This window comes from Phormidesmis sp. 146-33, assembly GCF_052939515.1.
Genome location: NZ_JBJPHU010000004.1, coordinates 56,150 through 111,848 on the forward strand (window position 1 = coordinate 56,150; position 55,699 = coordinate 111,848).

Below are 55,699 nucleotides of genomic sequence, written 5' to 3' on the forward strand. Positions count from 1 at the left end.
CAGCTTGTATCAATCCAAACTCTTTAATCGAGAGTGGTTAGAGTCCAAAGGCTTGCTGCTGGATGAGTTTTGAAGTCTGCTGAAATCGAGGATTATTCTGGCATTTTGGTCGATCGCCGCTTCCAAGATCTAGGATCAGAGAGTCGCCTCAAGCCTTGCATGACTCCACCCCTCCCTCCGCCCTCCGCCCTCCGCCCTTCTCACCAATCCGTCCGCATCTGTCAGCACAATTCTTGCCGAAAGTCAGGGTCAGCGAAGGTGCTTGCTGCATTTAGGGCAAATCCGGTTGAAGGGGTGGAAGTGGTTAGCTGTGGCTGCTTTGGTCAGTGTGGTAATGGGCCGATGGTGCTGGTGTTGCCAGAGCAGGTTTGGTACAGTCGAGTCCATCCAGATGAGGTGAAAGCGATCGTCGATCGGCATCTCAAAAACGGCATCCCCATTCCAGCTTTGCTCTATCGAAAGTTTCATCCAGCGTGAGAGACTTAGGAAAAGCACCTAATCATTCTTCATAGGCTTTGAGTCGCCATTCTTGCAAAAACAAGGTTGACCAAAGCACAAAACTCAACAGCGATAGACCAGCGATCGCATCCAACCAGATCAAAACATGCATCTTTAATGTCATCGGCATCACGGCTGGAAACAAGTAATGACCGGGACTTGAAAGGCTGGTAATTGAATATATAAGTAAAAAAGCATAGGCTGCCCAGAAGAAGTTTTTTGTATAAAACCAGTAACCTAAAAATCCAATTGGAGTCATTAAAGCAACTGTGAGAACAACGCCGATCGCGGTGAACCATTCGGGGCCAGGATACTGGTTTAGATAAATCGCATTGTCTGAGTAGTGAATAGTTGTAGAGACGACATTAATTATTAGTAGAATTAGCAGCGTCGATCGAGCGTTCATGATTCGACCAGTGAATTGAACTTCTATCTTAGTAAGCTAATCGACTTTCAACTTGCACAAGCTAACTCTGCAACCCTTTTACAATGAAGAAGCGGGCTATCAATCTAAATGTCGATCAGAAGATTTTGAGCTGGGAATCTTATCTGAACGTGAATTCGATGAAATCCTTCGCTGCCGTTACAAATCCGGGCAGCCCCCTAAATCCCCCACGAGTGAGGGACTTTGAACGAAGACTATGATCTAAAAGTCCCCCAGATTGGGGGGTTGGGGGGCAGAAGCGCTGAAGACCGAAGCGAAAAACTCCCATCGAATTCACGTTATCTGAAAGTCCCTCAGAATTGGCAGCTTGGGGGGCAGAAGCTTGACAACGCAGCAAAGAAACTTTGTAGAACTCATACTGAACTTAAACTAAAAAAATGAGTGGCTAGTGATCTTCAATTCAATCACCCACCACTCAGCATTGAGAAAAAATTAAGAAAAACTACTACAAACTAACTGGTGTCGGCTGTTTGCTAAACAGTTTGAGAACTTGGTCGGCCATTTGAGGAGGCGTTAAGTTTAACTCTGCCTTTGACTGCTCTGGAGTCGCATGGTCAACCAGCAGATCAGGAACGCCAATCCGCTTGACAGGCACCGTCATCTCCGCATCCATCAAAGCTTCGACTACCGCAGACCCAAACCCGCCTGGTAGACAACCTTCTTCTAGCGTGACCACTCGCCCAATTTGCTGGGCCAACGGCAAGATCAGATCAGTATCCAACGGTTTGGCAAAACGAGCATTGACGACGGTGGCTTGAATGCCGTGTTCGCTCAAAATCTCGGCAACCTGCATTGAGGGATACACCATCGAACCGTAGCCCAACAGCAACACATCATCCCCGTGACGCAGAATTTCAGCTTTACCGATCGCCAACTCTTCCCAGCCTTCTTCCATTAATGGCACGCCGTATCCGTTGCCTCTGGGATAGCGCATGGCGATCGGGCCGTCGGCGTAGTTGATTCCGGTGACAATCATGCGTTGCAGTTCGGCTTCGTCTTTGGGAGCCATCAGCACCATGTTGGGAATGAGCCGCAAATAGGCAATGTCGTACATCCCCTGGTGAGTCGGGCCGTCTGACCCCACAATTCCTGCACGATCCATGCAGAAGAAGACGGGCAGTTTTTGAATGCAGACATCGTGAATGATTTGATCAAACGCCCGCTGCAAAAAGGTTGAATAAATCGTCGCCACCGGACGCATTCCTTCACAAGCCAGACCCGCCGCCAGTGTGACGGCATGTTGTTCGGCGATGCCCACGTCGATGTATTGTTTTGGGACTCGCTTTTGAAAAATATCTAACCCAGTGCCCGTCGCCATCGCTGCTGTAATGCCAATCACTCTCGGATCGTTTTCAGCAAGCTTGCTCAAGGTTTCGCCAAAGACTTTGGAGTATCCAGGCGGCTTGGGCTTGTTAGAAGGAGCCGCTTTGCCCGTTGTTAGGTTAAAAGGCGTTTGGGCATGGTAGCCGACTTGATCCTGTTCGGCGATCGCGTATCCCTTCCCTTTCACCGTCGCCACATGCACTAAAACAGGGCCAGGATGCTGATGAGCCTCTTTGAAGGTGCTGATCAATTCCTCTAGATTGTGACCATCGATCGGGCCCATGTAGGTGAAGCCCAATTCTTCAAACACGGCTCCGACTTTGGGCACTGCCAGCCGTTTCATGCCTTCTTTGAGGCGCGACAATTCGGGGGAGAAGGGCAGATTTTTCACCTGTTCTTCGAGATTGTCGCTGAGAAACTGCACAGGCGGACTGAGGCGCATTTTGTTGAGATAGCGAGGAATCGCCCCCACATTGGGAGAAATTGACATCTCGTTATCATTCAACACAACGAGCAGATTGGTTTTGGGCAAATGTCCCGCGTGGTTGATGGCTTCGAGGGCCATGCCTCCTGTTAGAGCGCCATCCCCGATCACGGCAACGGTTTTGAACTTCTCCCCTCTAGCATCTCGCGCTAGAGCCATCCCTAACGCCGCAGAAATACTGGTCGAAGCGTGACCCGCGCCAAAGTGGTCAAACTTGCTTTCTCCTCGCTTTAGATAACCTGCAATGCCGTCTTTTTGTCGCAGCGTGTGAAAGTCAGCATATCGCCCAGTGAGGAGCTTGTGGGGATAGGCCTGGTGTCCAACATCCCAGATCACTTTGTCGCGATCGAGATCCAACGTTTGATATAGGGCTAGTGTAAGCTCGACGACACCCAATCCAGGGCCGAGATGGCCCCCGATCGCTGCAACGGTTTGCAGATGTTTTTCACGAATCTGCCGTGCAATTTGCTGAAGCTGATAGATCGACAGACCATGCAACTGGTTTGGGTGGGTCAATTCACTCAGATGCATACCGGGCTTTCCTTAGGATGATGTGATCGGTGATTTTGTCTACCCTTATCACTGTAGACGAAAGGAGGGGACGATCTAGAGTGGTGGTATGCAATTTGCAATAGTTTCTCTGTAAAAGGGATGAGGGATGGTTGGGTTTGAGCTGAGGGAAGGTAGGTTGCCCTGATCTAGTGAAAGCGTTGACCTGAACGATCGCGGATTATCGCTACACAGAGTGTTCTCCGGTGCGTTGGAGAAACCTGCGATCGGTGGCGTAGTTGAGGAGGTAGACACCGAGGAGAAGTTTACAAGTAGATTTCTCTTCGATGCCCAATCTGATGCACCGTAATGATCTCAGTTGTTTCACTGAAAGAATACAAGACTCGGTAATCTCCAACTCTCAGTTTGAAAAGACTGCTCAAATCTCCAGTCAAGGCAGTGGAGCGGATTTCAATGAAGTGATCGCTCACCCAGTCAATCTTGCGAAGAATGCGCTCTTGGTTCTTTTGGCTGAGTTGTTACAGTCCAGACAGCGCTTCAGAAGTCAGTTCGACTGAGTAGACCATTACCAATTTAGTCCAAGCTTTTTGGCAACTTCACTCATTAGAATACCGCATTCTCCTGCTTGGGTACGTTTCAACGATTCGATCAGTTGTTGCTTTACTTCGGGTCGAATTTCTCTTCCTTCGTCTGGATCGTCAAGGAATTCCTCTAAGACTTCTACGACAGTTTCTCGGATCAATGCTTTGAGTTCGTCAGTGGTCAGATCTTTGACTTGCATAGACGTAGACGAGCAGCATTTTCGTGGGATTGGAACAGGTAAACGGTTTCGAGAAGACTTTCTAATTCTGCGGTGGAAATGAGAGAAACACTCTCAGCCCCTTGACGAGTAATTTCGATCGCTTCTCCAGTTGCGATCGCGGCTTCACAGAGTTGTTCGAGGTTTTGACTCGCTTCGATATAGGAGATCTTTTTACCCATGTCGCTTCTCCAATCTGGTATCTCACTGTAGAGCGGAACAAAGGTGGGTCACGATCGCCGTCAGGTTACGCCCATTTCCACAGCCACGCGATGAGAAGAACAAAGTCTATCTCTGGTGAGGTCGTTTACAATAGGTGTAGCGTCATCGCAGAGTTCTATGCTGAACATCCCGATTTCGGATCAGTTATTACCGTTAATTGAGAAACAAGCAGCAATGGCAGGCTTTTCAACGGTTAGTGAATACATTCAGGATTTGATTTTGCGGGAACAGCAACGGATAGAATCCTTAAAAATTGGAGACGCTAGCGATCGCGCGACTGCTGAATTGACAGACCCCATTGAACTGATGCGATTGCCGTTAGAAGAACGTCGGAAAGCGCTGGAAATTCAAGCAGCCATGATGGTTCAACATTACGAGCAGGATGAGGATTGGAGAACGTTTACGGCAGGAGATATCGTTGAGTACTAGGGCAGTGCCTCAACGGAGTGAGGTGTGGCTGGTGAATTTAGATCCGACGATTGGAACTGAAATCCGCAAGATTCGCCCAGCGATCGTGGTGAGTTCAAATAAAATTGGACGGTTGCCGATTAAGTTGGTTGCTCCGGTGACGGACTGGAAAGAAGTGTTCGTCAAAAATGCTTGGCACATTCGATTGGAACCCAATGCAGTTAACGGGTTGGCGAAGTTGTCTGCGGTGGATACTTTACAACTTCGAGGGCTGGATGAGCAGCGATTCTTACGCAGGATAGGGGAGATCGAAGATGAGGTGATGATTTGCATCGCTGCTGCGATCGCGCTTGTGGTGGAGTACCAACCCTAGCCTAGCGAGATCGCAACCACGCGATGAGAAGAACGCGCTGCTTCGCAGATACCGCAAGGGTCGCCACCCCAACGCAGAACCAGAGAACCCAGTTGATTTGGCGCTGTGAGGCTGGGCGAGTTTGTGGTTTAGGCAAGCCGTTCATACCAGTCATCTTGGGGGGAGGGTTGCCAATTGTGGGGATAGAGGAAAGAGCAGGGGCGGTTTGGCGGTCTTCGTAACTCCATAAAGATTCGGGCTATAATCTGGTGCTAGAGAGGCGAAGAAGATGACTAAAGTAGAAGCGACTCAGGCACAGCAAAACTTTCCAGAACTCATGTCTCGTGTCAGAACAGGCAAGGAGAGAATTGTCATTGAGCAACAGGGTCAGGGAATGGTTGCCATGATTAGCTATGAGGACTTTAAGCGGCTGCAAGCGTTGGAAGAAGATGCCAAGGATGTGGCAGAGGTTGAGCGACGACTGGCAGCAAATGAAGAATCCGTTAGTCTGGAAACGGTGATTGAGGGCTACAATCGCTTGCATGATACAGATTTGACGATCGAGCATATTGTGAAGGCCTGACCGCTATGCGCTGCAAGTGACGAAATCGGCTGAGAAAGAACTGTACGATTTGCAGCTCAAACAATTTAGATAAGTCGTGAAGAAGATCTTTTCGTTACAAGCTGAGCCACGACCGCAGGATTGTAAACAACTCAAAGGAAATCCTGGAATTTTTTGGGTGGATCAAGGGGAATATCGAATTCTGTACACGATCGAGAATGACACGGTTGAGGTGTTTCGCGTGGGTAAGCGCAACGATGACGAGGTATACGAGAATTTATAACTCCGCGCTCCCAGAATCGCGCTTATTTCCGCAACCACGCGATGAGAAGGACGCGCTGCTTCGCAGATACCGCAAGGGTCGTCACCCCAACGCAGAACTTTGGTTTATTTCAGTTCTCGTGGCTCATAGCGGCAAAGTGGTCTTGCAGGAGTTTGTGGATGAAGCGGTAGCGTCCGCCGATGCGCTGGAGGAACATGCGTTCTGTGGCGTAGTTGAGGAAGCGGGCATAGTTCCAGGGGATGGCGCGGTTAAGGAAGAGGACGAGGCGGAGAGAGAAGTGTTGAACACAGGCTTTACCAGGAGGGCTGAGTACGAAACATAGCGGATAAGCAACTGCCAGCCAAGGAAGCAACCCATAACCTATAGACTCTGGGTACAAGCGTTTTGAAGCTTCAATGACAAGTAGACCAAGCGATAAAGCAGAACATAGTCCTGCCTCTCCAATCGCTGAAGCTATTGCAGTCGCTCTCTGAATTCCTTCATTTGGACGAATTCTGTTGTCTAAATCTAGATGAAAACTTACTCCAGCTTTTACCCAACAAGTTGACAAAATCACTACATTTAGCAATAAAGAAGGCAGCTTAAATAATACAGAAAGTAGTACAGAAAGTACTTCAAAAATAGGAACAGATAAAGACGCTAAAGATTGCTTCTTCGGAATGCTGTTACATCCAGTCAACAGATATAAATGGATACGGGCTTTCAAAACCTCTATCTCAGCTTTCAAAACCTCTATCTCAGCTTTCAAAACCTCTAGACTCTGGGTTATACCAATTCTTGCTCGTTTCCAAGACCAATTTACTGTCTCAAATACGTTTATTTTCTCAAATACTTCTACTTTCGAGTCGAACCCACCCGTACAAAATAAATATATTATTCCGCCAGAAAAAAGTAGCGCACTAAACAGTAGTGCATAAATCATCCAGCTACTTCTTTCAACCTGTTTTCCAGTAAAAACCAAGAAGTACAAGGATAACAAAGAGGATAAATAAATAAACCCAGTTATGTGCAGAGGATTCAAGAAAAGATAGAGCCATCTTTGAGTTCGAGTTCGTAGCCATGTAGTCTGCATTTTTTCAATCAAAAACTCTGTCTGAGATTCTCGCTCAAGCTGCTGTGCTAGAGTCATTAACCATTGACAAGTTTGCTTTGAAGTTGGTTCTTTCTTCACACCGTACATTCGGCTATTAATCGTTCGATGCAACATCCGCTCAAGATACGCATCTAGCAAAAACTTAATCCGTTCCTGCGTATATCGCAATTCCTGCCATTGTGCTGCAAGCTCCGATCGATAAGCCACTAACGTAATACTCAATAGCAACGGCTGACGCACCAGATCCAGCAGTTCAGCATCCTGACTCAACACATCCAACAGCGCTAAGCGATCGACCTTCTCCAAATAGCTCTCAATTTGCTCATCACTCAATTCCTCCAAATAAATCGCGCCATTGAGATGCAGCTTCTCAGGATAAAGCTCATACTCCTCACGCCGACTGCACACAACGATCGCTCTCGGTTGCTCCCCTCCACCCAACCATTGATTAATTGCCTTCACACAAGCAGGCTGAAGATCTGCTCTTACTTCATCCAACCCATCCAACAACGGCAACAGCTTTTGTTCTGCAAACCATTTCGCGCTCAGCTCTGAGCCGACTCCTTTCGTGATCAATTCAGCGATCGCCCACTCTTTGATACTTTGCTTCGGATCTTTCCAAGACGACAAGTTGAGCAAAAACGGCATGGGTTCGCTCGGATCGTCTAACGCTTTTCGGACTAACGCTCTGGCAAGCTCCAGTAAAGTTGTCGTTTTCCCTGCTCCCGGTTTTCCCAAGATCAACAGCTTGCCTGCGATTTCGGGTCGATCGAAGACTTCTAAAATCTCCGTCTCAGGCAAAATCGTTTCGGTAATCTGTCCGCTTTTGACCTCCATATCCCACAGCCGATGCACCTGTTCTGGTTGCGCCTGCTTGTCCAGATTGATCAAGATTTGATTGTGCAGCGAAGTCTTTAATCGACCTTCAACTTCTCTTTCAAATGCTTTCAGCCAAGTCATTTCTCGATCGGGACGTTTCCTCGATCGAGAATCTCGAATGTTTACGTCTCCATGAACATTCTCAAAATTAAACTGGTCGTCTCCCTCGTTGTGATACCGCCGTGTCATCTACGAACCACCAATTTTAGGATCGCCAGTAATGTTCTCAATGTTGATCTGATCGCGTCCTTGATTGATGTTCTGTCGCTCCGCTTTTTGCACATTCGTAATCTGTTTGGCAAGCTGTTGCAGCGTTTGAGCAAAAGCAACGTCCTCCATCTCATCGTCCAAATAGACCGAAAGTTTGTTTAAGGCTTCCGGCGATCGCTCCCCCTCAATTTTCTTGATCGCACTTTCCGCCTTCTGATTTCCTGCAAATCGCTTTTTAATCGCCGATCGCAACTGCTCGATCGCGCCTCCGACCGCTTTCTTTGCGATCTCTCCCGCCCCAGATTTGACAAACTCATCGAAAGCCAGTTTTGCGATGATGGCCCCAGTGAAAGTTTCCATAGGTCACAGATAGTTAATTACACTCCCGTTGTAACTAATTATTCCTGTCCTGTCTGCGAACTTCCGTAATATTGCAGAATTAATTGCAGTATTAGGCAATGTGCAACTTTCTGATCAACGTCCTCCTTTTGAAGAGGGATCTCTAGACTTTACCCAAAGAGAGCCGAGCCGTCTGGACAGGGGCGCAACAGGGCGTGGCGGTGAGGCGATCGGGGGAAAGCCTACGAGCAGCAACGCTACGCCATCACCCGTTAGACGCAAAAGGCGGACGCGCTGCAAGAGTGCTCAACACCGCAGTGAAGAAACTTCATCGAACTTATGGCTGTCTAATCTTGAACATAGTCCTGTCCGTTGAGCATTGCAATCTCGGCTCGGACAAATTCTCGACCCAAATAAGCCGCATGATCGAGTCGAGTCACCAGACAGTCAGGCTTTTCAAAGAGTTCAATACAGAGTTCTTTAGCCGTTCTGCCCTTAAAAATGGTGGTGGCTTGACGCTCAACTTTTCCAGTACAAGGGAGCGGTTCCCCCGTTTCAGGATCGCAAGCCAACCCTTTGTTGTTAATGAAATTGGTGTAGTGTTTGGCGCAGATTAATTGAGCCTCTCGATCGACGTAAATAATAAAATATCCGTTTTCGTCGAGTTGGATAAACCGTTGAGAAAGCTTGTCGTCTAAAGCCGTGGTGTCGGCAGTTGCTGAGTTTATCATTGACCGATTGAAACCGTAATTCTGGTGTTCTTCCTTACATTTTACGAGGCTTAAACCTCAAACTGAATGGTTTCTTGTTTGAATGGCAAATCTTGATTGATCGCGTCAATTTCTTGCTGCTCTAAATTGTTGACTTGATGAATATGCGATCGCAAGATCTGTGACAATCGACTGTTATAAAACCGATGCAGTGAATAGTTAGCAGATGCCGGAAAGCCTCGCCGCTTCTTGTGTCGCCCGCCCGCCCCAGGGTCAAATAGTTGAATGTCATTCTGAATCGCCCACTCGATCGGCGCATAATAACAGGCATCAAAATGCAAACAATCAATTTCTTGAAGTGACCCCCAATAGCGACCATACAGCCGATCGCCCTTCGTCAAACAAAACGACATGCCCACGGGATGCAAATCATCCATTTCGCTATAAGCCGCAAAGAAAACAACCCGCTCAGAGTAGCTGGAATGTAGCTGTTCAAAGAATTTTTTGGTCAGATATTTACTGCCCCACCAGCCAAATTTGTCGCAGGTATCACTGTAGAAGTTGTACATCAGCGGAAAGAGCGATCGCGGAATTTCTTCGCCTCTCAACGCTTTGAGATAAAGTCCCGCTGTACCGACGGCTTTGCGTTCTCGCTTGATGTTGCGACGCTGATTTGCATTAAAAGCTTTTAAGTAATCATCAAAGGTTTGAAAGCCTTGATTTTGCCAGATGTAACCGTGGTGTAGCCAACTGCTGAAACCGTGTCGCTCCATCACCAGTCGCCATTCGGGGTCAACATACAAAAAGTTGCAGCCAGAAATTTGATTGTGATTGCAGAAGTGATCGATCGCATTCACCATGATCCCCGTCAGTTCATCTTCATCTTCTCCAGGGGCGATCAAAAAGCGGTAGCCTTCGGCAGGTGTGAAGGGAGACATTCCTAACAGCTTTGGATAGTATTCAATGCCCAAGCGAGCCGCGACATCCGCCCACTGGTGATCAAACACAAACTCACCGTAGCTGTGCCCCTTAATGTAGAGCGGAGCCGCAGCAATGAGGGAGCGATCGCGCCACACCGTCAAATGATTGGGCAACCAACCCGATCGAGCCGTTGTGCTTCCCGAAGTCTCCATATTGTGTAGCCATGTCCATTCGAGAAACGGCGTTTTGAGCGGCATGGCCAGCGCATCCCACTCTGCTTGGGGAATTTCACCAATTTTGTTAATCCAGGCAACCGAAAATCGAGGCTTGAGTTGTTCGACCATAGCCAGAGTTGGACACATCACAGACTCTAATGTAAACGAATCTTTAGAAGAAGGAGAGGAACTAGGGATGAGGGAGAACTTCGTTCCGCTTCGTGAGGAGGGATGAGGGTTAGCGCTTGACTTTGTAGTGGAGAAAAACTTCCTGGTCGATCGACCGAACGTTCAGCAGTTCTAATTGGGGGGCGATCGCGGCCAAAAATCCGGTTCCGGCGACGGGGGTTGGGGATTGGGTGCCTCCCAAGATTAGGGGGCAGACGGTCAGGTGAAGTTCGTTGATCAGGTTGGCTGCAAATAGGGCCCCGACGAGATCTCCACCGCCCAAAATGGCGAGACGCTGTAATCCCAGATCAAACAAGTGAGCGAAGGCAGTCGTCCAATCAATTTCAGAATTGCCGACTCCTTGCGGGTCACTCGAAGAGATCGCCAGTATTTGCTCAAATCCAGCTTGCTCACCCCAACGCCTTTTTCCGGTCTCGGTCGTCAACAACCAATGGGGCACTGGCTGAGAAAAAAATCGGCAGGTGGGATCAAGATTGACCGATCGCGAACACACAATCTGTACAGGCTGCGGAGGCTTTCCTAGATGCTGACGATGCGCCAACAGATCAAACTGGGAAACCTTGAGTGTCGTGCCATAAGCGCGGAGCGTTCCGGCTCCAAACAAAACGGCATCGACTTGGGCAATCTGCTGTTCGAGGTGCGCTTTGTCGATCGCTGACCCAAATCGGGCCGGAGCGCGACTGACATCCGCAATTTTACCGTCGGCACTCATGGCCAAAATGACGCTGGCATGGGGCAAACCAGCACGATCGCGCGGCAGCGGTTTTAAGGAACGGTCAGGCATTAATTTGCTCAAGAAAGACAATTTGGTCACGTTTCACGGATTTTACAAAGCAGAGGTGAACTTATAAGCGTAAGTCGTTAAAATCCCAATCAGAGATGGCTTTCTAGCGTAATTTTTTGTAGACTCATCTCAACAGGTGATTCCTTAAGATTTGGCTCGATCGCTGCACCCTTTCCTCAATTCTGGAATATCTTGTTTCTAAATCTTTTTGATCTGCCTTGCTCTGTGAACGGCAATTTATTAGCGCTCAGTTCTCCAACAGTGTGCAGACTGCTTCTCAAGTTGTGACTGTTTGGTCGTGGTCAGGTTAAAAGCTTCTATGGCTAAGGCACGTCAATCTTCTTTTCGCCGCATCCTGCTGTCGCGACTTCTACTTTTGAGCATTCCGGTGCTGCTGACGGGTGAAATTGTCGCTTATCGTAAAGCGCGATCGGGCTTGCTAGAGACGGCCCGCTACAATCTGGCCGAAAACGCCGCCCGCAAAGGAGGAAATCTGGCAACGACGATCGCCGCCCTTCGCGCCAATTTGACCACGGCGACTCAGGCTTCTGTTTTGCAGTCCGGTTCTCCGACCAAAATTCAGCGCTTTTTAGAACAGTTGCAGAAGACTTCAGCGATCGCCACTCACTGCATTCAATTAACCAATCTGCAAACTCAAAAAATAGAAGCCAGCACCTGTGGAAGTCAACCCATTTTTCGAGCTTCTACCGCCTGGACTGATCCGCAAACGGAGGCGCAGTCGGTTCAGTTGGCGCTGACACAACCGTTAAAGAACTCGATCGACAACAATCAGCTTAATCTTTTGTTGAGCGCTCCGGTTTATGCTGAAGCATCTGGTGAAACCGCCCAACTCCGATACGCGCTGACAATGCAGACAGCCCTTTATCAGCAAGAACCCGCTCCCGGACGGCTGGCAGGTCACACGGTGATCATTGAGCAAGATGGGCAGATTTTGGCTCACCCGATCGCCGAACGAGTCGGCCACAATATTCGAGAAGAGGCGGATGCCGATCGACTGCAAAGTCTGGTCAGAAGCGCGATCGCCGGAAATCAGGATTCACTCCATCTCTTTTCGTTTGAGAAAGATGGGGCTGAGTGGCTGGCGGGCTACAGTCCCGTGAAAATTGCGATTAGCGGCTCAGAAACGCGCACCTGGGTTGTTTTGGCAGCGACTCCTCTCGACAAAGCACTCTATAGTCTAGAAGGCATTCAGCAGGTTCTCTTAATTCTCACGGCTGGACTGCTGATGGCGATTTTGTTGGCGACGCTGTATCTCTCGCGAGAGTTGGCTTTGCCCATCGAACAACTCAGCGATTATGCTCTGCGGATTCGTCAGCGCTACTCGGTCGATCGCACCCCAAAAAACTTCAAAGTCAGAGAACTCAACCATCTGGCCGAAGCTTTAGACAACATGGTCGAGCGCCTCGAAGAACGGGCAGAAGAATTAGAATCGGCCTGGCAAGAAGCTCAAGCAGCCAATCAGCTAAAAAGTGAATTTTTGGCCACCACGTCCCACGAGTTACGCACGCCTCTGAATGCAATTATTGGCTGTGTGCGACTGATTCGAGATGGGTGCTGCGACGATCGTGAAGAAGAATTAGAATTTCTGCAACAGGCGGACGATGCTGCGCTACACCTGCTAAAAATCATCAACGATCTGCTAGACATCGCCAAAATCGAAGCAGGCAAAGTCGAACTCAATTTGCAGCCGATCCAGATTCAAGAACTCTGTCGCCAATGTTTAAAAATGGTGCAGCCAGGGGCAGAGATGAAGCGACTGAAGCTGTCTATCGAGTCCGATCACCGCATGGATAGCGTGCTTTTAGACGAACGGCGAGTCCGGCAAATGGTGATCAATCTGCTCTCAAACGCGGTCAAATTTACCCCCGAAGGCGGCCAGGTAAAACTGGCGATCGGACTCGGCTTTGGGCACCAGTTAGCGCAAGACACTCGCCCCGATCACAGTCCTGTCAATCCCCATACGTCCTATTTGCGGCTCGAAGTTCAGGATTCTGGCATTGGTATTCCTCAAGATCGCTGGCACCTGCTGTTTCGTCCTTTTCAGCAGATCGACTCATCACTGACGCGCAAGCACGAAGGCACAGGTCTAGGACTCGCCCTCACCAAACGCCTCGCCGAACTGCACGGCGGCACCCTTTCATTTCAGTCTGCACCCAACAAAGGCAGCACGTTTCGCATCTGGCTTCCCCTACTCGAATCCAATCCCTCAACCGACCTTTCTGATCGACAAGTGGATGAGGTGAGCGATCGCTTGAGCATCCCCAACGGGTAAATGAACTTGAACCAGAAGCCTAACCGCAGCGATCGCCACTCCCCTCCACATTGTCGTCACCACAGCCGCAACCTTCCGCACAAATTATGTACCCAGGGTGGTTTCATACAAGAAAAAAATAGTAGGGAGTCTTTACGATGTCACGCGCACAACGCACCTCTCGAATTCTGGAAAAAGCTCAAATCCGCGCCCTAAAACTTAAAGCGATCGACCCCACAATGGACTTTGGACGCAATCGCGACATCGACACCCTGACCGATCAAATCGAACAACTCCAAGCCAAACTCAACCACTACAACACCACGATCGCTCTACTCGATGCCTCCAAACTCGAAATTGACGACCTGGAGAAAACACTGGGAGACCTGATCGACCAGATGCTAAACGGAGTCTCAGCCAAATACGGCAACGACAGCCGCGAATATGAAATCTATCCATTACGCAAAAGTGTGTAGAAGGATTGCTGTGAAGGAGATGTGGGGTTTATTTGTGTCAGACTGAGAAAACTACTACTCACTGTGAGGAAAAACCGACGCGGGATTGGGTGAGCTAAGAGATCGATCCCTGTCTGCGTTCTACCGACTTCTGCCTAATGGATAGAGAATTGATAGGGGAGTTGAACTAAACAAAACAACGGAGAGGGAGGGATTTGAACCCTCGGAACCTTTCGGTTCATCCGATTTCAAGTCGGACGCGATCGACCACTCTGCCACCTCTCCAGCAGACCGACTCTATCTTACCGCAGGCGAGTGATTTGGAGTAGGGGGCAGAAATAATTGTTCGTTGAGTAGAGAAGTGGTGGCCTCGACGATCGCTTCGGGGGTGACTTGACGCAGACAATCGTGATGACCTTCGGGACAACTGCTTTTGTAGCAATACTTGCAGGGCACATCGTGAAACAGCAACCGATGGGGAACCTGCCAGGGCGTATGTTGCGGATTGGTCAAAGCATAGAGGTCAACAACTGGAGTGCCCACCGCAGCGGCAATGTGAACGGGGCCGGTGTTGTTAGAAACTAGAATCGGCGCGATCGCAATCAAAGCCGCCAGTTCCCCCAAAGTGAGGCGAGTGAGAGAATGAGACGGCGCACGCATCATCGATTGAATATTCGCAATTAGTTCGGCTTCCCAATCGCTGCCAGTGAAAATAATTCGATAACCCAGTTGTGAAAGTTGATCGGCAACGGCGGCGAATCCTTCGGGAGAATAGCGGCGAGACGCGGCCGTAGCACCAGGATGAACGACGACCCAAGAGCGATCGATTTGTAAATTTAATGTTTCCAACGTCTTGAGAACAGCAGCGCGATCACTTTCTACAACGCTTAACGACAGACGTTCATCTAAAGTTTGACAACCGATTTGAGAGACGAGATCTAACTGACGGCGCACTTCATGACGAATGCCGAAATCGGGTTCGGGGTCTTTGATCCAGTCGGTCAGAAGTTGGTAGGGGTTTTCGTGACAGTGCGCCAGTCGTAAGGGAATGTCTGCCATGTAGCTTAAGAAAGCAGACGGCAAAGGATTTTGACTGTAAACGGTAAAAATTACTGCTCCATCAAATTTGAGCGATCGCAACTGTTCAATCATTTCAAATTCTGGCTGACTACTCGTGCGTGGAGCCGTCGCTTTGAGCCAGGGAGAATCGTACACAATCCATTCGTCTAAGTCTGGAATAAAGGGAGCGATCGCCGCGCCAGCCGAGGAAGTGAGCAACGTGAGCCGCCGTCCGGGAACCGATTCCTTAAGCGCTTTGAGAGCAGGAGTCGTCATCAAAACATCGCCGATCGTATCCAACCGAATGCAGAGCAGATTTTTGGCGTGGCTCCAGGAATGGTTCATAACAGGGATCAATCAATGTGAACGCGGTCAATTTAACGTGAATTCGATCAATTCGATCAATTGATTTACTACAGTTATAAATTCGGGAACGCCCCTTGTATCTTAAGAGTGTGGCAGGGTGGTTTCACTGTCGGCAGAGGAATCGTGAAAGGCTGATTACCTTGTCTCAAGTTGAGCAATATCTGGTGAAGCTCAAACGAGCTTTCAGTACTTTCGGCTTTTCTCCTTGGACAATGAGACCCCTGCCATTCTAGGGACTTTGAGATCAAAAAATTCTGGAATTCAAAACGGGTTTGAGCTTCAAAGTCCCCCAAATTTGAGGGATTTAGGGGGCTGAAACCCATTGAAACGAAGCCAAAATCAACTGACCAAGCACATTTAGAGAATCTCAGGTTGATAAACTCGCGTTCCTTGGGGTTGTAATCAGTGTTGTGATCAGCTTTTGAAAACTGACCCCTTGGATCTCAAAGAGGTTGCGCTTCATTCCTCAAAACGGTTCCCCCCGATCGCTGACCTCGATACAATAAGGACAAACCTGTGGACAGAAGCCGACCATGACTGCCCCTTCGGAACTCGAAACCGCAACGCCGCTAGACATCACGCCCACGGATGGCACTTCTAATGAGTTGAGCCATTCATCGGATGAGCCTGAGACAATTGCCCCAGATGACGTGATCGAAGATGTGGAAATGTCGCTCTTTGATCATCTAGAAGAACTGCGGCAGCGCATCTTTTATTCTCTGATTGCGATCGCTGTTTTCGTAATTGGCTGTTTTGCGTTTGTCAAACCGATCGTGCAGTTGCTTGAAGTTCCCGCGCAGGGGGTGAAGTTTCTTCAGCTTGCGCCGGGAGAATACTTTTTTGTCTCGATTAAAGTAGCAGGTTACACCGGATTGGTTTTGTCGGCTCCGTTCATTTTGTATCAGGTTGTCGCCTTTGTCTTGCCCGGTTTGACGCGAAAAGAAAAGCGATTTTTGGCTCCCGTTGTTTTTGGTTCCAGCATTTTATTTGTGGGCGGACTGGCGTTTGCTTATGTTGCTTTGATTCCCGCCGCGCTGAACTTTTTTATTACTTACGGTGCCGATGTCGTTGAACAAGCTTGGTCAATCGATCGCTATTTCGAGTTTGTTCTCTTATTAATGTTCAGCACTGGACTGGCGTTTCAAATTCCCGTTGTCCAGGCGCTTTTAGGATTTTTGGGCATCGTCTCCTCTGAGAAAATGCTGTCAGGCTGGAAGTACGTCTTACTCGGTGCCGCAATTTTGGGCGCTGTGATCACGCCTTCCACCGATCCGCTGACACAAAGTTTGTTAGGCGGAGCCGTTCTCGTCCTCTACTTTGGCGGAGTCGGCATTGTCAAACTGTTGGGTAAATAGTCAAATTCCCCCAGATTGGGGGATCTAGGGGGCGAAAGTCACAACCGTAATGGAAAAATTCGTCGATGCGTTAAGCGCCGACTTCTGAACCTGATTCTGAAATTGCGCCTTCGGCCGCTAACTTTTCTTTAGCCAATCGACGCTTGCGCGCATAAAGCTGAATGAAGGCTGCCATTGCGATCGTCATCCCAAAAATTAACCAGGCTGTGGCATCCGTCGGCACGTCGTTCTTGAAGATGGCCAACATCACAATGATCACAAACAGCACGGTGGGAAATTCGTTAAACCAGCGAAACTGTTGACCTGTCATGTTACAGGTGTCTGCTGCCAGCTTTTTCATGATTCTCAGACAAAGGTGATCGTAAACCAGCAGTGCTGCCACGAGCGCAAGTTTAATGTGAAGCCACGGTTGTTTGAGAACGTCAGGTTCGGTATAGACCAGCCCGATCGCCATGACGATCGTCAAGATCAGCGCCGGAGTCATGATGATCCGATAGAGGCGCTTCTCCATAATTTGGTACTGGTTTTTGAGAATGCTACGGGCGGGTTCGGGTTGCTCGTTGGCTTCTGCATGATAGACAAACAAGCGAGGCAGATAAAACAAACCAGCAAACCAGCAAACAATCCCAACAATATGAAACGCCTTGAACCAGAGATAAGCCATGAATTAATTCCTTTGCAATTTGGAAAGAATTTAAACCGTCTACCAATCTCCATTTTCAATCATTCAGGGGCATGATGTTCGAGGTGCTTAACAATCTAAAATTCAAGGTATTTAATAGCAGAAAAATGTGCAGCACAAATTGGAGAAAGGCTGTGGAAAACTTTAATGCTTTAACAAGATTGGTCACCCAAATCAGGTTAAAAGAATTTTAGGCCGCGATCGCTTCAAGTTACCCGCAAAGGGTCGCCAGAAGGCTGCGTTTGTACTACTTTCAGCCGATTTTGACAGGTTAAATTAAGGCGTATCGATCGTTCAACTTGTCAATCCCACAAAGCACGCTAACTTTCTTCTACTCCAACCTAACTTAACGAGAGAATCAACGTTTCAGCTTTTCTACTTTGAAAAATTAAGATGATGGCTCTGGTTTCTCAAGAAATCTCAACCTTCAGATTTAACCTGTGGAAAACTCGCCTAAAACTGTGGAAAACTTTTGAACGATCGCCAAAACTCTGCTTAACCGTTCACCGAATTTTTCGATCGTCCCAGCCAAGTTTGAATGCCTAACCCAAACAATCCCAGCGCCGCCAATCCAAAAACTCCCGTCCCCAGAGCGCTCATTCCTACAACCAGCGTTCTCACCGCAACGGCAATATTCGCAGTCGCCACCGTGTGATATTGAATAGGCTTGCTGGCAAAGGAGAGGGCGATCGAGCTAGTCATGTTGTAAAACACAAAAGCCATTCCGCCTGCAACGATCGATCCTGCAATACAGCGCAAAGGACTGGGAGGCGCGACGACTTCGGGTGAGGGAGTTGGGTCAGACATACATTTAGGTTTCTTGTGAGTTTCTCGAACAACTAGTGGTTGGATAAGCGAACACCGGATGGACAGAATTTTGTCACCCATAAGTCTAAATCAGGATCTGCGATCGCAGATCGCATCTCATTTTTCACTCGTTCTGCCTGCTCAACTGACTCAACTAAAGCAAAGACAGTAGAGCCAGAGCCAGACATCATCGTACCGAGAACATTCAAGCTTTGAAAGCGATCGCGCAATGCCTGGACTTGTGGATATTCGGGTAAGACAACTTTTTCGAGATCATTGTGCAGCAGTTTGGCGATTTGGGTTTGGTCTTGCTGAGCGATCGCCGCCAGCATTCCTCCCGCGTTTTGTTTTCGCACTTCGAGATCACCCGAACTTTTGGGATAAGTTGCGCCAAACCGTTGACGATAGGTTTTATAAGCCCACGGAGTTGAGACGGGCAGATTTCGATACTTGGCTAACACGACGTATATATGGTTGAGGTCTGGGAGCGGGTCAATTTTTTCGCCTCGTCCGGTTGCCAGCGCCGTTCCTCCCGTAATGCAGAAGGGAATATCAGACCCCAACGTTGCGCCCAAGTCTTGCAATTCTGATTGAGTCAGTCCCAAACTCCACATCAGATCGAGACCGACGATCACCGCCGCCGCATTCGCCGAACCGCCCGCTAACCCTGCCCCGATCGGAATGCGCTTTTGAATGGTGATCTCAACGCCGCCATATTTTGAGAAGGAATCTGGAAACTCTTGCTGCATCAGGGCGGCCGCTTTGTAAGCCAGATTGGTCTGATCTTGGGGCACTTCTGGATTGTCGCAGTGAAGCTGGATTTGATCTGTCCCGATCGCTCTCACCGTCACCAAATCTGCCAGCTCAATACTTTGCAGCACCATCACCAGTTCGTGAAAGCCGTCGAAGAGATCGCCCACAATCTGCAAGTAAAGATTAATTTTGGCGGGAGCAATCAGGGAATAAGAACGCATATACTATTTAGAGCCACTTTAGAGTAACGCCTTTCGCAACCCTGATCATAAGTTAAGCAGGCAACGGAAGCTGAAGTGTGATGTTTCTTAGTGGTTACGATCAGTTCTAGAAGACAAATTGCTGAAAGACGTTAGGAGGACGAGATGGTTCAAGCTCAAGCAGAAAATCTGGTACAGGCCGCTCCTAAACGCATGACCTTTGATGAGTTTATCGACTGGTATCCCGAAAACTCAGAGTATCGCTACGAATTACACGAAGGATTAGTGGTCGAAATGCCAAAGCCAAGAGGCAAACATTCACAAATCGGAGGGTTTACAACTTTGAAGCTAGGAGTTGAAATAGAACGCTTGAGCTTGCCTTACTTTATGCCGACAGATTGCATTGTTAAACCAGACGAAGAAGAGTCGGGCTATGAACCGGATGTGATTGTTTTGGACAGTAGCGCCCTGGCATCTGATCCACGTTGGGAAAAGTCATCTACGATTACGCGAGGTGAATCTGCCCGTCTAGTCGTGGAAGTCGTCAGCACTAATTGGCAGGATGATTATTTGAGGAAGGTTCAGGCGTATGAGTCAATGGGCATCCCCGAATATTGGATCGTTGACTATTTGGGATTGGGCGGTCGGCGCTATATTGGCTCTCCCAAGCAGCCGACGATCTCAGTTTATCAGTGGGTTGACGGTGAGTATGAAGTGCAGCAGTTTCGCAATGACGATCGCATTCTCTCAGCCGTTTTTCCAGAATTAACGCTCACTGCCGAGCAGATTTTTAATCCACCGGGGTCGTAGTTTTAGGGACGTGATTGAGAATGCAATCGCTCAACTTCACCCACTTTTCGACACTCAGATCTTCGGCTCTGGCTTGGGGATTTACGTCTAATGATTCGAGAATTTCGGTTAGCTGATCAGGGTCGATCGTACTCTTCAAATTATTCTTCAACATCTTGCGCTTGCTCAAAAATCCGGCTCTGATCAGATTTTCTAAATGTCGAGGACTCTGGGCAGGATGAGCGATCGCACGAGGACGCAGCCGGATCACCGCAGAATCCACTTTGGGCGGCGGCTGAAAAGCTTTGGCAGGCACATCACAAATAAATTCACAGTCTGCCAAATATTGGACTCGCACCGACAACGCACCAAAATGCGTCGAGTCAGGATTGGCACACAGCCGCAGCGCCACTTCTTTTTGTACCAGCAGCACGATCGCGTCCAGGCGCTCTGGATTGGGATGAGCGATCGTTCCCAGCAATTTTTCCAGAATCGGGCCAGTAATGTTGTAAGGAATATTAGCGACGACTTTGTTGGGTCGTTGAAACTCCGGAAAAGGTTCGAGCAGATTGTCTACATCTAACGCCAAAAAGTCCCCTTGTAGCAGTAGAAAGTGATTGATTTGTCCCAATTTCTTAGACAGAAGTTGACATAAGTCGCGATCGATTTCTACTGCGACAACTGCTTGCGCTTGCGTTAATAATTGCCGGGTTAAAACGCCCGTACCGGGGCCAATTTCTAAGACCCGATCAGTCTCAGACAATTCCGCAGAACTGACGATTTTGGCCAGGGCTTTTTCGCTCCGCAGCCAGTGCTGACCAAATTGTTTACGAGTTTTGGTCACAGATTTATTCAGGCAGTCCGACTAAGTTTTTTGTACCGGAAATGACGGTGCCGATCGTCGAAGCTTTGATATTTTGCGAGGTGAAAAATTGAATCGTTTCAGACTCGCGATCGGATGGCACAATCACCACAAATCCTACTCCCATATTAAAGGTATTAAACATCTCTTTGGGTTTGACTTTTCCGGCCATTGCCAACCAGTGAAAAATCGGCAAAACGTCCCATCCAAACAAATCAATTTCAACAGCCTGATCGCTTGCCAAACAGCGAGGCAAATTTTCGGGCAGACCGCCCCCCGTGATGTGCGCCATGCTGCGAATCGGAAGGCCGCTCTTTAACGCTGCCAAAATCGGCTTGACATAAATCTGAGTCGGAGTCAGTAAGGCTTCTCCCAAAGTTCTGCCATTCAGATCGTGAGGTCGATCGCTCCAATTAAACCCGCGATCTTCGACAATCTTCCGCACCAGCGAAAACCCGTTACTGTGAACTCCGGTACTGGGAAGGGCGATCGCTACGTCGCCAAGTTGCACCCGCGAGCCGTCTAAAATCTGACTTTTCTCCACGATGCCCACACAAAAACCAGCCAGATCATACTCATTCGCCTGGTAGAAACCGGGCATCTCAGCCGTTTCACCTCCGAGTAGCGCACAGCCAGACTGCTCACAGCCCTGAGCGATACCTTCAACCACTTGCGCCAGTTGTTCGGGTTCCAGATGCCCCGTCGCTAAGTAATCGAGAAAAAAGAGCGGCTCGGCTCCACAAGTCAGCACATCATTGACGCACATCGCCACTAAATCAATGCCCACCGTGTCATGACGATCGAGCGTATGAGCCAGTTTTAGCTTGGTGCCAACGCCATCGGTGCCAGAAACGAGAACGGGTTCGCGATAGCCCGTCGGAAGTTGAAACAGACCACTAAAGCCCCCAATGCCGCCCAACACTTCTGGACGATGAGTGCGCTTAACCAGACTGCCGATGCGATCAACAAACGCCCGCCCCGCCTCAACGTCAACTCCAGCTTCTCGATAATCCATGTTTAATCTCTGACTCTGCGATGGCGATTTCTACTGAGGGTGAAACGATCAAAGAGAAAGCAACCTGCCTCTCCTCACACCTGCCTCCTCACGCCTGACTTCTAAGTAGGCACAAGCCCTCAGCATAACCCACAACCACTATGAAGTTAATGTAAAGTTTTCATGAAGTTCTCAGTGTGTAGTTTTGGTAAATAATGGCTACAACGTCCTGACAGCAACTACTTGAGGGTAATTAACGAATTTGAAGATAATGTAAAGTTTTTTTCCATACCGATAGCACCCTGATCCCCTGGGTAAAAACTTCATGCTAGTCTGTTGCAGTTCTGTAACCAGGAGTGAACACGGAACGAGTACGAGTTACACGAGCCATCTTGCGCTTCCGCAAACCGCTTATCGAACTCTCAACTCGATAGCAAGTGACCCTCACACATGGAGATATGAATCAAAAACTAATTAGCGGCCTTACTGCGACCCTGTTGATGACAACAACCTTTGGTGCGACCCACGGCTGTAATGCCGAGTCCACTCAAGCAGTAAGCCAAGGCTCCGAAGCAAACCATCAGGGCGCTTCTAACCCACCCGACTCAGCCTCTCCTACGGGCGATGTTGTAAAAGTGGGTGAGCAACAAACCTCGCAAACTCAAGCCAGAGAGGACAGTATCGCCAAAATCCATTCTCACGAGGTTCAAGGCAAAAAAGCCGCAACCCTCTATGTTCGCAATATTCCAGTGTTGACCTTTGTGGGGTCTCAAACTGCCGCTAACGGCGTAAAAATGGGAGCTTCACAAAGAGATCTAGCCGCCAAAGTCAAGTCTGGTTCCAGTAGCGAATCGACTTCAGAGCCGCGCCAGAATTCTGATACGCAGTCCGATCCCGTTTTGAGAGCTACGGCGATCGCTGCCAAACTCAACCAGCTTTATCGAGATGGGGTCGATGCAAAGCAAATCACCGTGAGTTGGAAGGACTCTAAGAACGGCGATCGTTACGTCATCAAAGCAAACCAGACGACGATCGTATCCGTCAACGCCAATACCATCCTGCCTGACACGACTCACAATGCCGAGCAAGATGCCCTTCAGGTCACCAACCGTCTCCGTCGCATTATTGGCAATGCCTCTCCCTTGAGAGAAGTTCAAAATAAGCCCGCTCCCAGAGTGCAAGAAATCTCTTTGGGGCCCGTCAAGTTTCGCGTCAACGGCTGGGCCTCGTGGTATGGCCCTGGTTTTAACGGAAATGCCAGCGCCAGTGGTGAAATCTTTAACGAGAATGCGATGACAGCGGCTCACCGCTCTTTACCCTTTGGCACTCAAGTCCAGGTGACCAATCTAGACAACGGTCGATCGGTGATTGTGCGAATTAACGATCGCGGCCCCTATGCTGGCGATCGAGTCATTGACCTTTCTGCGGGTGCGGCCCGTATTTTAGGGTTGATCAGCACCGGGATTGCCCCCGTTCGGTTAGAAGTGTTGGAGCCACGCAAACCGATCGCAGCCGGAAATTAGACCTCTTAGAAATAAAGCCTGACGGTCGATCGCGCCTCTATAAGCAGAGCCTACCTTCGTAGACTGGGGAAGCCTTCTAACCCACGAAGATGATTTTGTTTTGATAGACGCGATCTGAATCGCCAGGCTCATTTTCTGGATTATCTCAAAAATTCTCTTATCTTAAAGTCCCCTAGAATTGGCAGATTGGGAGGCAAAAGCTTGACATCGAAGCGAAGAACTAGATCTTCTTCGAGTTAACCGCAAGGGGCCGAGTTTACGTTGAATCAAAACTGTTCTGGATTAACGTGAATTCGATGAGGTTTTTTTGCTTCGTTCTTCAGCGCTTCTGCCCCCCAACCCCCCAAAATTGGGGGACTTTCAGACAAGATCTTGGGTTCAAAGTCCCTCACTCGTGGGGGATTTAGGGGGCTGCCTGGATTCACAACCGCAGCGAAAGATTTCATCGAATTCACGTTGGATTAGAACTGTTTTAAGCCTTGTAACGATCGCTCACTTGCCTCTAGCCCTTTACCCTGGATCAAAACGCCGAAAGTGCCCAATCCCATCGGATTCATATTCATCAACTGATGGATTGCGTCACGGCGTAGAAGGACAGTTTGCAGATCTTGAGCGGTATTGGCTTCGGTTTGACTGAGTTCGGCTAGTCGATCGCCTAAGCCCAGTGCCATCAAAAATAATCCTTGTTGTGTAAATCCCAAATTCTCTAACCCACACCGTTCGCCTTGACGCTCTAATGCGGTGAAGTCAACGTGAGTGGTGATGTCTTGCTCTCCGAGGTGAATGTAGGGGTCGTTGTGGCGACTGTGTTGGTAGTAGCACTGCAAAGTGCCCTGCGATCGCCTGGGATTGTAATATCTTGCTGCGGTGTGCCCATAGTCGATCGTTAATACATACCCTCGAAGCAGGCGATCGCTGACGGTGCGTAACCAATCCAACGCTGCCAAATTGACTTCAGTGCGGTAGCCATCTTCATAAGAGAGAATGTCAACGTCAATGCAATCAAAGTAGTCAATCAGTTCGGAAGTTGAAGGTTCATCAATAATCTCAACAAGTTCTCCATCGCGAACGCCAACGTAAATTTCTTGTAGTTTTCGATCTGCGATCGTGACTTGATGAACCGGAAAGGCATCCACTAGCTCATTAGAAAAAAAACAGCCTGTGATCGAGGCGGCAGGAATTTCTGTCAGCGATCGCCAATCAATTTGTAAACCCAAAGACTGCCAGGATTGCAATCGCTGTTTTTGTTCGGCGATTAATGCGGGTGATTTTTCGATGATTACATAATTGAGACATGTAGAGCAATCGGAATGACAACGCTGTAAATGATTTAGAACATCGGCTGTAAGTAAGCCCTGCCCTGCGCCCATCTCAACCAGTGTGAAAGGGTTTGGCTGTCCGAGAATCTGCCACATTTCGGCAAATTGTTTTGCTAGCAGTTCCCCAAAGTCTTTAGCTAAATGGGGCGAGGTAAAAAAATCACCCTGCGCCCCAATATTGGCATTATTTGCAGCGTAGTAACCAGACTGCGGATGGTACAAAACGAGTTCCATGTACTCAGCAAATGAGAGTCTCTGATGAGCGCTTTCTAGAATTCGCTGAATCACTCGATCGCGGAGAACAACACTCCGATCATTCATGAAATTACTCAAAGTTAGGAGAAGTTAAACGGTAGAGGCTCTAAGCTAATTTTGACTTTGCCTATTGCGTAATTAGTTCTAATGAACTAGACTACTCGTACTAAAGCTAGTTTTCTGTGAGAAAAAAATGATTGGACGCTTGCTCACCTGCTGAGTGTCGAGAGTACGATCGTCAGGTTGAACCTGCAAACTCATTAAAAACTTGTCACTTTAGACCAGGCAACTTCAGCAGTTAGAACCTCTACAACAAGGCTTTGCTCGTCTAATTCTTTAGCTGCTACAATTCACTCAAGCTGAAGCGACTGCTTCCTTATTCAAGGTCTCAAACGCAATCATAAACTCTGCATTGGGACGAGTTTGCTTTAAAACTTTCACATAACAATCTGCATCGTTGCGACGACGAAAGCGAATTACGGCCTGACGTTGCAAATCGGGCAGCAATTGATAGACAACCCAGGGAGTTAACTGCTCTTGGTAGTTCATAGTACGAAGGGGAAAATGGGGTGTATGAGGACAAACCTTAGCCGAGACAATCGAAGTAGTTTTCAGGAGTAGAGCACTATCTGTAGCGGTTTGCTTTAGTGCTACTACTAGAGATAGCGGTTTATTCTGGAAATGTCAACTCCTTTCTGAGCCAAAGATTTGAGGCGGAGATCAGACGATCGAAGCAGCGTAGAACTATTCACGACGCAGCCCGCTGTAATTTTGGAGAGGCTTAAAAAGTTGTGGAAACCAGAAACTGCATCGTTGAACTCCGAATAAAATCCATCGTGCAGTCAGAGGTACGATCAGAAAACCTATCGTCGCTAACGTCGATCGAAAATTGGGCCCGTCGATTGCTCGACCCTCCTGGCTGTTTTTGTATATCGCCAACACAAACCAAAAGGGACGCAACTGCAAGCACCATTTTCATGAGCCAACGCCACGTTATACCGCCTCATTCAAATCTTTTGCAAAGTCACAAAAGGAAAATAGATTAGGTCAAACCTCTGCACGTCAAAGCGGCTGACTGCTGGCGGTAATAAAGTTGCTCCAGCAAGCTTGACCGGATTTCATCCTATCGTAAAACGGCTCAGTTCGTGTGAAATTTGTTTTTCTTTATTGATTGTGTTGCAAACCGCAACAAAGCCCTCAAACCTGCAACGCACCTTAACTTTGACACTCTAACACCGTGATCCCAAAAAAAATGTAGAGACGGAACAAAATCGCATCTCTACATGCAAGCAAAAAGTTAAGAGAACGAACAAAGGAGTCTTAGCGATCGTGAATTGAATAAGATCGATGATTGCCTGGTCGCTTCGCCCCCTAAATCCCCCATTCTGGGGGACTTTGAGAAAGAAGGAATTCTAGAATCTAAGGCAGTTTCGCGGTTCAAAGTCCCCCAAATTTGGGGGATTTAGGGGGCAGAAGCCGAATCAAACGAAGCGAAACCGCGAGAATTACAGGTTGTTTAATTCACGATCCTCAGCGATCGACCGACCCCATGATGATGTCGATGCTGCCCAAAATCGTCACAATGTCCGCAACCTTCATTCCTTTCAACAAATGAGGCAAGATTTGCACATTGTTGAAGTCAGCCGCCCGAATCTTCCAGCGCCAAGGGAATACGTTGTCGTCGCCCATGATGAAGATGCCTAGCTCACCTTTGCCACTCTCCACTCGAACGTAGTGTTCGCCCTTGGGAATTTTGAAAGTGGGGGCAATCTTCTTGCCAATGTACTGATAATCAAACCCATTCCATTCTGACTTGGGGCCTTCAGCCATTCTCTTGGCTTCCAGGTTCTCAAAGGGGCCGCCGGGTAGACCTGCGATCGCCTGACGAATAATCTTCACCGACTCCCGCATTTCACGAATTCGCACAATGTATCGGGCATAGCAGTCTCCTGCCGTTTCCCAGTGCACATCCCAATCAAAATCGTCGTAGCATTCGTAGTGATCGACTTTTCGCAAGTCCCACTTGACTCCAGAAGCTCTCAGCATGGGGCCAGACAATCCCCAGTTGATGGCTTCTTCACGGTTAATCGTGCCAACCCCTTCCACTCGTTTGCGGAAAATCGGGTTGTCTGTAATCAGGCGCTCATACTCATCCACCTTGGGCATAAAGTAGTCGCAGAAGTCCAGACATTTGTCCACCCAGCCGTAGGGCAAATCGACAGCCACGCCCCCGATGCGGAAGTAGTTGTTGTTGACCATGCGATAGCCCGTAGCGGCTTCCCACAGATCGTAGATGAGTTCGCGTTCGCGGAAGATGTAGAAGAATGGCGTTTGTGCGCCCACGTCTGCCATAAAGGGGCCAAGCCAGAGCAGGTGATTGGCGATGCGGTTGAGTTCCAGCATGATCACGCGGATGTAGCTGGCACGCTTGGGAACGGCGATCTCCGCAAGCTTTTCGGGAGCGTTGACGGTGATGGCTTCGTTAAACATGCCTGCTGCGTAGTCCCATCGGCTGACGTAGGGCACGTACATAATGTTGGTGCGATTTTCGGCGATTTTCTCCATGCCTCGGTGCAGATAGCCGATCACGGGTTCGCAGTCAATCACATTTTCGCCGTCCAGGGTCACAATCAGGCGCATCACTCCATGCATAGACGGGTGGTGCGGCCCCATATTGAGAACCATCGGTTCGGTCTTGGTTTCAAGCATTGCCATCGTTGAACAGTCTCCCCTTGCGATCGAGTTGGTTCAGTCTTAGCGATCGGTGCAGATGGAGCGAGACGCAATCGATCCCAAACACCCAAAGCCTTGTGCTGCTATTTGTTTCGCTTTCTTAATTATAGAGATGAATCGTCCGGAGAGTTGTCTACGGTTGACTGAAGTCATTATCACCCTCACCCAGGGAAACGATAGGTTCATTTCTATACCGTTGGGAGCAAAAACGGATGACGCACGAACAGTTTGATGCGCTGGTAGAAAAGCTAGAACGATTTGCCCACCAGGAGCCTGCCAGCTATCGATTTCGAGTAGGACTGTTGGCCGCCCTAGGCTATGCTTATCTGATTTTGATTTTGGTGGGGCTGTTGGGGCTGGTTGCATTGCTCGTGTCGATCGTGTTGTTTAGCCATCGAGTCAATGCCTTAATGATCAAGTTGGGGGCGTTGCTGTTGATTCCGGTGTGGGTAATTGTGCGATCGCTCTGGGTGTCCTTTCCGCCGCCTCAAGGCATCCGTTTGTCTCGTCAGCAGGTGCCTCAGTTGTTTGCGCTGGTGGATGAGTTGACCACCAAGCTGCAAGCGCCTCAATTTCACCACATTTTGCTCGATCGCAACTTTAACGCGGCCGTCGTCCAGGTGCCCAAGTTGGGGGTTTTTGGCTGGCATCAAAACTATCTGCTAGTTGGATTGCCTCTAATGCAGGCGCTTTCTGTCGAGCAGTTTCGAGCGGTTGTGGCTCACGAATTGGGGCATCTTTCGGGCAATCATTCGCGCTTTGCGGGGTGGATCTATCGAGTCAGAAAGACCTGGATGCAGATTTTTGAGCGGTTTCAAGACAGTCAGCATGGAAGCTCGGTGCTGTTTGATCGCTTCTTTAATTGGTATGCGCCGTTCTTTGGGGCTTATTCTTTTGTGTTGGCAAGAATGAACGAATATGAAGCCGATCGCTGTGCCGTTGAGGTAGCTGGAAACCAGCATATTGCGGAAGCCTTGATTGCGGTAGAAGTGAAGTCCAAATTTCTAGAAACGTCTTTTTGGGCAGAGGTCTACAAGCAGGCAGAGCATCAGGCTGATCCCCCGGCGATCGTTTACAGCAATCTGAGAACGGCGCTGCGAGATCCAATCCCTACCGAAAGGAGTTCTCAATGGCTCCAGCAGGCTCTAATTGAGAAAACCAGCAATGCCGATACTCATCCCTGTTTGGGCGATCGACTCAAAGCAGTGGGCTATCTGGCTTCTGAAGAAACGTTGCCCAATCCGGTTCAGGTCAGTGCGGCGGATCAATTGCTGGGTGAAATGGCTCAACAGTATGCTGCTCAGTTTGACAAAGATTGGTCGATCGAAGTTTCAACTCCCTGGCGACAGCGCTATGCGTCTCTACAAGAGTCTCGTCAGCAGCTAGAAGATTTGGAGCAGAGAGCCAGAATTGAGACGCTTCCTTTTGAAGAGTTTTGGACTCAGACCGTCTTGACGCTCGAAATCAAGGGCCAAGAGATTGCTCTGCCAATGTTACAAAAGATTTTGCAGCAGGATGACACTTACTGGGCGGCTCACTACACGTTGGGGCAGTTGCTCTTAGAGGAACAGAATGAATCGGGCGTAGCGCATCTGGAAACGGCGATCGCTCAAAATTTTAATGTGGCGATCGACGCTTATCAGTCTCTCTACACATTCTTTTGGAGACGGGGCGACACAGAGCGAGCAAAGGCTTATCAGACTCGACTTGAGCAGCATTATGAACTGATGACCAAAGCACAACGGGAACGATCGGGGGTTTCGGAAAGCGATCGTTTGGTGTCCCAGTCTCTCTCGCCGTCGGAGGTGGAGGCGTTGTGCGAAACGTTGGCGGCTCATCCTCACGTCAAAGAGGCTTATCTGGTGCAAAAAGAGGTGACTTACTTTCCTGAGCGGACGTTCTGCGTGTTGGGAATTGTGCAAGAGAAAAATTTTATGGGATCAGGAAAACTCACCGCCGAGCAGTTTGATCAGTTGGTCAATGCACTACAGTTTCCGGTTCAAGCCTGGATTGTCATTCTGAATCAGAGCGGGAACGGTAAGCTAGAAAAGCGGTTCCGACAGGTTGACAAAGCCTTAATTTATTCAAAATGAAGGATGACGTTGTAGAAACTGCCTTTGCCCATATTCCCGTTTTGAGTCAGGAAGTGGTCGAAGGCTTGGCGATTCGATCGCAGGGTCACTACCTGGATGCGACGGTGGGCGGCGGCGGGCACAGTGCCTTAATTTTGGCGACAGCGGAGGTCAGGGTGACGGCGATCGACCAGGATGATCAGGCTCTGACGGCTGCCCAAGAAAAGTTAGCTGAGTTTGGCGATCGTGTTCAGTTTCAGCAGAGTAACTTTGCCAAGTTTGATCCTGGTGACCTGAAGTTCGATGGAATTTTGGCAGACTTGGGCGTAAGTTCGGCTCAATTTGATATTGGCGATCGCGGCTTTAGTTTTCGGCACACGGCCCCGTTGGATATGAGAATGGATCGCCGTCAAGATCTCACGGCTGCCGACGCGATCAATCATTGGGAAGAAGCAAAACTGGCAGAGATTTTTTACACCTTTGGCGAAGAAAGACTGTCTCGGAGAATTGCCCGAAGAATTGTTGAGAAACGTCCGTTTCAGACAACGACGGAACTAGCGGAAGCGATCGCTTATTCAGTACCGCCCAAATACCGTTATGGTCGAATTCATCCTGCAACTCGCGTGTTTCAAGCGCTACGAATTGCCGTTAATCAAGAACTTTTAGTCTTAGAAACCTTCATCGACAAAGCTCAAAGTTGGTTAAAACCAGAAGGTAGAATTGCCATTATTAGCTTTCATAGTTTAGAAGATCGAATTGTTAAACATCGCTTTAAAGAATCACCATTGCTCAAAGTTTTAACTAAGAAACCAATCATTGCTCAAGATTCAGAAGTCAAGCAAAATCCGAGGGCGCGATCGGCAAAACTCAGAATCGCTGAGCAACGAGTAGAGTGAACTTCAAGCAGACTGATCCTGCCGACCTTCGCGTTCTTCAACCATCTTTTTAAACACTTCAAACTGTTGTTCTGCCTCTTCCATCGTCTTGGGCGGCTCAAACCAAACTGCCTCAGAATCAGGCGTGCGGCGTTCATACAAGGCATCGATAGCATCTAAATCGTCTCGATGAGACAGAATATAAGCTTTCAATTCTTTACGAGACATGCTTGCGAAATCTGGCTTCATTCAAACCTCCAGCGACCATTGCGATAAACGATGATTTCAAGCTCACTGCCAGCAAAAATATATACGTATCCTTCTCGGTCATTAAAGCGAAATAGATGAATGTCTCTGTAACCGTTAGACAATAGTTGGCAAAGAATCAGGCAGGTAATGGCTTGTGAATGAGTGGGGAAAATGGGTTATTCCTCAATTTTGACACAAGTATTGTCGCAGAGCGTTGGCTTGTTTGGATTTAGAAAAATTACGATCGCTCCCACCCTTCAAGAAATCTGGGTAGCTGAACCTTAAAGGTGGTTCCTACTCCTAATTGGCTCTCAACAAAGATTGAACCTTTCATCATTTGAACGAGCCATTTTGTAATTGCTAAACCTAATCCAGTGCCGGGATGTCTGCGGGTGATGGTTTGGTCTAGCTGCTTAAATTCTTCAAAAATTTTCGCAATGTTTTCTGGAGCAATGCCAATTCCAGTATCTTGAACGACGATCGCAACCTGCTGATTTTCAACCTCCGAAACTTCAACTCGAACAGTACCCACGTCGGTAAATTTGATGGCATTAGAAATCAAGTTAACTAAGATTTGCCTCAGTCGAGAACTATCATTAATGATCCAAGAATTGGTTAGATGAAGTTCTGTTTCTAAAGCGAGATTTTTTTGTTGAGCAAGCGATCGTAGTTCTGAAGTCGTCGCAATTATTAACTCGGGTAAACTGAGCCGTTCAAGTTTAAGCTCTAGTCGGCCGGCTTCAATTTTTGATAAGTCTAGAATGTCGTTAATCAACGCTAATAAGTTTTTGCCATTATTGAGAATGCGATCGACCATTTCGACTTGAGCCGGAGATAGCTGACGCTGACGTAACAACAGTTGAGAAAAGCCCATAATTGCATTCATGGGTGTTCGCAATTCGTGGGACATGGTGGCGATGAACTGTGACTTAAGTTGAGCCGCTTCGACTAATTTAAGATTTTGTAATTGAATCTGTTGACGCTGGTTTTCTAACGCCTGATTTTGCTGCGCCAGAATTGCATTTTGAATCGCTAACTGTTCTTCTCGTTCTTCTAAGGCATTAATTAATTGAGCATTATTAAGGGCGATCGCCGCCTGCTCTCCAAACGCCACCAGCAAGCGAGTATCTTCTTCATCAAAGGCGGAGGTTTCGTCCCAGTTGCCCACCGCAATCACCCCCAATCTTCCGGCTTGGGCAGATTCGATCGTGACGGCGCAGAGAGAAGCGGGGAGGAATGAGGCGTGAGGCGTAAGGAGTGAGGAGTGAGCGGGGTCAAGGGTTGGGTGAATGACGTGGGTTTCTCCGGTGAGGAAGACGTGTCCCAATAGACCTTCGCCGGGTTGGAAAGCTTCATTGATCGGAAAATCGTCGCGATCGAGTCCTGTGGTGGCGGTCAACTCTAGCTGTTGGGTTTGGGCATTTTGCAGGACAATTAAGCCAAATTTGGCACCGGGGATCGCTTCACAGACCGCATCGATCATGACTTGCAGGAGTCCAGGCAGGTTGGTCAGACGCTGATTGAGCAAATCGGTAAGCTGCTGGAGCGTTCGCAGTTGTTGTTGTTGCTCGTTGAGGACGACGATCGCTTGTCTGAGACTTTGTTCGGCACTTTGGGTCGCTTGATAGAGACGGGCATTTTCGATGGCGAGCGCGGCCCGGCGGGCTAAATCTTCGGCAAGCGCTAGATCAGACTCGTTGTAACGACGCTTGGACTCCGCGACACAAAGGGTAATCGCTCCCAAAATTTGCTGTCTCATTAACAGCGGCACCACCATCACCGACTCAAACCCAAAGGTTCGCAGCAGATCATAATGCTCGGTGTCTTGCGCCAGGCTTTTGAGATAAGTGTCAGAAATTTCGGGATGAAAGCTGGCTCGCCCCGTTCTCAACACTTCAGGAATGCTGTCAGTAGAGTTAAAGTTGATCGGGTAGCGCTGCCTAAACTCCCGAAACGCAACAATTTTCTCAGGATCAGTGTGATAGAGCGCAGCCAGGTGAGGCTGTTCGTTTTGAATGGTGTGAATTATGCACCAGTCAGCCAGATAAGGAACCGCAAGCTGGGCCAAATTTTTGAGAATTGTGGCGGCATCCAGCGAACTGGCAAGCAAAATGCTGGCATCGGCCAAAAAACGCTGGGATTCCTCAACACGTTTGCGATCGGTAATATCCACAAACGCCCCCACACAGCCTCTTGAATTGCCATACTCGTCAAATAAAGGAGCGACTTCTGAAAGGATTTTGGTTGTCTTGCCGTTTGATTGAACGAGATCAAGTTCTAAGCCAGAGAGTGGAATTCCAGTCATCGCCGCCCGCTGCATTGGCAATTCAAGTGGCAACAATTCTCGACCATTTTGCAAAATTTTATAAGGCAATTGATCGCCATCTGGCTGACTTTTTGAAGCGTTTTGTTGAGGCGAAATTCCTAATTGTTGGCTCAAATTTTCATTAACTTTAATCTTTTGGCAAGTGGGATCGTCTGCAATTCCAATGCCGATCGGAATGACATCCAGCAGCGTTTGCAGCTCGGTAACGCGATGTTGTAAATCTCGATTGAGTTGAATAATCTTTTCTTCGGCTTGCTTGCGTTGAGTGATGTCGCTGATGATCCCCGACATGCGAAAAATTCTGCCTGATCCGTCCTTTTGGGCCTTGCCGCGCGAGGTGCAATAAAGATAGCTGCCCGAAGAATGCTGTAAGCGAAACTCAACATCAAAGGGAGTACCCTGTTCTAAATGAGCCACGATCGCTCGCAGCACTTGATCTTGATCTTCAGGATGAATTAGCCGAAAAAAAGCGCTTTGAGCGGCTCCTAATTCTTCTCGTGATATTCCGACAATTTCAAAAAGACGATCGTTACAAAAAACCTCGTTTTGGTAAATGTACCAATCCCAAATTCCATCGTTTGACCCTTCTAAAACTAGTCGATAGCGTTCTTCACTTTCTCTAAGTTTTTGGGTGGCTTGGGCTGCTTGAAGTTCGGCCCGATTGACCCGAACAGCACTTCGCAAACTTCGCGCCAAAGTATCGGATGAAAGTGCATTTTTAGACAGATAATCATTTGCGCCTGCCTTCATCAATTCCACAGCAAGCTGTTCGTCTCCTTGACCTGTGAGTACAATCAGCGCGATCGCAATCTTTTGTTGTCGAATCTGCTGTACCAGACTCAATCCATCGCCATCGGGCAACTGATAATCTAGCAGTACACAGTCAAAGTCTTCTTGTTGTAATTGTGCAATTGCTGCCTCATAACTATCGACCTCGATCGCTTGGGGAATGTCCGCCGCCCGCAGCGATCTCTGAACTGACAGACGATCAATGCTGTCGTCATCAACAATCAGGATTTTGAGCGTCTCATTCATAGCAGTCAACGGGTAACAAGGGGCAATTAGCGATTAACTGAGTTCAGCACGATCGACTTTTCAGGCTTTTGAAGTTGAGCGATCGTCGCTAACAGCTAACTGCTTTTAAGGCATTTCTTCTAAGGCATTTCACAGAGCATCCAATACTTGTTAAGCGCGGCCATCGACTCCAAAAATCGAGAAAACGTCACAGGTTTGAGAATGTAACCCGCCACATTGAGGTTATACGCCTCTACTTTATCGTTATCTTCGTTGGATGTCGTCAGGACGATGACGGGGGTACTTTTGAGGCGATCGTCGGCTCTCAGTTCGCGCAAAAATTCAATGCCGCCCATCTTTGGCATGTTCAAATCAAGCAAAATGAGTCGGCGATGAGGAGGAACAGTGGGCGGATCTCCTCGCAGCATGTCCAAGGCTTCAAACCCATTATTGGCAACAAACAGAGGATTGGTGATGTTATGTTTCTTAAACGCTCGTTGAACGTTCATGACATCCACCTCGTCATCATCGACCAGCAGGATGTTTAACATTTTTTCTTCTGACATATTGAGCCTTCGGTCTCTATCTTCACAATTTATATAGAATTTGGGATCACTCGTTAGAAAGGTTAGAGGGTGGAGGTTTAGAGGTGACTGTTAAACCAGGTTGTCAAGAAGATTACACAACTTAACAAGGCTGATTGACTGACAAATCTTTTCAGGTAGGTTGGGTTTCACCAGGTTCAACCCAACGTTAGCAACGGTAGAAAGGCTGCTGTTGGGTTTCGCGTTGCTCAACACCAACCTACGAAGAATCAAGGGTTTTAGGAGTTTTGTCAGTCAACCAGCTTAACAAGGAGTTAGCTCGGTAAAGTCTTGAGCCAGGTAAAGCGAAACGTTGCCCCCTTGCCGACTTCTGACTCCAGCGAGACGCGACCTCCTTGACTCTCCACAATCTTTTTAACTAAAGAGAGACCGATCCCCGTGTTCTCCGCTTTGTCGCGAGCCTGCAATGTTTGAAAGATTACAAATATCTTCTCGTGGAACTGAGGCGCAATGCCCACGCCATCATCCTGCACTGTGAATTCGTAAAACTTGCCCTGGTCGATCGCCTCGATTTTCACCTGTCCGATCGGTTTACCGTGATGTTTGATCGCATTGCTGATCAGGTTGGCAAACACTTGCTCAAGTCCGAGGCGATCGGTTCTCAAAGTAGGCATGGGCCCGATCTGAAGATTGAAGTTGGGCGGCGGGGCAATCAGATCGAGAATGCCATTGAGTAAGTCTTTGACAGAAACCACTTCCGGGTTGAGGGGGGCGCGTCCGACTCGTGAGTATTGTAGTAAGCCATCAATCAGACCTTCCATCCGGTGTACTCGCCCCCGCAACAAGCCCATTTGATGGCGCGTTTCATCCGTCAGCACCGCTTCTAAGTCTTCCTCGATCCACTGCGAAAGGCTGGAGATGGCTCTCAGGGGCGCTTTGAGATCGTGGGAAACGACGTAGGCAAACTGATCTAATTCTTGATTGCGCTTTTCTAGAATGGCGGCCGTGTGGGCCAAAATCGTGGTCGTTTGCGCCAATTCTTCGGCCCGTGTCGCAAGGCTAATTTCTGCCTGCTTGCGGGCTGTGATGTCGATACAAGACCCGATGTAGCCCGCAAATTCACCATCGCCCAAAAATCGAGGAACGCCCCGATCGAGCAGATCCCGATACTCCCCATCCGATCGCCGCAGCCGATACTCCATTTCAAATGACTGTCTCGCCTCAAATGCCGCCTGATAGGTTTGCTCAACGTCAGAACGATCGTCAGGATGCACGCCTTCTAGCCAACCGTTGCCGATTTCTTGATCGAGCGATCGTCCGGTAAAGTCCAGCCAGCTTTGATTAAAGAAATTGCACAGCGCATCAGTTCCCGCAACCCAAAGCAAAACGGGCGCAGTGTCAGCCATCTTGCGAAACCGATCTTCACTTTCTTGAAGGGCTGCATGAGTTTTGGCTTGTTCTGCCTCCATGCGCTTGCGATCGCTGATATCGAGACAGGCTCCTACCCATTCCCGCAGGCTGCCATCTTCGTTGATCGCTGGAATTCCGCGCACCGCAAAGTCCCGATAAATGCCGTCTGCGCCTCGTAGTCGATATTCCACCTCATAGAGAATGCGATCTTTGAGAGCCTGAGTCCAAACTTGGGCCACGAGTTCACGATCGTCAGGATGCACTGCTTGAATCCAACCCCAGCCAAGAATTTCTGCTTCAGTTTGTCCGGTGTAGGCACTCCAGGCAGGCATCGGGGTAACCACTCGTCCTTCGGGATCGGTATTCCAGACGATGAGAGGAGTCGCTAACACGGGCGATCGAAACCGTTCTTTGGGGTCTCCGATTACGGAATGAGAAGATCTATTTTCTGCTTGAAACTCTGCTTGAGACATCACTCTAAATCAAGCTTCTGGATAGGTCGTTTCTATTAAGCAGGATTGGGCAAAGGGTGTCTATTAATCTCAGGGAGTAATTAGTTACTGAAGGGAGAACGCCCGTGATTGAGTCAATAATCCTCTGCCGCTTGATGGTTTCGTCCTCTCTTGAGAGAGATGTTACTGTTGGCTTCGCGCGTGGGGCTGAGAAATAATTACATTGGTTTGTGTCTAGCACCACTGAGTCTTAATCAGATCGCCAAGAGGACACAAGTTTGATAAATTTATTCCTAAAGGAATATCTCAGAGGTCATACGTACGTATCCATTAGTTGTGCCTATGCTATTAAATAGATCCGGATGATTGCGATTGTCAAAGTCTCAGGTATTTCGCTTCTGAATTTCTAATCTCGACTCGTGTGATTCATCAAGAAGTGTCATCTCACCGGGTGCCATCCTAAAAAAGGTAGGATAGCCACCTCAATAGATTGCACAATTGCAACTCTTTTATTTTTCATGTTTTGCTATTTTCTAAAAACTGTGGGAGCTGATTTCCAATGGATCATGACATTCGCATTACTCTTATTGAAGATCACGACCTGACACGGGTTGGCATGAGAACTGCTTTACAACAGCGCCCTGGCTTTAAGGTGGTGGGCGAAGCCGCAAACGGCACAGAAGGCCTCAAGCTATTAACCAACGCCAAGCCCGATGTGGCGATCGTCGATATTGGCTTACCTGACATTGATGGCATTGAGCTAACGCGGCGATTTCGTCAGTCACAAACGCTGGAAGATGAACCCTACACCAAGGTGCTGATTCTGACGCTGCAAGACAACGAAGATGTGGTTTTGGCGGCGTTTGCGGCGGGGGCAGACTCTTACTGTATGAAAGATGTCAGCCTCGATCAACTCGTCGAAGCGCTGCGCGTCACCCAAGAAGGCAACTCCTGGATCGATCCGGCGATCGCCCGTGTTGTTTTGCGGCAAACTCGCGATACCCAGGACGGCAACGGCGCAACGGTGGAAAACACGGTGACGATCAGCGCTGCGGAGCCTGAATACAACCAGATTATCGAAGCTTATCCGCTGACTGAGCGAGAGTTAGAAGTCTTGCAGCTAATTGTGGATGGATGCAGCAACGCGACGATCGCTGAGAAACTCTACATCACAGTTGGGACAGTCAAAACCCACGTTCGCAACATTTTGAATAAGCTTTGCGCGGATGATCGAACTCAGGCGGCGGTGCGGGCCCTGAGATCGGGCTTAGTTGGGTAAAGTTCCTTTAAGTAATTCAGGTAATGTTTCAGGCAGGCAGTGTATTTGTGGGTTAGAGAAAATAATCCCCACGGTGCCCCATGCGTCAAACTACCCGCAAAGATGGAATTTCAGTCAAAGCCTACGCCGGGACGACAGGAGTCATTTTGGCCATGAATGTCACCCCTGAGCAGCGGAAAGGTCTGTTGGGGTTTGCGATCGCGCGGGTCGATGGGCGATCGGGCAAGAAAGAATGGCTAACGGGAATGCTGCCCTTTCCCCACATGCAGATTCGTCCTGGGCAACTGATCCCCAGCAATCGTGCTCCGATTCAAAAGTTTCGCTGGTCAGACTACCGGGTATATCCAGACACGACTTACGAGTATATTGTGCATCCTGTTTATGGCGATCCCGAAAAGCTCAAAGTCGAAGCAGGGCTGTCAGTGCGCGTCAAGACGGCCAGTTCTCTAAACGGGGATCACTGTATTTTATTCAATCGAGCCGCCGCCGCTAGTCAAGCCTTTTGTCGCAAATTTCCTCAAGTCGAAGCGGATTTAGAAGCCGCCCGCAAAGCCAAAAACCCTCGTCCGCCCTTGCCTCCCGAAGCGCTAGATTGGTTGAGTCGAGGCGTGCTGGAGCAAATTATTGGGTTTATTAATCGAGCGATTGATGAAACCTGGGCGATCGACGTTGCTATCTACGAATACGAGCTTTCTGAAATTGTGCAAGCGATCGCGGCGGCCCACAAAAGAGGCGTAAAGGTGCGAGTTGTCTACCACGCAAAGCCTGACGACGAGCAAACCGAACTCAACGCCAAAAACTTGGAAACTTTACCCGACGCAGCAAAACGGGCTAGAGTCACTCACAACATTTGTCACCACAAGTTCATTGTTCTCAGTCGCATTGAGTCAGAAAATCGCAGGGGTCAAGCCGTCTTGTGTGGGTCAACCAACTTCACCGAAAATGGCATTTATCGTCAGGCAAACGTCGTTCATATCGTCAATCGATCGGACACTGCCCAATCCTATCTCGACTTATTTGAAGGGCTATTTCGCGGAGACAAGCCTACGGCAACGCGCCGATACATCAATCAAAGTAATTCGATCGAGACAAACCATTCGCTCTTTGCTGGCTTTTCTCCTCGGACAGGTAAAAAAGATTTGCAAGCCTTTGTCGATCTGGTTAAAGCCGCCGATCGCGACGTTTTATTCTGTACGGCATTCGATTTATTTGACCCGTTAGAGCAGGCTTTCTTAGGCGAACCCAACGATCCAATCTTGCGCTACGGCTTGCAAAATAGTCGCTCAAAAATTTCAGGATTTCACGCCGATCGCACTGCCGAATTCACTGCCACCGCCATGCTCAATGAGGGATTAGAAGGGTTTCTCAAAGAGTCTACTCAAGGGCAAAAAGGCAATATTTTGATTCACACCAAGCTGATTATTGTCGATTTCACCTCAGATCAGCCGACGATCGTCAGCGGCTCTCACAATTTTTCTTCCAACGCTTCTCAGGGCAATGACGAAAATTTCTTAATCGTGCAGGGCAATGTAGATGTCGCCGACTGCTATGGCTGCGAACTGATGCGGCTTTATGACCACTATCGATTCCGTTTTCGGCTGCGCGGTCTAGAGGCCGAGGGCAAAACAATCAAGCCTCCGATGCTGACTCCCGACGATCGCTGGACAACGGACTACTTTACCCCTGGCACTTTAAAGATGACCGATCGGCTCCGATTTGCCGGAGAAGAGTCCTAAAATCGCCTAAACTCTCCAGAATTTTTCGCCACAGCTTCAGATCTGGAAACTCCAATAAATCCTCATTAGTGGAGGACTTAAAGCCGAGAATCTGATCTTAAAGTTCCAGAGAACTCGACCCCTTTTGGGTAACTCGAAGAAATTGAATTCACGTTAAAATCGAGGCGCTTCACCTGGAAAAATTGGGATGCGATCGCTGATTCATTTCCTCTTCTTGCTCTTTGCCTGCTTCCTGTTGGCTTTTCCGGCTCTTGCTGACGGTTCTATGCCTGTCACACCCGAAGTTTTGGCTCCCAACTCTTCGCCCCCCAAGCCTGCCGGACTGGACGCAACCAGCATTCCTTCTGAGAAGGTCAACCAGTTCATCAGCGCCTATTTGCAGGTCGTTTCTCTCATCGATCGCCGCGAAGGAGAGCTACAGGGTGCAGAAACCGAGTCAGAATCTTTGCGAATTCAACGAGATATCGAAGCGGAAGCGATCGCCGACATCGAAAAGGCGGGTCTGTCTCGCCAGGAGTATCTGCAATTGCTGGGTTTAGCGAATGTTGATCCTGAATTTGGCGAACGAGTCGTTACCCTATTGCAAGAATCGACGACGTAGACTCGGACAAACTTTCTCAAAGAGGCAAGTCCAGAATCAGCAATGAGTGATTAAATGAAAAGACGGATTCGGGCTTTTGAGATGGCACCCAGAAATCGACGATCGGTTCAAAGTTGCCTTTCTGCCTGGACAAAAGTCGCCTAGAGTAATCGTCTATCTCGATCGGCGCAATTCAAAGCTTTCAACCTCCCTTTTCTCAAGGCTTTTTCTCAAAGATTGATAGAGCCGAGAGAAGTCGCGAGTCCTAGCAGTTTGCCATTTTTGCCATTTCAACCCCTGTTGAGGACTTCTGCAAAAGCATTTCTGCATAAATATTCCTTCAAAAATAATCTTTTCAAAGTAATTCCGTCTGCCGAACCCAGTTTGTGAGTGAGCCAGGATGACCAGCATTGCCCCCGTTTCCCAGACTGAGTTGAGCCAACGACGGCAAAAACTACGCCGCCAGAGACGTGTGAGATTTTTTCAGGCCAGTTGGCGCAGTCTTGCTGTTTTTGGGCTGGCCACCGGGACGGTTTGGGCGGCGACTTTGCCTGCCTGGGTCATTCGCAAACCTGAACAGGTTACAATCAAGGGCAATCAATTTATCTCTGCACAAACTATTCGCACCCTGCTGCCGATCGCCTATCCTCAATCTCTTCTAAAAATTCAGCCTCAGGCCGTCTCGAATGCGCTCAAAGCCAAAGCTCCCATTGCCGAAGCGACCGTCGATCGCCAACTGTTTCCACCCAGTCTCACTGTGAGAATTCAGGAGCGGACTCCGGTTGCGGTTGCCCTTCCTCAAGCCGGGGCCACCAAAACTACCGACCCGGATCAGCCTGGATTATTAGATGAAAACGGCATCTGGATTCCCTTAGAAAGCTATACTTCTCTCAATCAAAGCCTAAAACTCCCCACGCTAAAAGTGACGGGAAAGCTCAGTCAATATCGTGCCAGTTGGTCACAGCTTTATCAGGCGATTCGTCGCAGTTCTGTCAAAGTTCTTGAAGTCAATCTGGACGACCCCAACAATTTGATTCTTAAGACAGAATTAGGAACCGTCCACTGTGGACTCTATGGTGCAAACTTTACAAGTCAGCTTAAAGCGCTCGATCGCCTGCGACGATTATCCAGCCGCGTCAACCTCAACCAGATTGCTTACATTGATTTGAGAAATCCAGAATCCCCCTCTGTTCAAATGATTACGCCAAAAAGTCCTGTAAAATTAAGTACCCCCTAGGGCATTCACCATGCGAATACTCATCACGCGAATACTATGCGAAAAACTGTGCGAAAATTTGCAAATCTATCACTACAAAACGTAACTTGAGCCTGTCACCACCAATACGCTTTTGCTTTTATAACTATGGCAATATCGTTGGTTTCTCAAGTTAGATTATCCCAGCGATCTAGAGTTTTTCTAGGACTGGTTTTTTGTTCATAAATCATCGCCCGTACATTCCAATGACGCTTAACAATGAGTCAAATACCGTTCCAATGACGCTCGATAGCAGCCTGGAGCAGGGCTACGAAAATTCCCATGCCGAAGGACAATCTGGCTTTTCGTCGATCGCAGACAACTCAAACTCGTTTGGGAACTCCAGTCTCTATCTAAGCCAGAATTCCAGTCTCAAAGGAATGCCTGGAGAAGATTTAAGGAGTGGTGATATCGTGCCAGGAAGTATTGCGAAGATCAAGGTGATTGGCGTTGGCGGGGGCGGGGGCAATGCGGTCAACCGAATGATCGCCAGCGATGTCTCAGGGGTCGAGTTTTGGACGGTCAATACCGATGCTCAAGCGCTGGCTCAGGCAGCAGCCCCTAAGCGATTACAGGTGGGTCAAAAGCTGACAAGAGGATTGGGCGCAGGCGGAAATCCGGCGATCGGGCAAAAAGCCGCCGAAGAATCTCGCGATGAAATTGCCACGGCGCTCGAACATGCCGATTTGGTCTTTATCACCGCTGGCATGGGTGGGGGAACTGGGACGGGAGCCGCCCCGATCGTTGCCGAAGTCGCCAAAGAATTAGGGGCCCTGACGGTCGGAGTGGTGACTCGTCCTTTCACCTTTGAGGGTCGGCGGCGCACAGGTCAGGCCGAAGAAGGCATCGCTGCGCTGCAAAGTCGAGTCGATACGCTGATTATCATTCCTAATGACAAACTGCTGACGGTAATCTCTGAGCAAACCCCCGTCCAGGAAGCATTTAGAACGGCGGATGACATTTTGCGTCAGGGCGTGCAGGGCATTTCTGACATTATTACGATTCCCGGTTTGGTCAACGTCGATTTTGCCGATGTGCGAGCGGTGATGGCGGATGCGGGGTCAGCCCTGATGGGGATTGGCATTGGGTCGGGCAAATCGCGGGCCAGAGAAGCAGCGATCGCCGCCATTTCTTCTCCTTTGCTAGAAGCGTCGATCGATGGCGCGAGAGGAGTCGTCTTTAACATTACGGGCGGGTCTGATCTGACGCTGCACGAGGTGAATGCTGCCGCAGAAATCATCTACGAAGTTGTCGATCCCAATGCCAACATTATTTTTGGTGCGGTGATTGACGAACGGCTTCAGGGTGAAGTGCGGATTACCGTGATTGCAACTGGATTTTCGCCCGAAACTCAACAGCAACAAGCGCAGGCAAAACCCTCTGTCTTACCCAAGCGTCCTGCGCCCATCAATCCCACACCTTCTACGGCTCCTTCAGAACCGAAAGGTAAGCCGCCTGGTTTAGATATTCCTGAGTTTCTGCAACGCCGGAGACCTCCTAAGTGATCCGTGTTAAAGGGCGCTGATTTGCAGAACTTGGATCGTTTCTCCTGGTGAGACGTGGATTTGTCCGACTGGAATCATGCCAAGACAGTTGGTTCCAGCCAGGTTGATCAGGTTACCCGAACTGTGGCTACCAGACGCGATCGCAAACTCATACTCCCCATCCCTCAACTGCAACTGCCCCCACAAATAAGACTCTCGCTTGCCGTCCGATCGTAGCTCCTGGCTTGTTTTTGCTTTGACAAAGATTGGCTCCCATCCCTGAGTGACTCCTGATAGTTTGCGAATCGCAGGCTGCACAAATCGCCAAAAGGTCACCAGCGCGGAAACGGGATTGCCAGGAAGTCCGAAATAGAACGTTTTGAGTTGAGATTCTGAATTCTCAAAAGTGGCGAAAGTCAACGGTTTACCCGGTTTGACGGCGACGGATCGAATATGAATTTCTGCGCCCAATTCTGCCAGGATGCGATCGACGTAATCATAATCCCCCACCGAAACGCCTCCCGACGAGAGAACGACATCCGCAGTCGAAAGGGCATGAGCGATCGCGTCTTTGAGATCAGCGGGACGATCGGGCACAATTCCCAACGGCAGCGCTTCTGCGCCCATCTGAGTGATCAAGGCGGCGAGTGCATACTGATTGGAGTCTACGATCTGCCCCGGCTGCAAAGGCTGACTCGGTGTAACCAATTCGCTGCCCGTCGATAAGATAGCCACTCGCGGACGACGAAACACCGACACCTGAGTACATTGAGCGGCAGCTAGAACAGCAATTTCGGGGGCCTGCAAGCGCAAACCTGCGGGTAAGAGGGGAGTGTGCGATCGATAAAATGCCCCCCGATGTCTGACGAAAGCCTGTGGTTCGGAGGGCGGTTTGAGGATTAGGAGTTGTTCTCCTTCTCGTCTCGTTTCTTCCTGGATGACGATCGTATCTGCCCCTTGAGGCATCACTGATCCCGTCAGAATTCGTGCGGCTTGTCCTGACTGAACGGTTTTCTGGGGCTGATGTCCTGCTGGGATTTCTTCAATGATCTTCAGACTAGCTGGCTTCTCGGTACTACTAGCTTTCACATCCTCAAAGCGCACTGCATAGCCATCCATTGCAGAATTGTCCCAGTGGGGAAAATCGAGATGACTCGTCACATCTGCTGCCAGAATACGCTGTAAAGAGGCTTCTAAAGGGACAGTTTCAGAGTGGCGATCGCGCTCAAAAGGCTGGACTAAACCCAAAATCAATTCTTCAGCTTGTTTGGCTGGCAACATAAGTTAAGGCACAAGGAATTTTTAGAACGGCAAATTCGCTGATCAACCTGTTGTGAAGATACAGGCTATCTCATCACCTTTAGCATTTTATTGCCGCCTCGCTGCAACTCATAAGGCACAGTTTGAATTTCGCATGTATGCCCTTTGGCTTCTAGCGTTTGAACGATCGCCGCTAGATGTTGAGACGGTTTCAGCCCTAGCGTCAATAGCGGGAAAATTCTCACTTCTTTGCAAACTCTCAGCATTTCGCAGATGCCTTCTAGATGAAATCGCTCGTCCAGTTGGTCAGAGTACAAAAACAGGAAGTGAGAACAAAGCCCCAGATCATAGTCGCCGTCCCGGTATTTCAGAGTGGGTAACGCTGCGATCGTATATCGTCCTTCTGCCTTTCCCGGCTCATAATCGGCGCAAAACAATGCCATCGTGCGTTCTCGATTGCTTTTGAGTTGCTCAACCGAATCGTGATACGTCCAAATCCAGTCATCAGGCGAGTCTCTGATCTGTTGAATAATATTGTCCACAACGGCATCAAATCGACTTTTAATTTCAGCCGCCGTGAATGCGTAAAGCGGATCGATCGACTGAATTCGATAGCCTTGCTGTGTCCCTTCTGCGTTGAAACTAGCTGGCCCGTCTCCCACGCCTAGAATTGATTTCTGTAAATCATCTTCCGTCAGGTCAAACATCTGAATGTACTCATCGAGCGAGCGCCCAAACGGAACCACGCTCTCTAACTTCATTGCCATAAATTACGTCTCAGCTTGAGTAGATTAATGAAGTCGCTGGTTAGCGATCAGTGGCTTGAAAGCATGAGTCAGGATGCAAATTGATAGATGGCAGGGCGATATTTTGGGGTGGGAATGGGTTTGCCTTCTGCTTTCGCGGTTTCTAGCCAAGCTGCTTTTGCTATCAAGACTTCGTGAACGGCTTCTTCAACGGTTTCACCAAAGGCGGAACAGTATTTCAGGTCAGGAATGTCGGCGACATACCCTTCGTCTTCTTCGCGGTAGAAGATGTTGATGTGATAGTCTTTCATGGCTTATCTTCACCCGTCTTCTTTTCCAGTGCAAGAGAGTTATTCATCTTCTGCCGTTAGACCCAAAATTGTTGATAAGGCGACTCCTAATTGCTCAAGATGAGAAGCATCGAGATGACCAAGCACTCGAATGATTCTAGATTTGTCGATCGCTCGAATCTGTTCGCATAGAATCACGGAATCCTGGCTGAGTCCGCCAATGCCTGCGGGAACGAAGACATGAGAGGGCAACAAGGAGCGACGAATTTTAGAGGTGAAGGGCGCAATAATTGTGTGGGGACTGACGGCATTGGCTCGATCGATTTGCACAATGACAGCAGGCCGAATTCCGGCTTGTTCTGTCCCGATTACAGGGTTGAGGTCACATAAAACCACGTCGCCTCGTGTCACCGTTACCACTGGATTTCTCCACACGCTAGACGGTCTTCATAGTCTTCCAGGTTTTTTAGATAGTCAGAGAAGTCTGATTCAACGGTTTCTAATGATTCTGGAGACGGGAGGGCTGTCTCGTTTTGAGGGTGTTTTGTGAGTAGAAAGTCAATGAAGTCGCTGACTTCGATCGCCAGCGCATCTGGCAGTTGACGAAGTTTGTCGATCGCTTGCTCGTGTACAGTCATAAGCTTTGCAATGATCAGGGTTTTCTTTAGGATACTGCTGCTGAACGGCGATCACGCTCTCATGGTGAGCATTCGGGATTCGATGCCTTCCCAGGTTTTGGGTGACACTCGCGCAGCGGTCTCTTTACAGCGGATGAGAAGTTTGTTGGCGTAGAGGTAATTATTGAGAGATTCGACTTCCTCACCAGATAAATTAATCCATTCAGGATTAAGGTTGAGATTGGTGTACCAGGTTTGCAGAATCCGGTCTGTAAATGCTCGGCGGATTTCATCGGGTTCGCTATCATCAGGAGCCTGAGTTTCTAAAGCTTCCAATTGCGAAATCAAGGCTGCAAAATCTACGGATCTAAAACTTTTTAGTCTTTCAAATTTGTGAGCGAAGGCACAATCAGGGATGAGGATGATGCGGTCGTTGTTACTGAAGGTGAGGTCAAGGAAGTGGGCGAGGTCAAGGGCAAAAAGAAGGGTGGGGTCGAGGTCGAAGTCGAGGGCGCGGTCGAGGGCGCGGTTGAGAAAAATAGTGATCGCTCTCTTAGCAGCAGGTTTAAAGTCACCTTCAGAGCCAGCCGTTATTTGTTCTGCCCAATTCACAATGCTTTTTAGTTTGTCAGTGTTGAGGTATTTCTGAGTTTCTACTTCCATTCGCAGCAACAGGTCATCTGCTCCGCCTCGCATCAGCCCTGCTACCAGTTGAAAGACTTCTCGCCAGCGTCTTTCTGCAATATTTCCTACAACCAATTCCTCAATCAAGTTATGGTCTGCAATGTGTTGAGCGACGAGATACTCCTGAATGGTGAGGTGGGAAAACGATAGGACATCTGCGGCGCGTTCGACTAAGATTCCCTGCTGAATTTGGATTGCTTTTAAGACTTCTTTGCCATCTAAGTGTTTTGGCGCGTTGAGATTGCTCTCTAGAAATGTACAAATTTGCTGAACGACTTCACGTCTGGAGAAGAAAAGGCGATCGTTCACAAACCCCGCATAAGCAATCTCTCCCAACATCATTTCTTCGAGTGCCACGCTCAAATCTTTGTAGATCGGATCGCGTTGAATGCGCTTTTCGGCTGCCCACTTCTTTAGCAAAACATCTAGCGCATCGCCATAGAGAACAGCCCTATTCTTGGGAAAGGCTTGCGAGTCGTCGAAAACGAGACACAACAGGGTCAACAACAGCGGCGTTTGAGCAAGTTCCTTGGTGGCTGAGTATTCAGGCTCCTGCAATCGCTCCCAACACTTCTCGGCTATGCCAAATTGCTTGTCCTGTTCGCTCTGAAACCAGTTGGTAATGAACTGCTGAATCTGAACATCGTCAAAATCCGCCATCTCCACATCTTTGAACTGGCGAAATCGACTGTGATAGGCGGCCGTTCGGCAAGAGGCAATGAAGCGATTTTGTTTGTGTCGATCGACAAAATCTTGAATCTGCGTAATTGCGTGATCTAAGTGTGCAGTTGGTACTTCATCTAAGCCATCCAGCAAAATCAAGAGCTTACCTTGAGCTAAAAGCTTTTTGGTAGAGCCTTCTGCATCGGGAAATCTACAATTTTCTAATTCCTGAGCGATCGCTTTCTCGACGTTAATCTCCCCAGTGTTAAATCGTTTCAGTTCCACAAACACCGGAATACAGTCATGCCGATAGTTTCCTTCGTGACCCATCAGCGCTTCTAAGCCAACTCGCCGCAGAAAGGTCGATTTTCCCGCTCCCGGTTGTCCCAACACCATCAGATATTGCTGATCGTTTGCGGCTTGCATTCCGTCCTGCTTCTGCGGTGTTTTTGCTTGAAACCGTCGATCGTCTGATCGATACGCTTCCTCCAAATTGCCGATCGACAGATACCACCGCCGCCCATCCTCTCCCAAAAACTGCACTTCAGTATAAATATCCTGCAATCGCACAGGTTCCGGCATCCCCAACACTCTCAAAATGCCGTGGCGATCGAGATAGTTCTGAATGTATTTGCCAAAAAAGTTGTAAACCGCTTGCTGAAACGGCTCGTCTAACCGCTTATTCGCCATTTCTCCCAACGTTTTGATGGCTAAACCTGATAGACCTTTTGCAGCTTCGATCCAGAGGGGTTCTAATCCTGTCATAAAAGTGTTGGGTGACGATCGCGACACCACCAGCGTAATTTACGGAATGAGCGATCGGCTAGATTTCCGCTTGCTTTGAGCGTAAAACGCGATCGTTTGAGTTCCGAACACGAGTATTTGAGTTCTGAGTGCGATCGTTTGAGTTCTAAAGACGATTATTTGAGTTCCGAACACGATTATTTGAGTTCTGAGTGCGATCGCTTGAGTTCTGAGTGCGATCGTTTGAGTTCCGAACGCGATTATTTGAGTTCCGAACACGATTATTTGAGTTCCGAACACGATTATTTGAGTTCTGAGTGCGATCGTTCCTATTAAAAGTGCGATCGTTCCTGTTTGAGGTGCAATTGTTCCTGTTTGAAGTGCGATCGGCTGAATTCAGAAGGCAGTAGCTTCGATTTCCGTAGAGTTCGTTCCCTGGTTAACTCTCATCATTCCGTGCATCTTCAAGAAACAGGCGAATAAATTCCTCAGCAGCCGCCGGATTTAGCCTTCGCAACGCCCGATAGATCTCAAACAAAGCTTCTGCCAACGGATCTCTGTCTTCACTGACCCAACGACTCATCACACCGCGATGAATTCCCATCGTGATTGCAAGTTGATTCTGGCTAATCCCATAGGTCGTTAGCACTTGTCTGAGGGCATTCCCTGCTTTTCCCATTCGCTGAACTGTGACAGAGCCTTTTGACTAAATAATGTTGTCAAATGACTTCATCAAAGATAGACTGTTGTCAGTTGACGCTACTGTTATCCACCCCTTGTTAACGTGAATTCGACAGTTTTTTCGCTTCGTTGTTCAGCCCTTCAGCCCCCCAACCCCCCAATTCTGGGGGACTTCAATCTAAGATTTTCGGCTCAAAGTCCCTCACTTGTGGGGGATTTAGGGGGCTTCCAAGATCTGTAACCGAAGCGAAAAGATTCATCGAGTTCACCCCCTGTTAAGAACCAGTCCGCGCCCTGGAAAAGCCTTCGGACTGGCTCACAGATCCACTTGTCATGGAACGTCATTATTATGCACTACAAACAACGCCTAGAACCTTGGGCCGTGATGCGCCTGCTGCCAAACATGCAACGCATTACCCTTGCCCGCCACCGATCCCCCGCCAACGCTGACCATTATTGCCGCGCCCTCCAACGACTCGAACCCCAATCAGAATTCTGCGTCGTCTTCGATCCCATCCAAGAAGACCGATCGCAACCCTGGGAACCCGATCGCCGCAAAACCCTCTCCTAACTCAAGGAATCTTGAACAAAGCCAGAGGGCTTTTGAAACTCAAAGTCCCCCAGAATTGCGAGATTTAGGGGGCTTTTCGAGATTAGTAACTTCTTAGCTAGAAATCCCCTTAAACGTCTGATTGTCCAAGTCCGTCACCGTATGTGATAATAGACCTTCGTGTCTAAATCAAATTTCTCCATCTGGGCTGTCCACTATGGCTAAGAATAAGGGCGTAAGAATCATCATTACGCTGGAATGTACCGAATGTCGCACCAATTCTGACAAACGTTCTCCCGGTGTCTCCCGTTACACCACCATGAAGAACCGTCGCAACACCACCGCCCGCCTAGAACTCAAAAAGTTTTGCCCCCACTGCAACAAGCACACCGACCACAAAGAAATCAAATAGACTGCCGTTAGCAACAAGCTGGTAACTTTTTGCCCGTAGTCACGTTTGGCTACTGACCACTGACCACCCTTACCTTTAGGATTCCTATGAGCTATTACCGTCGCCGCGTTTCACCCCTCAAGCCCGAAGAACCGATCGACTACAAAGATGTCGATTTATTGCGTAAATTCATCACCGAACGAGGCAAGATCCTTCCCCGTCGGATCACTGGCCTGACCGCCAAGCAGCAGCGCAATCTGACCACCGCGATCAAGAGAGCCAGAATTGTTGCGTTACTTCCCTTCATCAATCAAGAAGGGTAATTCGTGGGGTGTTAAGGTGTAGGGTGTGAAACGCTTTCGCCGATATCAGGCACCCAGATTGCAGTTGACACTTTAACCCCCATAGTGAATAGACTTCGATGGAGAAGGGCACCCTAGTCGAATTTCGTTTAAATGGAGAGCGCCGCCTCGCCGTTGCCGATCGTCCAGAAGGTAAAAAACACTGGATTGTGATCGACGATCGGGGCCAACCCCACACCCTCCACCCTCGCCAGATCACCTGCGAAGTCGCTGAAGAAACCTACAAGTTTTCCGACATTCCCAAATTTTTGCGGGAGATTCAGCCCTATCTCGACCCCTCCAGTTTAGAGGTTGCCTGGGAGATCCTCAGCGAAACGGGCGACACGACAGAGCCATCAGAAATGGCCATGCTGCTATTTTCCGACCAAACGGCACCACTGTGCTACGCAGCTTACTGCTTGCTCTCCGAAGATAAGCTTTACTTTAAGCAGAAGGGCGATCGCTACGAACCTCGTCCCGCCAGCCAGGTTGCCGAACTGAAGCACCAGATCGAGATGGAAGCCCAACGCCAGCGCGAGTGGCAAAGCTTTCTCGATCGCGTCCAAACCGTTCTTCAGGGCAATACGGCTGAATGGCAAGTGAGCGATCGATCCCGACTTGATGCCCTAGAGCGATTTGCTACCCTGGGAGAAGAGGCCTCCCATCGGACTCCTGCCCTCGAAACACTGGCAGCACTGAAACGGCCGGAAACCCCCCAGGCTGCATGGCAACTTCTCGTCGATTTGGGTTTGTGGAGTCCCCACGAGAATCTATTTCTGCGGCGTAGCCAGATCCCAACTCATTTTTCTACAAAGGTTCTGGAAGTGTCGCATAATCGTTTGGAGTTTCCACCTGCTGATCTCAACGCCGATCGCTTAGACCTGACTTACTTGAAGGTATATACGATCGACGACGAAAGCACCCGTGAGATTGACGACGGCTTAAGTCTCGAAGTTTTGCCTGACGGTCAGCATCGCCTGTGGATTCACATTGCCGACCCGACTCGCTGGTTGATGCCTGGAGACGATTTAGATCTAGAAGCGCGTCGTCGAATTACCACGATCTATCTGCCAACGGGAATGATCCCCATGTTTCCGTCGGAGTTGGCGACTGGCCCGATGAGCCTCAATCAAGGGAGAGTATCTTGTGCGTTAAGCTTCAGCGTCATTTTAGATGAGTCTGGAGGCGTGCAAGCCTACAGCATTCACACCAGTCTGATCAAAGCCACTTATCGCCTGACCTACGATGATGTCGATGAGATGTTGCAGTGGGGCGTACAGGCCGAGTCTGAATTGGAAGCGATCGCCAAGTGGGCCAAACGTCGAGAAGCCTGGAGACAGTCTCAAGGAGCGATCAGCATCCATATGCCAGAGTCTTCGATCAAGGTGAGCAGCAAAAGTGACGAGATCACGATTCAACTGCTCGAAGATTCGAGGGCGCGTCAGTTGGTTGCAGAAATGATGATTTTAGCGGGAGAGGTGGCCGCTCGTTATGGTCGAGACCACAGCCTGCCGATGCCTTTTCGCGCCCAGCCCCAACCGGAGTTGCCGTCCGAAAGTGAGCTTTTGCAGCTACCTGCGGGCCCGGTTCGCTCTTGTGCAATTCGCCGCTGTATGCCTCGTAGCGAACTGTCGATCACGCCTGCGCGTCATGCCAGCTTGGGGTTAGACAACTACACTCAAGTCACGTCTCCAATTCGTCGCTACAGCGATTTGCTGACGCATTTTCAGATCAAGGCGCATTTGAGAGGGGCCGACCTGCCATTTTCGCCCGACGAGGTAAAGGACTTGATGCTCACCATCAGCAGCACCGTCCAGGAAGCTTCACTAGTAGAGCGACAAACTAATCGCTACTGGGGACTAGAGTTTCTGCGTCGTCACTCTGATGAAGTCTGGCAAGCCTTGATGCTGAGATGGCTGAGAGAGCACGAGAATTTAGGGCTTGTCTTATTAGAAGATTTGGGTCTGGAGCTACCGATCCGATTTAGTCGATCGATTGAGCCAGGTGATCGCCTCGATCTCAGAGTCAGTCACGTTGACCCTAGACAAGACATCATCCAGTTTCAAGAAGTGACGCAGCAAGCCGTTCAGCAAGCAGTGGGTTGAGGCGCGACCCCTTGCGGGTAACTCGAAGCGACCCCTTGCGGGTAACTCGAAGCGACCCCTTGCGGGTAACTCGAAGAGATCGGGGTTCAAAAAACGACCTGCCAAATCGGATAGCTTTCAAAAGCCCTTAAGCATTAAACATCCCTGCAAAGGAAACTCCCCCATTTCACCCTAAATTTAAAGTTTAGAGGCGACCACGAGGGAATTGTTCTATCGCGTGTTGCACATTTGGTAGCGCTTGAAAAAACTACGATCGCGTCCCTCCAACCAGACCCGATAGGTTTTTCTTATTGCTGACGACAAAAAACTCGACGTGGATGTGGCTCAGAGACACCAGATCGCCATCTTGAAGCGTGCGCCGCTCTAATGTAGGGAGGCGATGACGGTTAATAAACGTGCCATTGCTGCTACCTACATCCATCACATAAAACCCTTCTAGAGGACTGTGACCAATGACGGCGTGACACCGAGAAATAGAGGGATTGGGAACAGCGATCGCACAGTTTCGACTGCGACCAATCAGCCAGGTTGAAGCAATTTCTGTCACCCGTGCTTCTTCGAGGTCAAACAGATTGGTGGTTAAAAAGGCCGTTCTCCCAGTGGTCGCTGCTTGAATGTAGTAAGACGCAGGACAGCGTTTGGAAGCTTGAACGATCGGCCCCACAAAGGTCGAAACTTGATCAAAATCGTGGTCGCAATCTGCAAGGAGCGATCGAGAGATGTCCGGGTTTTCTTTGAGAAAGTCCAGAGCGTAGTGATCTACATTACCGGACTGTTGCAGGTTTACCATAGTATGCGCTTAAGAAGTAACTGCGATGCGACAACAAATCAAATTAGAGTCGCCAGACCCTCAAACCCTGACAAAACCTGACAAACGGCACATGCAAATGGGCTGGAATCTCAAATGTTGGCTGACTAAGGAGGGGATTGTCAATTCACCCATGTGGGTGATTTCGCTTCACTACTGTTGCATAAAACACTAGACGCAGGAGGCTTGACAACCGTAACAGAATGTTTCTTCGCGAAAGCTTCACATGGGACTCAAGAAGGGCAAAGTTTCTTAAATTCTTGAGAAATTTTCAGGGTGGTGGGGAACCGTCGATTTGAACAGAACTTCGCAGCTTTGAGGCGGGTTGATCTACGAATCGTCAGCGCTTTCTCTCAAATAAGTAGACGCGATCGCGCTGGTATTTCAGCCGAAATTGTGAATTACTTTGAGTCAACTGTAAGACTTGATTTGCCAGTTCTAAACTGCTCGCCCATCCGGGATGCTGCAAGTTGAGCAACACATAGTCAAAGGAATCTACCTGAGCAGGCGGAGCAATCAGTTTGGTGTACTCCAACAAAGGGCGATGGGTCAGGTGAGGAGCGATGTAGCTTGTGGTCAAAACAGCCCCTTTGGTCGTGACTTGCGCGATCGCGGCTCTAGTAGCCTGCCAGGTATCGAGCCGATCGAGGTACTTTCCGGCAAAAAACCCGTACTTCGCCAAGGCCAAAAAAGCGACCAGTGACCAGAGAACGATCGCCCGTAGAGGTTTGATCCAGGACTTGTTGGCGGCGATTGCCGAGATCACAGCCAGCATCAAAAACGGCAGCACTGGCAGTGAGTATTGATGCAGTAAATCGCGCTGAAGTTCTAACTCTGACAAAATGTTGATAACCAAGGTAGGCAAAGCTGCAACCAGAGGCGCAAGATGGCGAAGTGACAGCCCCCAGGCGATCGGGATCAGTAGCAAAAATAAATAGAACAGCGTGTCGATCGAGAAAATCTTGCCCAAAATCAACCAGGGCTTGAGAAACAAATTCTGGATCACTTCTGGTAGAGACGCTCCCAGGTAGCCATATCGCGCTACAGATTCAACGCCCCCTGGACGAAAGGAAGGAATCACCACCTGAGTCACCAAAACGAACCAAACGGAGCCTAGCAGCAGGGCGATCGCGCCACATTTGCGTTTCTTCTCAAAGACAAGTAGCCAAAAGCCCATCGCTGCAACGGTTAGTGACAAGGCATCTCGACAGCCGAGACTTAAAATGATGCAGACCGTAAACCAGCCCACTCGATCGCTCCTGGCTGCCCAAACGGAGGTTAATATCAACGGCAGTGCTATCACTTCGGGGTGAAAGTCAAACAGGTTAAGGTTAAACAGCAAGGGATAGAGCAGATAAGTCAGCGCGATCGTCTGTGCTTGAGAGCGAGTTAGCCCCGCTTGTCGCGCCAGATGCCACACGGGTAGCGCCCCCATGCTCAGAGAAATCGCCTGAATCGCAAACAGCCAGTACACACTGGGGTAAATTTTGTAGAATCCTGCGACTAGATAGAGAATCCAATCGGCATGACCGCCCATAAAGTGATAGCCCCAAAAGGAGACGATCGGCGTGATCCCCTGGCTGATCAGATAAACAGCTTGATCAAAATAGCCCAAATCCAGCGCAGTCGATTGAAACAGCAGATGACGCACACTGCTGCATCCAAAGAAAATCAGGCTATTGAGGACAATGATGGCGACGATCGAGCGGGGGGCGATCGCGTCCAGATCCAGCCGATTTAGATACTTTTGCCAGACTTGTTGAATCTGCATGGGGAAAGACGATCAGTGACCTTCATCAATTTACCTGAAAGGCTATGACGGATTTTGGCGATCGTGGGTTCGTTGGCAAAACGTGCGATTTCTCCAAGTCTCGTGCTGTTCTCAATCCCTCGTTTTATCCTGGCTGCTATGGTCAAATTAAAGTCCGCAGGGTTTTTTGTCTCTGTGTCAGAATGGTCAATTAGTACGCCGAGAGTCCAAGCCTGTGATTGAGGTAGAAGTCCATCAGCAACTACGCGCTTTTTTGCGAGAGCAAGGCGAACCCTATTGGTCGCACCATTTGACGATGGCTCGATTAGTGGCGCGGGCCCTACGGATCGATCGCAGTGCGCTGATTCAAACCGGGGCACCTTCTGGGTATCATGGGCGCTATCGTTTGAGCTATCTGGTGCCGATTTTGATGTGGCCAGGGTCAGTTGTGGTTGTTGCTCCCGAAACGGTACAGCAGCGATTGTTGAGGGTTGAGATTCCGCGTTTGAAACAGTGGATCGATACGCCGAAACCAATCCAAACAGGCGATCGCTGGATTTCAGACTTTGCAGGCATTCTTTTGACCACTCCAGAAGCCTGGATTAGCGATCGCCTCAATCATGAGGGCAGATTTCCCCCTGGCATTCCGACCATTTTGGATGGGGTCGATGATTTAGAACTGTGGACGCGCCAGCAGCTCACGACTTGTCTCAATTCTGCTGATTGGGATGCTTTGATGTTGGCCTGCCCTGACCAGATCGAAGCCATCCGAGATGCACGGGTGCAGTTGACTAAAGCAATTTTTCACCACCCCGCTAATCCTTATGAATGCTATCTGATCGAGGAACCCGATCGCGAAATTCTGGATGTTCTGCACACAACGCTGCATCAGTCAGCCAGCGCCCCACCCGCCTGGAATCGGTTTTTTGAACAAACTCAAACCGACGATCAGCTAATCTGGGCAACGATCGTGCGGTCTCTAGGACAATTTTCTCTGCACTGCACGCCTACGGAGATTGCTTCAGCGCTTAAAGGAGTCTGGTCACAACAGCCAACCGTACTAATCGGAGGCGCATTGGATTTGGATGCAGACGCGACCAGCTATCGTCAACGAATGGGCTTAGAGGACGACCTCACCTGTC

General features: G+C 49.0%; 57 protein-coding genes and 1 tRNA gene (2 of these 58 cut by a window edge). 24 read left to right on the plus strand and 34 right to left on the minus strand.

Annotated elements, in window-relative coordinates; all coding sequences use genetic code 11:
* Positions 1–73, plus strand: partial view of a cysteine synthase A gene (locus tag ACJ2PR_RS02925; protein ID WP_446866898.1) — the final stretch only. 908 nt of this gene lie to the left of the window's left edge; the window shows 73 of its 981 coding nt (coding positions 909–981); the start codon falls outside the window, past its left edge; the stop codon is at positions 71–73.
* Complete coding sequence (locus tag ACJ2PR_RS02930; protein WP_446875846.1) at positions 70–477, plus strand: (2Fe-2S) ferredoxin domain-containing protein; 408 nt, start codon at positions 70–72, stop codon at positions 475–477. Before ACJ2PR_RS02925 ends, ACJ2PR_RS02930 begins: the two co-directional genes overlap by 4 nt.
* A gap of 22 nt (positions 478–499) precedes the next feature.
* Here ACJ2PR_RS02930 and ACJ2PR_RS02935 read toward each other — a convergent pair whose 3' ends face one another.
* From ACJ2PR_RS02935 to ACJ2PR_RS02955, 5 genes are all read right to left on the minus strand, one after another.
* The gene (locus tag ACJ2PR_RS02935) at positions 500–904 is read right to left on the minus strand and encodes a hypothetical protein (RefSeq protein WP_446875847.1); all 405 of its coding nucleotides are present in this window, start codon (positions 902–904) and stop codon (positions 500–502) included.
* A gap of 484 nt (positions 905–1,388) precedes the next feature.
* Entirely contained in the window at positions 1,389–3,281 is a 1,893-nt protein-coding gene (gene dxs / locus ACJ2PR_RS02940) for a 1-deoxy-D-xylulose-5-phosphate synthase (RefSeq protein ID WP_446875848.1), read from the minus strand.
* A gap of 284 nt (positions 3,282–3,565) precedes the next feature.
* A complete protein-coding gene (locus ACJ2PR_RS02945) occupies positions 3,566–3,751 on the minus strand; it encodes a type II toxin-antitoxin system RelE family toxin (protein ID WP_446875914.1) in 186 nt (61 codons plus the stop codon).
* A gap of 74 nt (positions 3,752–3,825) precedes the next feature.
* Positions 3,826–4,041 (minus strand): hypothetical protein, encoded by a 216-nt coding sequence (locus ACJ2PR_RS02950; protein WP_446875849.1) that lies wholly within the window; start codon positions 4,039–4,041, stop codon positions 3,826–3,828.
* On the minus strand, positions 4,023–4,241 hold the full coding sequence (locus tag ACJ2PR_RS02955; protein WP_446875850.1) for a type II toxin-antitoxin system Phd/YefM family antitoxin: 219 nt from the start codon (positions 4,239–4,241) through the stop codon (positions 4,023–4,025). Before ACJ2PR_RS02955 ends, ACJ2PR_RS02950 begins: the two co-directional genes overlap by 19 nt.
* A gap of 157 nt (positions 4,242–4,398) precedes the next feature.
* Between ACJ2PR_RS02955 and ACJ2PR_RS02960 the strand changes: the two genes are divergently transcribed.
* The 4 genes from ACJ2PR_RS02960 (at position 4,399) to ACJ2PR_RS02975 (ending at position 5,886) form a co-directional block, all read left to right on the plus strand.
* Positions 4,399–4,710, plus strand: a complete 312-nt coding sequence (locus ACJ2PR_RS02960; RefSeq protein WP_446866892.1) for a hypothetical protein — start codon at positions 4,399–4,401, stop codon at positions 4,708–4,710.
* Positions 4,711–4,714: 4 nt separating this feature from the next.
* On the plus strand, positions 4,715–5,062 hold the full coding sequence (locus tag ACJ2PR_RS02965) for a type II toxin-antitoxin system PemK/MazF family toxin (protein WP_446875851.1): 348 nt from the start codon (positions 4,715–4,717) through the stop codon (positions 5,060–5,062).
* A 268-nt stretch (positions 5,063–5,330) separates the two neighbouring features.
* Complete coding sequence (locus ACJ2PR_RS02970) at positions 5,331–5,624, plus strand: type II toxin-antitoxin system Phd/YefM family antitoxin (protein ID WP_446875852.1); 294 nt, start codon at positions 5,331–5,333, stop codon at positions 5,622–5,624.
* A gap of 76 nt (positions 5,625–5,700) precedes the next feature.
* Positions 5,701–5,886 (plus strand): type II toxin-antitoxin system RelE family toxin, encoded by a 186-nt coding sequence (locus ACJ2PR_RS02975; protein ID WP_446875853.1) that lies wholly within the window; start codon positions 5,701–5,703, stop codon positions 5,884–5,886.
* A gap of 109 nt (positions 5,887–5,995) precedes the next feature.
* Here ACJ2PR_RS02975 and ACJ2PR_RS02980 read toward each other — a convergent pair whose 3' ends face one another.
* From ACJ2PR_RS02980 to ACJ2PR_RS03000, 5 genes are all read right to left on the minus strand, one after another.
* Entirely contained in the window at positions 5,996–8,047 is a 2,052-nt protein-coding gene (locus tag ACJ2PR_RS02980) for an NACHT domain-containing protein (RefSeq protein ID WP_446875854.1), read from the minus strand.
* A complete protein-coding gene (locus tag ACJ2PR_RS02985; protein WP_446875856.1) occupies positions 8,048–8,428 on the minus strand; it encodes a hypothetical protein in 381 nt (126 codons plus the stop codon).
* A gap of 326 nt (positions 8,429–8,754) precedes the next feature.
* Entirely contained in the window at positions 8,755–9,138 is a 384-nt protein-coding gene (locus tag ACJ2PR_RS02990) for a DUF4346 domain-containing protein (protein WP_446856282.1), read from the minus strand.
* A gap of 50 nt (positions 9,139–9,188) precedes the next feature.
* Positions 9,189–10,400, minus strand: a complete 1,212-nt coding sequence (locus ACJ2PR_RS02995; protein WP_446856283.1) for a GNAT family N-acetyltransferase — start codon at positions 10,398–10,400, stop codon at positions 9,189–9,191.
* Between the two features lie 91 nt (positions 10,401–10,491).
* On the minus strand, positions 10,492–11,226 hold the full coding sequence (locus ACJ2PR_RS03000) for a RibD family protein (protein WP_446875858.1): 735 nt from the start codon (positions 11,224–11,226) through the stop codon (positions 10,492–10,494).
* 319 nt (positions 11,227–11,545) lie between these two features.
* Between ACJ2PR_RS03000 and ACJ2PR_RS03005 the strand changes: the two genes are divergently transcribed.
* Together ACJ2PR_RS03005 and ACJ2PR_RS03010 are read left to right on the plus strand one after the other, a co-directional pair.
* Positions 11,546–13,519, plus strand: coding sequence for a sensor histidine kinase (locus ACJ2PR_RS03005; protein ID WP_446875859.1), 1,974 nt, complete (start codon positions 11,546–11,548; stop codon positions 13,517–13,519).
* 137 nt (positions 13,520–13,656) lie between these two features.
* Positions 13,657–13,974 carry a hypothetical protein gene (locus ACJ2PR_RS03010; protein WP_446866878.1) on the plus strand — a complete coding sequence of 106 codons (318 nt, stop codon included), beginning with the start codon at positions 13,657–13,659 and terminating at the stop codon, positions 13,972–13,974.
* A 179-nt stretch (positions 13,975–14,153) separates the two neighbouring features.
* On the opposite strand, the gene ACJ2PR_RS03015 is transcribed toward ACJ2PR_RS03010, so the two are convergent.
* Together ACJ2PR_RS03015 and waaF are read right to left on the minus strand one after the other, a co-directional pair.
* Positions 14,154–14,238: transfer RNA gene (locus ACJ2PR_RS03015), tRNA-Ser, on the minus strand.
* A 12-nt stretch (positions 14,239–14,250) separates the two neighbouring features.
* Complete coding sequence (waaF, locus tag ACJ2PR_RS03020; RefSeq protein ID WP_446875860.1) at positions 14,251–15,357, minus strand: lipopolysaccharide heptosyltransferase II; 1,107 nt, start codon at positions 15,355–15,357, stop codon at positions 14,251–14,253.
* A 554-nt stretch (positions 15,358–15,911) separates the two neighbouring features.
* On the opposite strand from waaF, the gene tatC reads away from it, so the two are divergent.
* On the plus strand, positions 15,912–16,733 hold the full coding sequence (tatC, locus tag ACJ2PR_RS03025) for a twin-arginine translocase subunit TatC (RefSeq protein WP_446856287.1): 822 nt from the start codon (positions 15,912–15,914) through the stop codon (positions 16,731–16,733).
* A gap of 70 nt (positions 16,734–16,803) precedes the next feature.
* Here the strand turns inward: tatC and hemJ are convergent, their stop codons facing one another.
* From hemJ to ispE, 3 genes are all read right to left on the minus strand, one after another.
* Positions 16,804–17,397 (minus strand): protoporphyrinogen oxidase HemJ, encoded by a 594-nt coding sequence (gene hemJ / locus ACJ2PR_RS03030; protein ID WP_446866876.1) that lies wholly within the window; start codon positions 17,395–17,397, stop codon positions 16,804–16,806.
* Positions 17,398–17,910: 513 nt separating this feature from the next.
* Entirely contained in the window at positions 17,911–18,222 is a 312-nt protein-coding gene (locus ACJ2PR_RS03035; protein ID WP_446866875.1) for a DUF3082 domain-containing protein, read from the minus strand.
* Between the two features lie 32 nt (positions 18,223–18,254).
* On the minus strand, positions 18,255–19,196 hold the full coding sequence (gene ispE, locus ACJ2PR_RS03040; protein WP_446866874.1) for a 4-(cytidine 5'-diphospho)-2-C-methyl-D-erythritol kinase: 942 nt from the start codon (positions 19,194–19,196) through the stop codon (positions 18,255–18,257).
* Between the two features lie 144 nt (positions 19,197–19,340).
* Here ispE and ACJ2PR_RS03045 point away from each other — a divergent pair, with 144 nt between their 5' ends.
* On the plus strand, positions 19,341–19,985 hold the full coding sequence (locus tag ACJ2PR_RS03045; protein ID WP_446875862.1) for a Uma2 family endonuclease: 645 nt from the start codon (positions 19,341–19,343) through the stop codon (positions 19,983–19,985).
* Here ACJ2PR_RS03045 and rsmA read toward each other — a convergent pair.
* Entirely contained in the window at positions 19,966–20,808 is an 843-nt protein-coding gene (gene rsmA / locus ACJ2PR_RS03050; RefSeq protein WP_446875863.1) for a 16S rRNA (adenine(1518)-N(6)/adenine(1519)-N(6))-dimethyltransferase RsmA, read from the minus strand. The genes ACJ2PR_RS03045 and rsmA overlap by 20 nt on opposite strands.
* Before the next feature lie 4 nt (positions 20,809–20,812).
* A complete protein-coding gene (gene purM / locus ACJ2PR_RS03055) occupies positions 20,813–21,841 on the minus strand; it encodes a phosphoribosylformylglycinamidine cyclo-ligase (protein WP_446875864.1) in 1,029 nt (342 codons plus the stop codon).
* A gap of 437 nt (positions 21,842–22,278) precedes the next feature.
* Here purM and ACJ2PR_RS03060 point away from each other — a divergent pair, with 437 nt between their 5' ends.
* On the plus strand, positions 22,279–23,343 hold the full coding sequence (locus ACJ2PR_RS03060) for a septal ring lytic transglycosylase RlpA family protein (protein WP_446856294.1): 1,065 nt from the start codon (positions 22,279–22,281) through the stop codon (positions 23,341–23,343).
* 461 nt (positions 23,344–23,804) lie between these two features.
* Here the strand turns inward: ACJ2PR_RS03060 and ACJ2PR_RS03065 are convergent, their stop codons facing one another.
* The 3 genes from ACJ2PR_RS03065 to ACJ2PR_RS03075 form a co-directional block, all read right to left on the minus strand.
* Positions 23,805–24,983: a class I SAM-dependent methyltransferase gene (locus tag ACJ2PR_RS03065; RefSeq protein ID WP_446875865.1), complete on the minus strand. Its 1,179-nt coding sequence runs from the start codon at positions 24,981–24,983 to the stop codon at positions 23,805–23,807.
* Between the two features lie 288 nt (positions 24,984–25,271).
* The gene (locus ACJ2PR_RS03070) at positions 25,272–25,466 is read right to left on the minus strand and encodes a hypothetical protein (RefSeq protein ID WP_446856296.1); all 195 of its coding nucleotides are present in this window, start codon (positions 25,464–25,466) and stop codon (positions 25,272–25,274) included.
* Between the two features lie 981 nt (positions 25,467–26,447).
* Positions 26,448–27,632, minus strand: a complete 1,185-nt coding sequence (locus tag ACJ2PR_RS03075; protein WP_446875866.1) for an NAD(P)H-quinone oxidoreductase subunit H — start codon at positions 27,630–27,632, stop codon at positions 26,448–26,450.
* A 230-nt stretch (positions 27,633–27,862) separates the two neighbouring features.
* On the opposite strand from ACJ2PR_RS03075, the gene ACJ2PR_RS03080 reads away from it, so the two are divergent.
* Together ACJ2PR_RS03080 and rsmH are read left to right on the plus strand one after the other, a co-directional pair.
* Positions 27,863–29,743 carry a M48 family metalloprotease gene (locus ACJ2PR_RS03080; protein ID WP_446875867.1) on the plus strand — a complete coding sequence of 627 codons (1,881 nt, stop codon included), beginning with the start codon at positions 27,863–27,865 and terminating at the stop codon, positions 29,741–29,743.
* Positions 29,740–30,618: a 16S rRNA (cytosine(1402)-N(4))-methyltransferase RsmH gene (rsmH, locus tag ACJ2PR_RS03085; RefSeq protein WP_446875868.1), complete on the plus strand. Its 879-nt coding sequence runs from the start codon at positions 29,740–29,742 to the stop codon at positions 30,616–30,618. The genes ACJ2PR_RS03080 and rsmH overlap by 4 nt, the downstream gene beginning before the upstream one ends.
* 3 nt (positions 30,619–30,621) lie before the next feature.
* Here the strand turns inward: rsmH and ACJ2PR_RS03090 are convergent, their stop codons facing one another.
* The 5 genes from ACJ2PR_RS03090 to ACJ2PR_RS03110 form a co-directional block, all read right to left on the minus strand.
* Positions 30,622–30,846 (minus strand): DUF6887 family protein, encoded by a 225-nt coding sequence (locus ACJ2PR_RS03090; RefSeq protein WP_446856300.1) that lies wholly within the window; start codon positions 30,844–30,846, stop codon positions 30,622–30,624.
* Entirely contained in the window at positions 30,843–31,019 is a 177-nt protein-coding gene (locus ACJ2PR_RS03095) for a DUF6888 family protein (RefSeq protein ID WP_446875915.1), read from the minus strand. Before ACJ2PR_RS03095 ends, ACJ2PR_RS03090 begins: the two co-directional genes overlap by 4 nt.
* 65 nt (positions 31,020–31,084) lie before the next feature.
* Entirely contained in the window at positions 31,085–34,207 is a 3,123-nt protein-coding gene (locus ACJ2PR_RS03100; RefSeq protein ID WP_446875870.1) for an ATP-binding protein, read from the minus strand.
* Positions 34,208–34,326: 119 nt separating this feature from the next.
* Complete coding sequence (locus tag ACJ2PR_RS03105; protein WP_446875871.1) at positions 34,327–34,752, minus strand: response regulator; 426 nt, start codon at positions 34,750–34,752, stop codon at positions 34,327–34,329.
* A gap of 293 nt (positions 34,753–35,045) precedes the next feature.
* The gene (locus ACJ2PR_RS03110; RefSeq protein WP_446875872.1) at positions 35,046–36,614 is read right to left on the minus strand and encodes a sensor histidine kinase; all 1,569 of its coding nucleotides are present in this window, start codon (positions 36,612–36,614) and stop codon (positions 35,046–35,048) included.
* 538 nt (positions 36,615–37,152) lie between these two features.
* Between ACJ2PR_RS03110 and ACJ2PR_RS03115 the strand changes: the two genes are divergently transcribed.
* The 5 genes from ACJ2PR_RS03115 (at position 37,153) to ftsZ (ending at position 42,948) form a co-directional block, all read left to right on the plus strand.
* Positions 37,153–37,872, plus strand: coding sequence for a response regulator (locus tag ACJ2PR_RS03115; protein ID WP_446856304.1), 720 nt, complete (start codon positions 37,153–37,155; stop codon positions 37,870–37,872).
* A gap of 80 nt (positions 37,873–37,952) precedes the next feature.
* Positions 37,953–39,608: a phospholipase D-like domain-containing protein gene (locus ACJ2PR_RS03120; RefSeq protein ID WP_446875874.1), complete on the plus strand. Its 1,656-nt coding sequence runs from the start codon at positions 37,953–37,955 to the stop codon at positions 39,606–39,608.
* A 187-nt stretch (positions 39,609–39,795) separates the two neighbouring features.
* Positions 39,796–40,209 carry a DUF4168 domain-containing protein gene (locus ACJ2PR_RS03125; RefSeq protein WP_446875875.1) on the plus strand — a complete coding sequence of 138 codons (414 nt, stop codon included), beginning with the start codon at positions 39,796–39,798 and terminating at the stop codon, positions 40,207–40,209.
* Between the two features lie 379 nt (positions 40,210–40,588).
* On the plus strand, positions 40,589–41,425 hold the full coding sequence (locus tag ACJ2PR_RS03130; protein ID WP_446866857.1) for a cell division protein FtsQ/DivIB: 837 nt from the start codon (positions 40,589–40,591) through the stop codon (positions 41,423–41,425).
* Between the two features lie 224 nt (positions 41,426–41,649).
* Positions 41,650–42,948, plus strand: coding sequence for a cell division protein FtsZ (ftsZ, locus tag ACJ2PR_RS03135; RefSeq protein ID WP_446856308.1), 1,299 nt, complete (start codon positions 41,650–41,652; stop codon positions 42,946–42,948).
* 6 nt (positions 42,949–42,954) lie between these two features.
* Here the strand turns inward: ftsZ and ACJ2PR_RS03140 are convergent, their stop codons facing one another.
* The 6 genes from ACJ2PR_RS03140 to ACJ2PR_RS03165 form a co-directional block, all read right to left on the minus strand.
* Entirely contained in the window at positions 42,955–44,208 is a 1,254-nt protein-coding gene (locus ACJ2PR_RS03140; RefSeq protein ID WP_446875876.1) for a molybdopterin molybdotransferase MoeA, read from the minus strand.
* Between the two features lie 65 nt (positions 44,209–44,273).
* Positions 44,274–44,954 (minus strand): SAM-dependent methyltransferase, encoded by a 681-nt coding sequence (locus ACJ2PR_RS03145; RefSeq protein WP_446875878.1) that lies wholly within the window; start codon positions 44,952–44,954, stop codon positions 44,274–44,276.
* Positions 44,955–45,022: 68 nt separating this feature from the next.
* Complete coding sequence (locus ACJ2PR_RS03150) at positions 45,023–45,244, minus strand: type II toxin-antitoxin system HicB family antitoxin (RefSeq protein WP_446875880.1); 222 nt, start codon at positions 45,242–45,244, stop codon at positions 45,023–45,025.
* A 39-nt stretch (positions 45,245–45,283) separates the two neighbouring features.
* Positions 45,284–45,643 carry a type II toxin-antitoxin system PemK/MazF family toxin gene (locus ACJ2PR_RS03155; protein ID WP_446875881.1) on the minus strand — a complete coding sequence of 120 codons (360 nt, stop codon included), beginning with the start codon at positions 45,641–45,643 and terminating at the stop codon, positions 45,284–45,286.
* Positions 45,637–45,861 carry a DUF2281 domain-containing protein gene (locus ACJ2PR_RS03160; protein WP_446866852.1) on the minus strand — a complete coding sequence of 75 codons (225 nt, stop codon included), beginning with the start codon at positions 45,859–45,861 and terminating at the stop codon, positions 45,637–45,639. The genes ACJ2PR_RS03155 and ACJ2PR_RS03160 overlap by 7 nt, the downstream gene beginning before the upstream one ends.
* Before the next feature lie 51 nt (positions 45,862–45,912).
* Positions 45,913–47,952 carry an NACHT domain-containing protein gene (locus ACJ2PR_RS03165; RefSeq protein ID WP_446866851.1) on the minus strand — a complete coding sequence of 680 codons (2,040 nt, stop codon included), beginning with the start codon at positions 47,950–47,952 and terminating at the stop codon, positions 45,913–45,915.
* Positions 47,953–48,048: 96 nt separating this feature from the next.
* Here ACJ2PR_RS03165 and ACJ2PR_RS03170 point away from each other — a divergent pair, with 96 nt between their 5' ends.
* Complete coding sequence (locus ACJ2PR_RS03170) at positions 48,049–48,267, plus strand: hypothetical protein (RefSeq protein ID WP_446875883.1); 219 nt, start codon at positions 48,049–48,051, stop codon at positions 48,265–48,267.
* Positions 48,268–48,370: 103 nt separating this feature from the next.
* Here ACJ2PR_RS03170 and ACJ2PR_RS03175 read toward each other — a convergent pair whose 3' ends face one another.
* The gene (locus tag ACJ2PR_RS03175) at positions 48,371–48,610 is read right to left on the minus strand and encodes a helix-turn-helix domain-containing protein (RefSeq protein WP_446856313.1); all 240 of its coding nucleotides are present in this window, start codon (positions 48,608–48,610) and stop codon (positions 48,371–48,373) included.
* Positions 48,611–48,961: 351 nt separating this feature from the next.
* On the opposite strand from ACJ2PR_RS03175, the gene ACJ2PR_RS03180 reads away from it, so the two are divergent.
* From ACJ2PR_RS03180 to ACJ2PR_RS03195, 4 genes are all read left to right on the plus strand, one after another.
* A complete protein-coding gene (locus ACJ2PR_RS03180) occupies positions 48,962–49,183 on the plus strand; it encodes a hypothetical protein (protein ID WP_446875884.1) in 222 nt (73 codons plus the stop codon).
* A 196-nt stretch (positions 49,184–49,379) separates the two neighbouring features.
* Positions 49,380–49,574 (plus strand): 50S ribosomal protein L33, encoded by a 195-nt coding sequence (gene rpmG, locus ACJ2PR_RS03185; protein ID WP_446866846.1) that lies wholly within the window; start codon positions 49,380–49,382, stop codon positions 49,572–49,574.
* Between the two features lie 86 nt (positions 49,575–49,660).
* On the plus strand, positions 49,661–49,876 hold the full coding sequence (rpsR, locus tag ACJ2PR_RS03190) for a 30S ribosomal protein S18 (RefSeq protein WP_446856316.1): 216 nt from the start codon (positions 49,661–49,663) through the stop codon (positions 49,874–49,876).
* A gap of 98 nt (positions 49,877–49,974) precedes the next feature.
* Positions 49,975–51,999 carry a ribonuclease catalytic domain-containing protein gene (locus tag ACJ2PR_RS03195; protein ID WP_446875885.1) on the plus strand — a complete coding sequence of 675 codons (2,025 nt, stop codon included), beginning with the start codon at positions 49,975–49,977 and terminating at the stop codon, positions 51,997–51,999.
* 247 nt (positions 52,000–52,246) lie between these two features.
* On the opposite strand, the gene ACJ2PR_RS03200 is transcribed toward ACJ2PR_RS03195, so the two are convergent.
* Both ACJ2PR_RS03200 and ACJ2PR_RS03205 read right to left on the minus strand, forming a co-directional pair.
* Positions 52,247–52,789 (minus strand): FHA domain-containing protein, encoded by a 543-nt coding sequence (locus ACJ2PR_RS03200; RefSeq protein WP_446856318.1) that lies wholly within the window; start codon positions 52,787–52,789, stop codon positions 52,247–52,249.
* Between the two features lie 358 nt (positions 52,790–53,147).
* Positions 53,148–54,578 (minus strand): DUF2079 domain-containing protein, encoded by a 1,431-nt coding sequence (locus ACJ2PR_RS03205; RefSeq protein ID WP_446875886.1) that lies wholly within the window; start codon positions 54,576–54,578, stop codon positions 53,148–53,150.
* Positions 54,579–54,744: 166 nt separating this feature from the next.
* Between ACJ2PR_RS03205 and ACJ2PR_RS03210 the strand changes: the two genes are divergently transcribed.
* On the plus strand, positions 54,745–55,699 hold the 5' portion of the coding sequence (locus tag ACJ2PR_RS03210; RefSeq protein WP_446856320.1) for an ATP-dependent DNA helicase. It continues 629 nt past the right edge of the window; only the first 955 of its 1,584 coding nucleotides appear in the window; the start codon lies at positions 54,745–54,747; the stop codon falls past the right edge of the window.

What these genes read in the sequence shown, in the direction of transcription:
- rpmG (WP_446866846.1), top strand. Translation starts at nt 49,380, where the DNA reads ATGGCTAAGAATAAGGGCGTAAGAATCATCATTACGCTGGAATGTACC.
- ACJ2PR_RS03035 (WP_446866875.1), bottom strand. Translation starts at nt 18,222, where the DNA reads ATGTCTGACCCAACTCCCTCACCCGAAGTCGTCGCGCCTCCCAGTCCT.
- ACJ2PR_RS03165 (WP_446866851.1), bottom strand. Translation starts at nt 47,952, where the DNA reads ATGACAGGATTAGAACCCCTCTGGATCGAAGCTGCAAAAGGTCTATCA.
- ACJ2PR_RS03105 (WP_446875871.1), bottom strand. Translation starts at nt 34,752, where the DNA reads ATGTCAGAAGAAAAAATGTTAAACATCCTGCTGGTCGATGATGACGAG.
- ftsZ (WP_446856308.1), top strand. Translation starts at nt 41,650, where the DNA reads ATGACGCTTAACAATGAGTCAAATACCGTTCCAATGACGCTCGATAGC.
- ACJ2PR_RS03160 (WP_446866852.1), bottom strand. Translation starts at nt 45,861, where the DNA reads ATGACTGTACACGAGCAAGCGATCGACAAACTTCGTCAACTGCCAGAT.
- ACJ2PR_RS02935 (WP_446875847.1), bottom strand. Translation starts at nt 904, where the DNA reads ATGAACGCTCGATCGACGCTGCTAATTCTACTAATAATTAATGTCGTC.
- ACJ2PR_RS02960 (WP_446866892.1), top strand. Translation starts at nt 4,399, where the DNA reads ATGCTGAACATCCCGATTTCGGATCAGTTATTACCGTTAATTGAGAAA.
- ACJ2PR_RS03005 (WP_446875859.1), top strand. Translation starts at nt 11,546, where the DNA reads ATGGCTAAGGCACGTCAATCTTCTTTTCGCCGCATCCTGCTGTCGCGA.
- ACJ2PR_RS03205 (WP_446875886.1), bottom strand. Translation starts at nt 54,578, where the DNA reads ATGCAGATTCAACAAGTCTGGCAAAAGTATCTAAATCGGCTGGATCTG.
- ACJ2PR_RS03010 (WP_446866878.1), top strand. Translation starts at nt 13,657, where the DNA reads ATGTCACGCGCACAACGCACCTCTCGAATTCTGGAAAAAGCTCAAATC.
- ACJ2PR_RS02985 (WP_446875856.1), bottom strand. Translation starts at nt 8,428, where the DNA reads ATGGAAACTTTCACTGGGGCCATCATCGCAAAACTGGCTTTCGATGAG.
- ACJ2PR_RS02980 (WP_446875854.1), bottom strand. Translation starts at nt 8,047, where the DNA reads ATGACACGGCGGTATCACAACGAGGGAGACGACCAGTTTAATTTTGAG.
- ACJ2PR_RS03130 (WP_446866857.1), top strand. Translation starts at nt 40,589, where the DNA reads ATGACCAGCATTGCCCCCGTTTCCCAGACTGAGTTGAGCCAACGACGG.
- ACJ2PR_RS03200 (WP_446856318.1), bottom strand. Translation starts at nt 52,789, where the DNA reads ATGGTAAACCTGCAACAGTCCGGTAATGTAGATCACTACGCTCTGGAC.
- ACJ2PR_RS02950 (WP_446875849.1), bottom strand. Translation starts at nt 4,041, where the DNA reads ATGCAAGTCAAAGATCTGACCACTGACGAACTCAAAGCATTGATCCGA.
- tatC (WP_446856287.1), top strand. Translation starts at nt 15,912, where the DNA reads ATGACTGCCCCTTCGGAACTCGAAACCGCAACGCCGCTAGACATCACG.
- ACJ2PR_RS02990 (WP_446856282.1), bottom strand. Translation starts at nt 9,138, where the DNA reads ATGATAAACTCAGCAACTGCCGACACCACGGCTTTAGACGACAAGCTT.
- rpsR (WP_446856316.1), top strand. Translation starts at nt 49,661, where the DNA reads ATGAGCTATTACCGTCGCCGCGTTTCACCCCTCAAGCCCGAAGAACCG.
- ACJ2PR_RS03140 (WP_446875876.1), bottom strand. Translation starts at nt 44,208, where the DNA reads ATGTTGCCAGCCAAACAAGCTGAAGAATTGATTTTGGGTTTAGTCCAG.
- ACJ2PR_RS03150 (WP_446875880.1), bottom strand. Translation starts at nt 45,244, where the DNA reads ATGAAAGACTATCACATCAACATCTTCTACCGCGAAGAAGACGAAGGG.
- ACJ2PR_RS03175 (WP_446856313.1), bottom strand. Translation starts at nt 48,610, where the DNA reads ATGGGAAAAGCAGGGAATGCCCTCAGACAAGTGCTAACGACCTATGGG.
- ACJ2PR_RS03120 (WP_446875874.1), top strand. Translation starts at nt 37,953, where the DNA reads ATGCGTCAAACTACCCGCAAAGATGGAATTTCAGTCAAAGCCTACGCC.
- ACJ2PR_RS03115 (WP_446856304.1), top strand. Translation starts at nt 37,153, where the DNA reads ATGGATCATGACATTCGCATTACTCTTATTGAAGATCACGACCTGACA.
- ACJ2PR_RS03195 (WP_446875885.1), top strand. Translation starts at nt 49,975, where the DNA reads ATGGAGAAGGGCACCCTAGTCGAATTTCGTTTAAATGGAGAGCGCCGC.
- ACJ2PR_RS02970 (WP_446875852.1), top strand. Translation starts at nt 5,331, where the DNA reads ATGACTAAAGTAGAAGCGACTCAGGCACAGCAAAACTTTCCAGAACTC.
- ACJ2PR_RS03090 (WP_446856300.1), bottom strand. Translation starts at nt 30,846, where the DNA reads ATGAAGCCAGATTTCGCAAGCATGTCTCGTAAAGAATTGAAAGCTTAT.
- waaF (WP_446875860.1), bottom strand. Translation starts at nt 15,357, where the DNA reads ATGAACCATTCCTGGAGCCACGCCAAAAATCTGCTCTGCATTCGGTTG.
- ACJ2PR_RS03045 (WP_446875862.1), top strand. Translation starts at nt 19,341, where the DNA reads ATGGTTCAAGCTCAAGCAGAAAATCTGGTACAGGCCGCTCCTAAACGC.
- ACJ2PR_RS02955 (WP_446875850.1), bottom strand. Translation starts at nt 4,241, where the DNA reads ATGGGTAAAAAGATCTCCTATATCGAAGCGAGTCAAAACCTCGAACAA.
- ACJ2PR_RS03070 (WP_446856296.1), bottom strand. Translation starts at nt 25,466, where the DNA reads ATGAACTACCAAGAGCAGTTAACTCCCTGGGTTGTCTATCAATTGCTG.
- ACJ2PR_RS03080 (WP_446875867.1), top strand. Translation starts at nt 27,863, where the DNA reads ATGACGCACGAACAGTTTGATGCGCTGGTAGAAAAGCTAGAACGATTT.
- ACJ2PR_RS03145 (WP_446875878.1), bottom strand. Translation starts at nt 44,954, where the DNA reads ATGGCAATGAAGTTAGAGAGCGTGGTTCCGTTTGGGCGCTCGCTCGAT.
- ACJ2PR_RS03125 (WP_446875875.1), top strand. Translation starts at nt 39,796, where the DNA reads ATGCGATCGCTGATTCATTTCCTCTTCTTGCTCTTTGCCTGCTTCCTG.
- ACJ2PR_RS03065 (WP_446875865.1), bottom strand. Translation starts at nt 24,983, where the DNA reads ATGAATGATCGGAGTGTTGTTCTCCGCGATCGAGTGATTCAGCGAATT.
- ispE (WP_446866874.1), bottom strand. Translation starts at nt 19,196, where the DNA reads ATGCGTTCTTATTCCCTGATTGCTCCCGCCAAAATTAATCTTTACTTG.
- ACJ2PR_RS03110 (WP_446875872.1), bottom strand. Translation starts at nt 36,614, where the DNA reads ATGTCTCAAGCAGAGTTTCAAGCAGAAAATAGATCTTCTCATTCCGTA.
- ACJ2PR_RS03180 (WP_446875884.1), top strand. Translation starts at nt 48,962, where the DNA reads ATGCACTACAAACAACGCCTAGAACCTTGGGCCGTGATGCGCCTGCTG.
- ACJ2PR_RS03000 (WP_446875858.1), bottom strand. Translation starts at nt 11,226, where the DNA reads ATGCCTGACCGTTCCTTAAAACCGCTGCCGCGCGATCGTGCTGGTTTG.
- dxs (WP_446875848.1), bottom strand. Translation starts at nt 3,281, where the DNA reads ATGCATCTGAGTGAATTGACCCACCCAAACCAGTTGCATGGTCTGTCG.
- rsmH (WP_446875868.1), top strand. Translation starts at nt 29,740, where the DNA reads ATGAAGGATGACGTTGTAGAAACTGCCTTTGCCCATATTCCCGTTTTG.
- ACJ2PR_RS03100 (WP_446875870.1), bottom strand. Translation starts at nt 34,207, where the DNA reads ATGAATGAGACGCTCAAAATCCTGATTGTTGATGACGACAGCATTGAT.
- purM (WP_446875864.1), bottom strand. Translation starts at nt 21,841, where the DNA reads ATGGATTATCGAGAAGCTGGAGTTGACGTTGAGGCGGGGCGGGCGTTT.
- ACJ2PR_RS03060 (WP_446856294.1), top strand. Translation starts at nt 22,279, where the DNA reads ATGAATCAAAAACTAATTAGCGGCCTTACTGCGACCCTGTTGATGACA.
- ACJ2PR_RS03075 (WP_446875866.1), bottom strand. Translation starts at nt 27,632, where the DNA reads ATGGCAATGCTTGAAACCAAGACCGAACCGATGGTTCTCAATATGGGG.
- ACJ2PR_RS02995 (WP_446856283.1), bottom strand. Translation starts at nt 10,400, where the DNA reads ATGTGTCCAACTCTGGCTATGGTCGAACAACTCAAGCCTCGATTTTCG.
- hemJ (WP_446866876.1), bottom strand. Translation starts at nt 17,397, where the DNA reads ATGGCTTATCTCTGGTTCAAGGCGTTTCATATTGTTGGGATTGTTTGC.